Genomic DNA, 57,671 nt, shown 5'->3' on the forward strand with positions numbered 1-57,671 from the left:
GTTTTGATCTTGAAAATCTTTTTTAAGATGTGATTCACATCTTTTATTAGAATTTTCAGGGTTGTTTTACTGTTCAATTATCAAGCTTCTCTCAAGCGTTCCCGCTTGTTTCTGACTGACTCTTTTCTGCGTCAGCGAGATATATATTATCACGCTTTTTCAAAGTTGTCAACACTTTTTTTCAAGTTTTTTTATTTTTCTACAAACTCTCGTCTTCCGACCGTTTTGTAGAAAAGATTCCCAATCTGGAAACCAAAACTCAGTAGTGTTATCAACGACTTTTGAGCGTAAAAAAACACAGTATGATGTAACTCACTGTGTAACGGAGAAGGAGGGATTTGAACCCTCGCGCCGCGCGAACGACCTACACCCTTAGCAGGGGCGCCTCTTCAGCCACTTGAGTACTTCTCCGGACGACAACAAATGTCGAACAAAAATTAGTATACCAAGTTTATAACTACTTGTCAATCTTTTTTTATTATTTATCTGGAATATTTTTGTGTAGCTGTCTCATACAGGTTATTTCCTTTATGATCGATCACAACGATAGCCGGTAAATTTTCCACTTCAAGCTTTCTGATTGCTTCTGTTCCCAGATCCTCATAGGCGATTACTTCCGCCTTCTTGATACATTTTGATAATAATGCACCTGCACCACCGATAGCGGCAAAATAGACCGCGCCGTTTTCTTTCATGGAAGAAATGACCTGCTCAGAACGTTTTCCTTTTCCGATCATTCCTTTTAGACCATGCTGCAACATAAGTGGAGTATATTTATCCATACGACTGCTGGTTGTCGGACCTGCAGAGCCGATCACCTGCCCTTCTCTTGCCGGAGACGGACCAAGGTAATATATGATATTGTTCTCTAATTCCAGAGGAATATCCTTTTCTTCCAGAATTGTTTCATATAATCTTTTGTGTGCAGCATCTCTGGCAGTATAAATCGTGCCTGAAATATAGACCATATCTCCTGCTGCAAGATTATCTATGTCTTTTTTTGTGATTGGTGCATTTATATATTTTTCTGACATAATACTCATGCATTCCTTTCTCAGCCCGTAAATTATTGGTCACAGGTATAATATTATCATGTAAATAACAGGAATAACAAACACTGTATTCCTGTGTCCTCTTTATCTTCTATAATATAATAATTATAGTTTATGTTTTTAAATAATACGGCTTTTGTGTCTGTTAACATGACAGCACATATTTACTGCAACCGGCAGCCCTGCAATATGTGTCGGATACGTTTCAATATTGACTGCCAGTGCGGTAATACGTCCACCAAGCCCAGCCGGACCTATCCCCATATTATTGATTTTTTCAAGAATGTCTTCTTCCATTTCTTTCACATATGGAATAGAGTTATGCACATTTGTATCTCTTGTCAACGCTTTCTTGGCTAAAAGGGCACACTTTTCAAAGGTACCGCCAATACCTACGCCGACTACCAGCGGAGGACAGGCATTGGGACCTGCAAGCTTTACTGCATCTAATACAGCTTCTTTGACTCCATCAATACCGTCTGCCGGCTTTAACATATATACACGGCTCATATTCTCGCTGCCAAAGCCTTTTGGTGCAACGGTAATCTCAATGTTCTCTCCCGGAACGATCTCATAGTGAATAATGCCCGGTGTATTGTCCTCTGTGTTTTTGCGAAGTAAAGGATCACCAACAACAGATTTACGCAGATATCCTTCTACATAGCCCTGACGGATTCCTTCATTAACAGCATCCTCCAGATTCATTCCTTCAATATGGACATCCTGCCCGATCTTCAGAAATACAACTGCCATTCCGGTATCCTGACAGATCGGTATCTGATTATCCTCGGCAATCTGCATATTTTCCTCCAGCTGACTTAAAATCTGTCTGCCAAGGGGAGATTCCTCCATCTGGCAGGCATGATCAATCTTCTGCTTCATATCATCTGAGAGATAATAATTTGCCTCTATACACATTTCCTTGATATTCTTTATTATCTCATCTGTAGAAATGGTTCTCATATTTTCATCCTCTCTGATAACATTATTCCTGTTCGTCGTCTGAATCACCGATGACATCTTCTTCGTCCGCTTCCTCTTCATTCTGTCTCATTTCATTTTCCATTTCTTCGAGAAAGCTGTCTTTTGCGTCAGATGGCTGGGAATCTCTTACCTTTGCCATTGTTGCAACAACAATATCCTGGTTGGGATCCAGATCAATAAGTTTCACACCGGAGGTAATACGACCCAGTACGGAAATCTCATCGACTCTCATCTGGATAATAATTCCCTCTGTTGTAATCAACATAATTTCGTTTTCTTCATTTACAGCTTTGACACTAACAACATTTCCTGTCTTCTCCGTGATCTTATAACACTTAATACCCTTTCCGCCTCTGTGCTGTGGTGCAAACTCTTCGATGCGGGTTCTCTTACCCATACCATACTCAGATACGAGCATAAGATAATCGCCCTGTGTATCAAGCTGCATTCCAACAACCTCATCATCATAGGTCAGATTCATACCAATCACACCCATGGTAGCACGGCCTGTCGGACGCACGTCGCTCTCATGAAAACGAATACATTGTCCATGCTTTGTCACAAGGATAATATCCTTCTTGCGGTTTGTTGATTTTACTTCGATGAGTTCATCATCATCGCGAAGGTTAATTGCCTGAAGTCCTGTTTTACGGATATTTGCAAAATCCTTAATGGATGTTTTCTTAACGATACCCTTCTTGGTTGCCATAAACAAGTACCTATTCTCATCGTAAGTACGAATTGGAATTACAGCGTTGATCTTCTCACCCGGCGTTAACTGCAGCAGGTTAATGATTGCTGTTCCTCTCGCCGTACGGCTGGACTCCGGTATCTCATATGCTTTCAAACGATAAACGCGTCCCTTGTTTGTAAAGAACATCAGATAGTGATGTGTTGTCGTCATAAGCATATCCGCTATATAATCCTCATCAATGGTCTGCATGCCGCGGATTCCCTTACCACCGCGATGCTGACTCTTGAAGTTATCCACACTCATTCTCTTCACATAGCCCAGAGAGGTCATAGTAATGATCGTATTCTCCTGCGGAATGAGATCCTCCATGGAAATATCAAATTCATCATAACCGATAGCGGTTTTTCTTTCATCGCCATACTTGTCACGGATCAATGTGATCTCTGTTTTGATGACGCCAAGAAGTACTTTCTTGTCGGCAAGAATTGCCTTATATTCTGTAATCTTCTTCTGCAGTTCTGCATACTCTGCTTCCAGCTTATCTCTTTCCAAACCTGTCAGAGCACGCAGACGCATATCTACAATTGCCTGTGACTGTGCATCGGAAAGACCAAAACGTGAGCATAAGCGTTCCTTTGCTTCAGTGGTCGTCTTAGAGCTGCGGATAATCTGGATAACTTCGTCAATATTATCCAATGCGATCAGCTGACCTTCTATAATATGAGCTTTTTCCTCAGCCTTGTTCAGATCAAATTGTGTACGTCTTGTTACAACCTCTTCCTGATGCTTGATGTAATATTCCAGCATCTGCTTGAGGTTCATAACCATTGGCTGATTGTTTACAAGTGCAAGCATAATTACACCGAAGGTGTCCTGCATCTGTGTATGTTTATAAAGCTGATTTAATACAACATTCGGATTCACATCTCGTCGAAGTTCGATACAAATACGCATACCCTCACGGTTTGTCTCATCACGAAGATCTGTGATTCCCTCGACTTTCTTTTCTCTATGTAATTCACTGATTTTCTCGATCAGTCGTGCTTTATTCACCATGTACGGAAGCTCAGTCACAACGATACGACTCTTGCCGTTCTCCATTGGCTCGATCGTGCTGACCGCACGCACGCGGATTTTTCCACGACCGGTACGATAGGACTCCTCAATACCTCTGGTACCGAGAATTTCTGCACCTGTAGGAAAATCCGGTCCCTTAATGATCTGCATCAGTTCTTCGATCGTTGTCTCACGATCCTCTTCCACAACGTTGTCGATCATCTTTACGACAGCGTTGATAACCTCGGTAAGATTGTGTGGAGGAATGTTCGTAGCCATACCTACCGCAATACCGGAGGTACCATTTACTAAAAGATTCGGAAATCTTGACGGGAGCACGCGAGGTTCTTTCTCCGTCTCATCGAAGTTCGGGTCAAAATCTACGGTGTCCTTGTTGATATCCGCAAGCATTTCCATGGAAATCTTGCTCAGTCTCGCCTCTGTATATCGCATCGCTGCTGCTCCATCACCATCGACGGAACCAAAATTTCCATGACCATCCACGAGTGGATAATGTGTGGACCATTCCTGTGCAAGATTTACCAATGCACCATAAATAGAGCTGTCACCGTGTGGATGATATTTACCCATGGTATCACCAACGATACGGGCACATTTACGGTGCGGCTTATCCGGTCCGTTATTCAATTCAATCATTGCATACAAAATACGTCTCTGAACCGGCTTCAAACCGTCTCTTACATCAGGGAGTGCTCTGGATGCAATAACTGACATCGCATAATCAATATAAGAGGTCTCCATTTTCTTACGAAGATCAACCTCATGAACTTTATCAAAGATATTCTCGTCCATTTTTTCCTCAACTTTCTGCTGATTCACATTAAAGCGTGAAAATCAGATCCAAATTCACAAATTACCAGGCGTCTGTTTATTAAATATCCAGATTAGTTACATACTGTGCATTTTCCTCAATAAATTCACGGCGTGGCTCTACCTTGTCACCCATGAGTGTGTTAAATACAACATCAATCTCAGATTCCGTTCCCTCTTCAATCGTCACACGCAGCAAAATACGCTTCTCCGGATCCATGGTGGTATCCCAGAGCTGTTCTGCGTCCATCTCGCCCAATCCTTTGTAACGCTGAATCTTGTTATTGCCGTCTCTGCCAATCTCAGTAAGGATCTCATCGAGTTCCTTGTCATCATAGGCATAACGAACCATTTTATTTTTCTCAATCTTGTAAAGTGGTGGCTTTGCAAGATACACATGTCCCTGGCGGATCAGCTCCGGCATGAATCGATACAGGAAGGTCAGCATCAGAGTTGCAATATGCGCACCATCGACATCGGCATCGGTCATGATAACAATCTTGTCATAACGCAGCTTGCTGATATCAAAATCTTCATCGATACCTGTACCAAATGCAGTGATCATCGCTTTAATTTCTGCGTTGCCGAGAATACGATCCAGACGTGCTTTTTCTACATTCAGAATCTTTCCACGAAGAGGAAGTATTGCCTGCGTTGCACGGTTTCTGGCAGTCTTGGCACTTCCACCGGCGGAATCACCCTCTACGATGTAGATCTCGCAGTTCTTCGGATCCTTGTCACTGCAGTCGGCAAGTTTACCGGGAAGTGTTGTGCTGTCTAACGCTGTTTTTCTTCTGGTCAGATCTCTTGCCTTTCTTGCAGCATCTCTTGCTCTCTGTGCAAGCACTGCCTTATCGCAGATAATTTTTGCGATGGAAGGATTCTGCTCCAGAAAATATGTAAGCTGCTCCGATACAACGGATTCAACTGCACCTCTCGCCTCACTGTTTCCAAGCTTTTGTTTTGTCTGTCCCTCAAACTGAGGCTCTGATATTTTGATACTGATGATTGCTGTCAGGCCTTCACGAAGATCCTCACCGCTGAGGTTTGGATCACTGTCTTTCAACAATTTCATACTACGTGCGTAGTCATTAAATGTCTTTGTGATTGCATTGCGGAAACCGGTAAGATGAGTACCACCCTCCGGTGTCGTAATGTTATTAACAAAGCTGTAAGTAGATTCCTGATAAGAATCGTTATGCTGCAGAGCAACCTCCACATAAACATCCCCGCGCTGTCCCTCACAATAAATGATATCATTATAAAGATTTTCTTTGCTTTTATTCAGATATTCCACATACTCCTTGATACCACCCTCATAGTGGAAGGTACGGATCTTCGGCTCTTCCAGCCGGTTATCACGAAGTACTATTTTAATTCCTTTGGTCAGAAATGCCATCTCTCTGAGACGCTGTCTGAGTGTATTGTAATCAAATTCGGTCTCCTCAAAGATTTCCTTATCCGGAAGAAAACGCACCTCCGTACCATTGTGATCTGTAGTACCGATTTCTTTGAGTGGATACATTACCTTACCACGCTCATAACGCTGCTGATAAAGCTTGCCGTCTTTGTGTATCTTTACCTCAAGCCATTCTGACAGCGCATTTACAACAGAAGCACCTACACCATGCAGACCACCGGATACCTTATATCCGCCGCCGCCAAACTTTCCGCCCGCATGAAGAACAGTGAATACAACTTCAACGGCAGGTTTATTGGCTTTATGATTGATACCAACCGGAATGCCACGTCCATTATCAATGACAGTTATAGAATTATCCTTCTCGATCGATACATTGATCTCTGTACAATATCCAGCCAATGCTTCGTCTACGGAATTATCCACAATCTCATATACGAGATGATGAAGACCACGGATAGAGGTGCTGCCTATATACATTCCGGGTCTTTTTCTAACGGCTTCCAATCCCTCCAAAATCTGGATCTGATCTGCTCCATATTCATTGTTCACTTCTGTTCCCATATTTTTCCTCTTTTCTATAAAAACTTCACTATTGACTGCGTTTTCATATAATTTTTACTCTACACTTATAGTACCATCAACAACACGAAAGACCCTGTCCAGCGTCAGCTACCGTCAATAAACTCCTCCAACCCCGTACATGTTATGATCGTCTGTGTGTCCTGGATACTATCCAACAGATAATTCTGCCGGTTGCGGTCAAGCTCCGACAAAACATCGTCCAATAACAGGATTGGCTGATCATGAATCAGCTGTCTTACCAACTCAATCTCCGCCAACTTCAGGGATAAAGCACAAGTTCTTTGCTGTCCCTGGGATCCGTACTTGCGCAGATCCACATCCCCGTTAAAGAAACTCAGATCATCCCTATGTGGTCCCACATTTGTGGTCATAAACCGGAGATCCTTTTCCGTATTGTCTTTTAGTTTTTTTTCAAATTCATTCTCCCCTGCATCCGGCTCATAGCGAACAGACAGCTGTTCTCTTCCGCCGGTCAGCTTCTGGTTAATGTGATAAACAATCTCTTTTAACTGTTCCACAAATTCCCTGCGCCGCCTGATCAGACGACACCCATAGTCCAAAAGCTGTTCATCCCATATCTCCAAAGTATCCTTCAGAGACGGATTATAATAAATCTGCTTGAGCAGTTTATTTCTTTGATTCAAAATCTTGTTATACTCGCCAAGATCATGAAGATACACATGATCCAACTGACTCAACTCCATATTGATGAATCTTCGTCTTTCGGAGGGACCGTTTTTGACGATCTTCAAGTCCTCCGGCGAGAAAAATATAATGTTGATCAGTCCCATCAATTCACTGGAACGGCGTATTGGTATGCCGTCAATTGCAATTCCCTTCGGTTTGTTCTTCCGTAAATGCATATCAATCCTGTGAGATATGTCATTTTTCGTCAAAAGTACGCGGATATGTGCCTCTTCCTGTCCGATTCGGATCAACTCCCGGTCCTTACTTCCTTTGTGGGACTTGGTAGTACCACTTACAAATATAGATTCCAAAATATTTGTTTTGCCCTGGGCATTGTCACCATACAAAACGTTGATATGCTCATGAAAGTCCAGCTTTGCCTTCTCATAATTTCGAAAATTACAAATCTCAACATGATCAATCCGCATTCATCTGAAATCCTTTCTAAAATTAAATAATTATAACTTTATATGTCTAAATCATTTTATCCATTATTATAAATTTAATATATCATTAAATTATTCTGCCAATACCGTAACCTGCTGTCCTTCAAATTCAAAGACATCCTGTGGGTAAAGCTTTCTTCCTCTACGGGTGTCTACTTCACCATTTACTTTAACAAGACCATCCTGAATCACAATTTTGGCTTCTACACCGGAACTTACCAGATTTGCCAGTTTCAATGCCTGACCAAGTTTGATATAATCATCCGATATCTGAATTGCTTCCATTTCACATTCCTCCAAAACTAATTAAAGTTGACAGGCAGTATCAGATAAACATAGGTTTCATCCATGTTTCTGATAAAACAAGGTGCCTTTGGGTTAATCATATACATTGTAATCTCTTCTTCATCAATCACCTTTAAAGCATCCATCAGAAATTTAGGATTGAATCCGATGAGAATATCCTTACCCTCTTTTGAAATATCAATGTCCTCAGACATGGAACCAATACCGGAATTGATAGCAAGACTCATACTGGTATCCTTGATATCAATGATAACCGGTTTCTTCTCTGACTCACGGATCATCAGAGTCGTACGGTCAATACAGTCGAACAGGTCTTTTTTATTAACTGTTATTTTAGTTTCATAATCACTGGATAACATTTTATCAATTTTGTAGTATTCTCCTTCAATAAGACGGGAGAGTACGATTGTATTGTCAAATTCAAATAAAACATGTTTGTCCGTAAAGTACATACAAATTTCATCATCAAGACCACCATTTAAGATCTTACTAATCTCGATCAGTGTTTTACCCGGAATAATAACGCTGACATCGTCATACTGTTCCTTAAGGTCTACTTTACGGATAGAAATTCTGTGACCGTCAAGAGACACTACCTTCAACTGAGAACCTTTAATCTCGAAAAGTTCACCGGTCATGACCTTTGTATTCTCGTTGTCTGAAATGGAAAATACGGTCTGATGTATAACTTCCTTTAAGGTAAACTGGGAGATAAGGACACTTTTATCTTTTACAATCTTTGGTAAATATGGGAACTCCTCGGTATCCTTTACCGGAATGTTGAACTTTGCCTTACCGCAGGTAATGTTCATTGTAAGATTTTCATTTACGGAGATTGTAACTTCATTATATGGTAACTTACGAATAATTTCGAAAAAGACCTTTGCATTGACTGCAATAGATCCCGGTTCTTTGATCTCACCTTCGATTATGGTTTCGATACCAATCTCAAGATCATTTGATATTAACTTAATGATACCATCCTTTGCTTCAATGACCATGCATTCCAGAATTGCCATGGTTGATTTACCTGGAATAGCCTTCAAAGATATATTGATGCCTTCCAACAGTTTAGACTTGTCGCAAATAATGTTCATGTTGATAACTCCTTTCAAAGCAAAGCCAAGAAAATTCTGCATAAATAAATAATATTTTGTAGTCGTAGTAGTATTAGGGGGCGTTGATAAGTGCATAACCGCGTTCAGCCTTAAAAATAAATGGACGAGCTACGGGGATAACCTCAGGAATAAGCTAAGATTAGCTGTGAAATTATCTCGACTTATCAACATGCTCTATTTTGATGCCGGAATCCTCAAAAAATCTTTTCACAAAAATTGTTGATATGTGGAATTCTTATTGTGGATTAATCTTTTTAATGAGGATGTCAATATCCTTGACAACCTTCTGATTGGCATCCGGATCTTCTAAAAGCTTCTTAATATTGTCCCTGCCATGGATAATGGTAGAATGATCCTTTCTATTAAGATGCTTCTTGATAACATCTAAGGTGTTATTGGTCAGCTCACAGCAAAGGTACATGCAGATCTGTCTCGGGTGGGAGATGTTGCTGCTGCGCTTACTGGAAAGCAGGTCATTCGTAGAAATATTAAAATGATCCGCTACTGTCTCAATAATGTAGTCTATCGTGATTTCCTTCTTCTTATCAGGAGCAATCATATCGGATAATGCCTGCTTGGCAAGGTCCATAGTGATGTCATTGTGGCGCAGCTTGGAGAAAGCAATCACCTTTGTGATGGCACCCTGAAGCTCTCTGATATTCGAAGAAACATTTGAGGCGATAAAATCAAGGATGCTGTCATCGATAGACAGATTCTCTTCCTGAACCTTTCGGCGCAGGATCGCCATACGTGTCTCGTATGTCGGTGGTTTGATATCAACAGTAAGACCCATCTCGAAACGGGAACGAAGACGCTCCTCGAGAGTCTTCATCGTAGCAGGGTGCTTATCGGAAGATATCACGATCTGCTTCTGTGACTCGTAGAGATGGTTAAATGTATGAAAGAATTCCTGCTGCATGGTTTCCTTACCAATGATAAACTGGATATCATCGATCAGCAGGACATCTACATTGCGGTATTTATTACGGAATTCCTGCATGGAATTGGAACCGTCGCCCTTTTTGTCACGGATCGCTTCGACAATCTCATTGACGAAGGACTCACTGGTAACATATACGACACGCTGTGTATTGTCGCGGTCAATAATGTAGTTACCGATCGCATGCATGAGGTGAGTCTTTCCGAGACCGGCGCCTCCATAAATAAACAGAGGATTGTAAATATCTCCGGGCTCTTCTGCGACCTTTAAGGATGCAGCGTGTGCATAATCATTATTATCACCCACGACAAAGTTATCGAAGGTGTATTTGGAACTGATAAATGGATGATCCTTATTCGGTAGAGAATTGTTCGTATAGGTCTCTACAGGAGTAGTATTAATTTCGTTTTTAGAAATATAAGTAATATCATACTTGATATTCGTCATTTCTTCAATCGTAACCTGAAGGAAGGTGCTGTAGCGCTTCTCAATGAAACTCTTGTTACTTCCGACCTTGGCATCGTCAATAAGGATCGTAAGATTCTTACCGGAAATGGAGTGCACTTTCAAAATCTTAATAAAAGTATTGAAGGCGGGATCTGATATATCAAAATTGACCCTCATATTCTCAAGAATCTCGTCCCATTTTTCATAAAGTTCGTTTTCCACTTCAAAGTACCCCATTTCTAAAAGTTATAATGCTTTTGTTTCTTGCATATAGAAACAAATGGACAAGCAGCCAGTTATGAGAAAATCCATTGAATTTGCTTGTCTATTCTTATCTATTTTATATCATATGAGGATAAAATACAAGGATAAAGTAATAAACATCAGTGAATAGCAGGTCGAGGAGTAATAATCATTCGTGAATATAATAATAAACATCAATCCACATAGAATGGCATAATTGTGGAAAACTTTGTGAATATTGTGGATAACTCTGAAAGTAGGCATTATTGTGGAGTTTTTAACAATTGTGGATAACTTTGTGGATAAGTCTGTGGGTATATTGTGATTTATCCACAATTTGTGCATAAAATGTTTATAACTGTAGAATGAATATATGTTCTATCCACAGTCGTAGAATAGCATAAACAGGGAGTTGAGAATGTGTTTTTTCTATCTCTGTCTCTTGTGAAAATTGTTAGTAACATTTGTGAGACTAAAATAGAATGAATGGTGTTTCTTCCTATATAAATACATCAATGTTGATAAATCGAAAAAACAATGCACATGTGGACAAGTGAAAAAATTGCTATCCACATTATCCCCAGAGAGAATATGATATGAAAATATGCGTAAAATATGAAAATTAGGGCTTGACTATTCAAATACTTCATAATATAATATGAGATACATGTGATTTTATGTAATATGAATCAAGGAGGTGTATTGTAATGAAGATGACATTCCAGCCTAAGAAGAAGTCAAGAGCCAGAGTTCATGGTTTCAGAAAGAGAATGCGGACTGCAAATGGCAGAAAAGTTATTTTAAGCAGAAGAGCAAAGGGAAGACATAAATTATCCGCATAGGTCGCAGTTCTGTGACCTTTTCTTCTATTTATAAAGTGCTACTTTATAAGAGGGACGTATCGTGTTTAGAAGAATTAGAAAAAATATCGAATTTTTGAATGTGTATCGCCATGGAAAATCCTATGCCAATAAATACCTGGTAATGTATGTTCTCGATAATCATTTGGGCGAGAACAGATTTGGAATCACAGTAAGTAAAAAAGTAGGAAATAGTGTGGTAAGGCATAGGACAACCAGGCTGATCAGAGAAAGTATCAGATTACAGGAAAGTAATATTTTGACAGAATATGATATCGTTGTTGTAGCTAGAAAGGCTACGAAGGATAAGAAGTATCAGGATATAGAGAGCGCTTTTTTAAATTTGTGTAAAAGGCATAATATTTTAAAGAGATAACAAGAATGAAACGTAGTTTGATTTTTATTATACATTTATATCAGAAATTTATCTCTCCTCTGAAGGGAAGACCGACTTGTATTTATACGCCGACCTGTTCACAGTATGCGATCGAGGCTTTGGAAAAGTATGGTTTTTTCAAGGGGAGTTTTTTAGCTGTAAGACGAATTTTACGATGCCATCCCTTTGCAAAAGGTGGTTATGATCCTGTACCATAGCTGATCATATTAGTATGCAGTATATGAGACATTGAGCAACTTGCCCGGGAGGACTTAGAATGATGAGTGTTTTTTTGACAACATATCAGGGTGCAATTTTAGGACCAATTGCACGTTTACTTGGTTATATATTACAGGGAATATATTCTGTATTATCTACGGTAGGTATTGAAAATACCGGTATCTGCATGATATTGTTTACGTTTATCGTGAATGCGTTGATGATACCGATGCAGATCAAGCAGCAGAAATTCGCAAAGATGTCTTCGGTTATGAATCCGGAGTTGATGGCAATTCAGGCAAAGTACAAGAATAAAAAGGATCAGGAGTCACAGCAGAAGATGTCTCTTGAGACACAGGCGGTTTATCAGAAGTATGGAGTAAGTCCGGTAAGCGGATGTCTTCCGATGCTGATCACGCTTCCTATTTTGTTTGCATTGTATCGTGTTATTTACAATATTCCGGCATATGTACCTCAGGTATATGCGATTTATGATAATCTGGCAAAGGTACTGCAGGACGCGGGCGTTACGGTAAGTCAGCTTGCGGATAAGAGCTATATTTCCAATCCAACCTATGTTGTGACACAGGCGGTAAAGGCTGCAAAGTCAGATGCCGGTAATATTAATTATTACATTGATGTATTATCTCAGTTTAACTCCGCTGGATGGGATGTGCTTATTAAGAATCATCCGGATCTTACGAGTGTGATCACAAAGACTGCAGATCAGGCGAGAAATATCAATTATTTCCTGGGACTGAATATTGCAGATACGCCTAAGATCAAGTCGATTAGTGTGATCATCCCGGTTTTATCGATCATTACACAGTATATCAGTACAAAGCTGAGTATGGCCGGAACACAGCAGCAGACAGCAAATACGGATAATCCGATGGGACAGTCTATGCAGACAATGAATACGATAATGCCGTTTATGACTGGTTTTATGTGTTTGATGTTTCCTATTGGTGTGGGTATTTACTGGATTGCCGGTAATGTATTCCGTATTTTCCAGCAGTTATGTATCAACCTGTACTTCAGTAAGATCAATATGGATGATATGATCAAAGAAAATGTTGAAAAGGCGAAGAAGAAGTACGAGAAGATGGGTATGGATTCTTCGGTTTTGGAGAAAGCGGCAAAGACAAGAACAAGTAATATCAATACTGCAGCAAAGAATAATGCGGCTTCGCAGAAAAGTGCGGCTTCTTCTGATAACAAACGAAAGAGCAGCATCAGTGATAAGGCGAAGAAGAGCAGTACAAAGGATATTAAGAAATCAGCAAACACCAATTACAAAGAGGGAAGTATTGCAGCATATGCAAATATGTTGAATCGTGAGGATAAATAGTATAAGGAGGAATAATCATGTCTGAGTGGAAAGAGTTTTCAGCAAAAACAGTTGATGAAGCAATTAACAATGCTTTGGTAGAGTTAGAAACAACCAGAGAAAACTTGGAATATGAAGTAATTGAGAAGGAAAGTTCAGGAATCCTTGGTCTGTTCAGTAAGCCGGCAGTCATTCGCGCCAGTAAGAAGCTTACACTTGAGGATATTGCTATCGGTTTCTTAAGTAAAGTTTTCAAGGCAATGAACATTGAGGCTTCTATTGAAGTGGCAATCAACGAAGAAGAAAACGTTATGAATATCGAATTTAGTGGCGAGGACATGGGTCCGTTGATCGGTAAGAGAGGAGCAACTCTCGATTCTCTGCAGTATCTGACAAGCCTTGTTGTGAATAAAGAGACAGATGGTTATATGAAGGTCAAGCTCGATACAGAAAATTATCGTGCGCGTCGTAAGGAGACATTGGAAAATCTGGCGAAAAATATTGCGCATAAGGTAAAGAGAATTCATCGTCCGGTATTTTTAGAGCCTATGAATCCATATGAGAGAAGAATTATTCATTCCGCATTACAGAATGATAAATATGTAGAGACTCACAGTGAAGGCGAGGAGCCATATCGTAAGGTAGTGATCACCTTGAAGCCGGGTGTTGATACAGGATATGAGAGACGAGGAAAGTATTCTTATGGCGGTGGCCGTTCATACAATAGAAATGGTGGCGGATACCGCAAGAAGAGATATGGAGATTCTTCTTATAAGAAAAGAGAATACAATGCAGATCGCAACGTAAATGAGTCAGGCACAGGCGTTGAAGATAGTACAACAGAAGAATAGTAACAAAATGAATCTGTCCATGAAAACGGACATGTCCACAAATTTGGACAGTAACGATTGAATAAAATGTTGTTGCGTTTTGAAATATAGTTGTAAAATGTATTTTGGAAAGGGGCTGGATATCAGTCCCTTTTTGTATATTTGAAATAATTTGCATCGTTTAAAGAAATTAATAAGTTGACTGTATTGGAATGAATTTTACTTGGAAAAATTGGTTTGATCAGAAAATGGAAAGAAAAGGAGATAGAAAATGCAGGAAGATACGATTGCCGGAATTGCCAGTGGAATGGGAGGCGGTATCAGTATTATCAGAGTGAGTGGAGAAAATGCTCTTACCGCAGTTGGGGATATTTTTCGAACCCCAAAATATCTTTCTGATGAGAAAAAGGATTCGGACTGGAAAAGTGATTATTTTATAAAGAAGGATACACATACCGTTCACTATGGTCTTATTGTGGATGATGAGGAAAATATTCTGGATGAGGTTATCGTTATCCTGATGAAAGGACCGAATAGTTATACCAGGGAAGATGTTGTGGAAATTGATACACATGGTGGAAACTATGTAGTGAAGAAAATATTGAATCAGCTGCTCCATCATGGAGTAAGATTGGCGGAGCCGGGTGAGTTTACGAAAAGGGCATTTCTAAATGGAAGAATTGATCTGTCTCAGGCGGAGGCAGTTATGAAATTGATATCTTCGCAAAATGATTTTTCTTATCAGAGTGCGTTAAATCAGTTAGAGGGAAGCGTGTCAAAATATATCGAAGTGATCCGGCAGGATATTTTGCATAATCTGGGATATATTGAGGCAGCATTGGATGATCCGGAACATATTTCGTTGGAAGGATTTGGAGAAAAACTGCGAACGATTATAAATGGGCATATTGATCAGTTGAATAAATTACTTCTAAATTTTGAAGATGGACGAATGAAGTCAGAAGGAATCAATACAGTGATTGTCGGCAGACCGAATGCGGGAAAATCGTCATTGATGAATCTGATGCTGGAGCAGGAGAGGGCAATCGTGACGAATATTGCAGGAACAACAAGAGATGTTCTGGAAGAGAAGGTTGTTTTAGGGAATATTATCCTGAACTTGATCGATACGGCGGGAATCCATGAAACAAAAGATGTTGTGGAAAATATGGGTGTGGATAAAGCGGTTGATTATCTGTCGAAAGCGGATTTTGTGATTTACGTGGTTGATGCCAGTGAATCGTTAGACAAGTCGGACGAACAGATCATTCATTTGTTGCAGGATAAAAAGGGAGTTGTCTTATTTAATAAATCTGATCTAAATATAGTTTTGAAGGAAGAACAGTTGCAGCAGAAGTTGAACTGGTCAGTGATTCCATTTTCCAATGAAACAAAGCAGGGATTGGAGCAGTTGAAGGAGTATATCACCAATTCATTTTTGAAGGGAAACATATCCTATAATGATCAGATCTATCTTACAAGTATCCGCCATCGAAATGCAGTTGAGGCTGCAGTGAATAGTTTAAAACAGGTGGTGCAGACGGTCGATGATGGAATGCCGGAAGATTTTTATACAATTGATATGATGGAGGCATACAGGAGTCTGGGATTGATCAATGGTGAAACGGCATCGGAAGATTTAGTAAATAAAATATTCTCGGATTTTTGTATGGGTAAATAAGAAATGGAGAAAAACAATGAACTATATATATAATAAATATGATGTTGTTGTGATCGGAGCAGGGCATGCAGGCTGTGAGGCGGCTTTGGCGGCAGCGAGACTTGGAATGCATACACTTGTATTTACAGTGAGTGTAGATAGTATTGCTATGATGCCATGTAATCCAAATGTTGGAGGAAGTTCAAAGGGACATCTGGTAAAGGAGATTGACGCACTTGGTGGTGAGATGGGAAAAAATATTGACCGTACATTTATACAGTCAAAGATGCTGAATACATCAAAGGGACCGGCGGTTCACTCCCTGCGTGCACAGGCAGATAAAAAGGAATACAGTAATTCCATGCGTCACGTTTTGGAAAATACAGAAAATCTGGTGATCAAACAGGGAGAAGTGGCAGAGGTACTGGTTGAGAATGACAAAGTGACAGGAGTTCGCACAACCTCAAATGCAGTGTATCCCTGCGATGCAGTTGTGATGGCTACCGGAACATATCTGCAGGCAAGATGTATTTATGGAGATGTCAGTCAATATACAGGACCGAACGGGTTGGCTGCAGCCAATGAGCTGACAGGTAATCTGATGAAATTAGGCATTGAGATGAGACGGTTTAAGACCGGTACCCCGGCTCGTGTTGATAAGCGTACGGTAGATTTTAGCAAGATGGCAGAGCAGACAGGCGATGAAAATATTGTACCATTTTCATTTACGAATACACCGGAAGATCTGGAGAGAGAACAGGTTTCATGCTGGTTAACTTATACAAATCAAGAAACACATAAAATCATTATGGATAATATTGACAGGTCACCTTTGTATTCCGGTAATATTAAGGGAACCGGACCGAGATATTGTCCGTCCATTGAGGATAAGGTAGTGCGGTTTGCCGATAAGGAAAGACATCAGGTATTTCTGGAACCGGAAGGAAATTATACAAATGAAATGTATATTGGTGGTATGTCCAGTTCTCTGCCGGAGGATGTACAGATTAAAATGTATCATACGGTACCGGGCCTGGAGCATGCGGAAATTGTTCGCAATGCATATGCAATTGAGTATGATTGTATTAATCCTCTGCAGTTGAAGGCTTCTCTGGAATTTAAAAATATCTCCGGATTTTTCAGTGCAGGTCAGGCAAATGGAAGCTCCGGATATGAGGAAGCTGCAGCACAGGGAATTATTGCAGGAATCAACGCAGCAAGAAAGGTTAAAGGGTTAGAGCCGCTTGTGTTAGATCGTTCGCAGGCATATATCGGTGTGTTGATCGATGATTTGATCACGAAGGGAACGAATGAACCATATCGTATGATGACTTCCCGTGCAGAATATAGACTTCTTCTCAGACAGGATAATGCGGATCTTCGGTTGACGGAGATTGGTCATGAGATTGGTTTGATATCTGAAGAGAGATATCAGCAGCTGCTTTATAAAAAATTTCAGATCAAAGAGGAAATTAATCGCCTAATAGATACAACAGTTGGCGCATCGGAAAAGGTACAGACATTTTTGAAAAGTCATAAAAGTACTCCACTGCAGTCCGGATCAACATTGGCGGAGCTTTTGAAACGTCCGGAGTTATCTTATGATCTGTTAAATGAGATTGATGACAATCGACCGGAACTTCCGCGGGATGTTGCAGAGCAGGTGAATATTGAATTGAAATATGATGGATACATTAATAGACAGATGCGGCAGGTAGATCAGTTTATCAAATTGGAAACAAAGAAAATACCGGACAATATTGATTATCATGATGTATACAGCCTGCGTAAAGAAGCAGAACAGAAGTTGAGCGAAATTCGTCCGGCATCTGTTGGACAGGCATCCAGAATATCAGGCGTTTCACCGGCAGATATCTCTGTACTTCTGGTTTATCTGGAAAAAGGAGCACATAGATAATAAATTAGAAAGGATTCGATATTTTATATGAAAAATAAATTGTTTGATATATGTCAGAAAAATGATATATCTTTATCGAGTGAACAGTTAGAACAATTTGAAACGTTTTACGATTATATGTTAGAAATGAATCAGGTAATGAATCTGACATCGATAACAGATGAGGATGAGGTTGTTTAAACATTTTTTGATAGTATGTCATTGATAAATTATTATGAAGTGAAAAATGGTAGTCGAGTAATTGATGTTGGAACGGGAGCAGGATTTCCGGGAATTCCGTTAGCAATATTACTTCCGAATGTTCATTTTACATTGATGGATTCATTAAATAAGCGTATCCTTTTTTTGAAAGATGTAGTGAAAAAGTCTGGATTAAATAATGTAGAATGTATTCACAGTAGAGCAGAAGAACTTGCTAAAGATATGAATTATAGGGAACAATTTGATCTATGTGTATCAAGAGCAGTTGCTAATTTGTCGGTTCTTTTGGAATATTGTATCCCATTTATAAAAAAGGGTGGAAGTTTTATTTCTTATAAGTCGGTAGCTTCTGATGATGAATTAGCAGAATCAAAGAATGCTCAGAATAAATTGTGTTGTAAATTGAAACAAAACATTGCTTTTGAATTGCCGGATACGGATATTCATCGTAACTTCTTGATTTTTGAAAAGTTTGATAAAACAGCAGATAAATATCCGAGAAATAACGGAATACCAAGAAAAAAACCTCTGTAAATAATTGCTTTTCTCTTAAAAATCTGTTTCCAGTATGGAATGAATTATAAATCCGTGGTATAATAAATATTGTGGTTAAAACAGAAATGTTTCACGTGAAACATTTCTGTTTGTATCTAAGGATAGTTATATTTATGTTCACGTGAAACATAAAACGTGCAGAAAGGATAAGGATGAGAATTAATGGGTAGAGTAATTGCAATATCAAATCAAAAGGGTGGTGTTGGTAAAACAACCACTTCGATCAATTTATCAGCCTGTCTTGCGGAAAAAGGAAAGAAAGTTCTGGTAATCGATATTGATCCACAGGGAAATACAACAAGTGGATTGGGTCTTGATAAGGATTCTTTAAAGGCAACAGTGTATGATCTTATGATTAATTATGCACCAATATGGGATTGTATTAGTCCATCAGTAGTGGATAATGTGTCTGTAATTCCATCAGATCGCGATCTTGCCGGAGCGGAGATTGAACTAGTTGGAATCAAGGAACGAGAGTATATTTTGAAAAAAGAAGTAGACAAAGTAAAGGATGATTACGATTTTGTGATTATTGATTGCCCACCTTCTCTTAGTATGTTGACTATCAATGCAATGACCACAGCAGATACTGTTCTTGTTCCGATTCAGTGTGAGTATTATGCACTGGAAGGACTGAGTGAGTTGATACATACAATTAATCTGGTAAAGAATCGTTTGAATGAAAACCTCGAGATTGAGGGTGTAGTTTTCACAATGTATGATGGAAGAACATGTCTTTCCATGGAGGTTGTTGAAAATGTAAAAGAAAATCTCAAGCAAAATGTTTATAAGACGATTATTCCAAGAAATGTCAGACTTGCGGAAGCACCAAGTCATGGCTTGCCAATTAATATGTATGAACCAAAATCAGCAGGTGCGGTAAGTTATCGAAACCTGGCAAAGGAAGTAATTGATCGTTATAAATAAGGAACGAAGATAAATAATATTTTATTAAGTCAGAAAAGGGGATAAAAATGGCAGCAAGAAAGGGATTAGGAAAGGGTATCGATGCAATGATATCCGGAGATAATACGAAAACGAAACAGGTTGTAAAGGAAGTTGTCAAAGAGGTTGATACGATTGATATCAATAAGATTGAACCGAATAATAATCAGCCTCGAAAGAATTTTAATGAGGACAAGATTCATGAACTTGCAGAATCTATTAAACAGCATGGATTGATTGAACCATTGATCGTACAAAAAGGAAAGAAGGGGTTTTATACGATCATTGCCGGTGAAAGAAGATGGCGAGCTGCAAGAGAAGCAGGAGTAAAAGAAATTCCTGTTGTTGTAAAAGATTATTCGGATCAGCAGGTGATGGAAATTGCATTGATCGAAAATATACAGAGAGAAGATCTGAATGCCATTGAAGAAGCAGAAGCTTATGATCGTCTGATCAGGGATTTTAATTTGAAACAGGATGAGGTGGCGGAGCGAGTATCAAAGAGTCGTGTTGCAATTACTAATTCGCTTCGTCTTCTGAAACTGGATGAGAGAGTACGTGAGATGATCATCGAAGATAAAATCAAGAGTGGACATGCCAGAGCACTTCTTGGTGTATCCGATGGAGATGAGCAGTACAAGCTGGCAGTCATGATCTTCGACAATTCTATGAGTGTACGTGAAACAGAGAAGATGGTGAAAAAGTATCTTGCAGATAAGAAGAAGCCGGTCAAGGAAGTGAGAGAAAAGGACACACAGACTGAACTGATCTATAAAGATTATGAGGAAAAGTTAAAGTCTGTGATTGGTACAAAGGTTAACATCAATAATAAGGGAAAAGGCAAAGGAAAGATAGAAATTGAATATTTCTCTGCTGACGAATTTGACCGCATCATGACAATGATGATGGCAATGAAACAGTAAAATTTACTTTTGACACTAACGTCATTATATGCTACAAAATGAAATAATTATATAGCAAATATACAGAAAAGAGGATGAATCATGAAACTGTTTGAACAATTTGGAATTGATTTGGGCTATGTGGTGATCGGCATGGCTGCAGTTATTATCATTTTATTTATTCTGCTTCTGGTTACAATGATCAAGGATGCAAATACCAGAAAAAAATATAAGATTTTTATGGATGGAGAGAATGGAAAAAATCTGGAAAAGGCGATATTAGATAAGTTCGCTGCTATTGATGAACTTTCCGAGGATACAAAGAATATTCATGAGCAGCTGGAGAATATTGATTCACGTCTGATAAAAGCATACCAAAAGGTTGGACTGGTGAAGTATGATGCATTTAAGGAGATAGGTGGAAAGCTCAGTTTTGTACTCGTACTGCTGACAGCAGATAACGATGGTTTCCTGATCAATTCCATGCATAGTACAAATGAGGGATGCTACACATATACGAAAGAAATAGTAAATGGAGAGGCATTTGTAATTTTGTCTGAGGAGGAACAACAGGCGCTGGAAGAGGCAAAGACAAACAGCAGTCCTTTGTTTAAAAAGAAAATATGATGTATGTATTTTTAATCATAGCAGGAATTATATTACAGATAGTTGGAGCAGATATTCTGGTAAAACAGGGTATCTGCTTTGCTAAAACAACGAAAAATTCGATGTTCAATACTGCAATACTGCTTGGAATCTCAGGAGCTGCAGGCTGGAATATTGTAAATGCAATTCTGTGCGGAGAGCAGCATCAGACACAGAATGTCATGACAACTTCTGTTATGGGAAGTCTGTTTATGATTCTTTTGATCTTGGGAGTTTGCGCAATGACGGGGAAGATGAAAATTCCGCGTGGAACGATGGAGAGAGAATTTTCTTATTTGATCATTGTTGCAATTGTTGTCTTATATTTGAGTGCAGATTATTTGTTTCATGGAAAACGTGCTGTACGGGTGGTAAGCAGGGTTGACGGAATTATACTAATTATATTTTTCATTTATTATATTTATATGACTGGTAAAATCACAAGGAAGATGGTCAAAGACAATGAAAATGTGAAAATAGAGTCTGCTTTGTTACTAAAATGTGGATGCAGTATCGTTGTGATCATATGTGGTTCCTTGTTATTATCTTGTGGATGGAATGGCATGAAAAATGCGATTTCTCTGCCGGTAAGTGAAGGTGTTGTGGATTATTCGGCTGCTATTATGATGGGTGTTTTGCCGGCATTGTGGATCAGTGTTTTTGCGTGGAAACAGGGAAAACAGGACTATGTCATTGGAAATGTGATTGGCTGCAGCATCGTTAATCTGACAATTGTGGTCGGTGCAGCGGCAGTGATCAGTCCGATCATGGTATCGGTTTCTGAAATTTATGATATGATCGCATTGTGCTGCAGCGCAGTTTGTGTGTGGATATTTGCTTATAAGAATAATGAGCTGCAGCGCATACATGGGTGTGTGATGGCTACGATGTTTGTGGCGTATGTGGTGTATCGTATTCTATAAGAGAGAAGTATACGAATTTTAAATGTATTGCTTCATTATAAAATAATTCCCACAATCCTACAAACACTTTCAATCCTGCATATTTGCAGGATTGAAAGTGTTTCTTGTTATTAATCCTCAGCGATAGAACCATAATAAGACTTTAGGGCGTCCAGGCTGTTGGCAGAGGATCCCGTGTTATCAGCAGAAACAACGGGGAGAGGGGTGTCGCTGCTCATGGCAACGCCGCCGTTGAAATCCTCGTGGTAGTGCTTGACACTTTCGTTGATCGAAAGCATTTTCTCATCCAAAAAGGAGATGATATTGGCACATTCTTTTAATTCATCCTTAATACCGGCAGGAGCTTTTCCTTCAAATTTATAATAAATCTTATGCTCCAGGCTTGCCCAGAAATCCATTGCGATCGTACGAATCTGAATCTCAACCTTTGTGTCGATAACATCATTTGTCAGGAAAATCGGGATGGATACGATCATATGATAACTCATGTATCCGTTTGGCTTTGGATTTGCGATATAATCCTTTACACGGAGAACCGTAACGTCATCCTGATTGGAAATCGAAGAAGCAATCCGGTAAATATCAGACGTAAAAGAACAGATAATGCGGACACCGGCTACGTCATTCACATATTTGACGATGTTCTCCACAGTCAGTTCAAGACCTTTCTTGCGGATTTTGCGGGCAATGCTCTCCGGCGATTTGATGCGGGAGGTAATATGCTCAATCGGGTTATATTGGTGTGCCTGTTTGAACTCGTTGTTTAATATCTCAAGCTTTGTGTTGATCTCTCGAAGAACAGAGTCGTACAGGAGCAGTGCACGATTCCATTCGTCTTCTTCGTTATAATATAATGGTAATTGCATAAAATCACTCCAATTGTGAATTTACACGAATTTTCCTGTGTAAATTGTGAATTAATATCTTTTGAAACAACATACGACGTACAAATAATCTGGTATGCTGTTTCTAGTTAAATCCGTAGATCCGGTTGAAAATATGGTATCCGTGGATGATAATCTTCTGACCGGACTTGTGTTTCATCTGCATGACTTTGCCGAGACGTCTGCGATTGATAATATTATAAAGAATAATATTTTTATTATGCAGATAATTCCAGAGATCGTCACGCTTCTGGAGACTTTCCGGTGATCCCTCATTGACCAGAAGTGCAGAGCTGACAATCAGCATCATCGCAAGATATTTGATCATATATTTGCGTAGTTTAAAATCCTTAATGTTCATCAGATCATAGGCGTCGATCATAAGCTTGTTGACCTTAATCTGCTGGTCGATACGCTTTGTCATAATGGCTTCATTGACAGACTGATCATCACGACCGATATAGTAACGGTACAGATCCACGTCCAGATAGTACATTTTCTTAACATATGGAAGCGGATTGTATGCATAAAGGTTATCCACATAAAATGTGTGTTCCGGCAGTCTTAAACCACAATCTCTGAGCAGCTTTGTGCGGTAAATGATCGAATGCATTAAAAGGTTCTGGCTGACTCTGAAATGTCTGAAATCCTTCCAGCTGATCACCTTATCCTTAGGAATAGCAATGTTGTAGGACATTACCTTATGCTTGTGAACACTTGGCTTCTCATAAACGTAATTGGAAATGACCATGTCAAGTCCGATGCCGTCTGTGATCATCTCGCGGAGAAGCTGTAAAACGCGCTGCAGACTATAGGCGTCAAGCCAGTCGTCACTGTCAAGCACCTTAAAGTAAACACCCTCGGCATTATCAATGCCGGTATTAACTGCAGAGCCGTGTCCTCCGTTTTCTTTGTGAATCGCGCGGACAATAGAGGGATATTTTTCCTCATATTGCTTGGCAATCTGTAATGTATTATCGGATGAACCATCATCGACAATAATAATCTCAATATCATCTCCGCCAATCAGAGCGGAGTTGATCGCATGTTCCATATATTCCTGTGAATTGTAGCAGGGAATTGTAATTGTTAATAATTTCATAAAAATCCTTTCGTGGTTACATGACAATAAGTCATCTGCCCGGTCTTATCGCGTGGATATGTTACCTGTCATGCTTCCTTTACCTTGCATTATTATATACCGATTATTATAGTATAACCGATTCTCATTCTATTATAATATGAAAATGTGACAGTGAAAAGTGTTAAATCTTAAGATTTTATAATTATTATGGAAAGATTAAATTATTTTTCTTGCAACACATATGCACATTGTATAAACTGGAAATAGAGGAAAATGTGAATTTGAAATTTGTTTAAAAAGATATTTGTGAATAAAAGAAATGGGGGTTGATTATGGACAGAAATCAAATTATGGAGAAGGTAGATCATACACTTCTGGCGCAGACAGCAACATGGGAGGAGATTGAGCGAATCTGCAGTCAGGCAATCAAATACAATACGGCTTCCGTATGCATTCCACCGTCTTATGTGAAAAGAGCTGCCGACTATCTGAACGGGAAAATAAAAGTGTGCACGGTGATTGGATTTCCAAATGGTTATAATACGACAAAGGTGAAAATTGCTGAAACAGAGGATGCTCTTCAGAACGGTGCGGACGAGATTGATATGGTGATCAATCTCGGTGATGTGAAAAATAGTCAATTTCATAAGGTGAAGGATGAGATTAAAGCCTTGAACAAATTTGCGGGGATCATGTATTAAAGGTCATTATCGAAACCTGTCTGCTGACGCGGGAAGAAAAAATTAAAATGTGTCAGGTTGTATCAGAAAGTGGTGCTGATTTTATTAAAACATCTACCGGATTTTCTACAGCGGGAGCAACCTTTGAGGATATCAGGCTTTTCAAGGAGAATGTGGCACCTCATGTGAAGATTAAAGCAGCGGGAGGAATCAGTTCCTTTGACGATGCTGAAAAGTTTGTCGAATTGGGAGCGGACCGGCTCGGAACAAGCCGTCTGGTCAAAATACTGGAGCAGGGATAAGAATATGAAAGGCATGGTGATTGATTATGGAAGAATTGATCGCAAAAGCAATTGATGCGAGAGAAAAGGCATATACACCATATTCGCATTTTAAAGTGGGGGTCTGTCTGAAAGCGAAAAACGGTGAAACATTTCAGGGGTGTAATATTGAAAATTCCAGTTATCCGGCGACAAATTGTGCGGAAAGAACGGCAATTTTTAAAGCAGTCTCGGAAGGGATAACAGATTTTTCATGCATTGTGATCGTTGGAGGACGGGAGAATGAAAAACCGGATTTCTGCCCGCCCTGCGGTATCTGCCGGCAGGTAATGGCTGAGTTTTGTGATCCGGAGACATTTCAGATCATACTGGCAAAATCAGAGAAGGAATACAAAATGTATCTGTTGAAGGAATTGCTGCCACTGAGCTTTGTCGGAGATTTGTTGTAAAATGTTGTTATCAGGAAGGATAGAAATGGGGAATGGCAATGAGAATGTATGATATTATTGACAAAAAGAAAAAAGGATCTGAACTTACTCCGAAAGAGATCACATATATGGTAGAAGGCTATGTGGCAGGAGAAATACCGGATTATCAGGTGTCTGCGTTTTTGATGGCAGTGTATTATGAAGGTATGTCGGAAAAGGAACTGTCCGTTTTTACGGACAGTATGGCAAAGTCCGGTGATATGGTTGATCTGTCCCAAATTAAGGACATTAAGGTAGACAAACACAGTACCGGCGGCGTCGGTGATAAGACAACGCTGGCAGTCGCACCGTTAGTTGCAGCATGTGGAGGAAGAGTTGCCAAAATGAGCGGACGCGGTCTTGGCTTCACCGGGGGAACGATTGATAAACTGGAATCTATCCCTGGTATGCAGACAGCAATTTCAGAGGAACGTTTCTTTGAAATTGTCAATGATATCGGGCTGAGCGTGATCGGTCAGTCTGCAGAAATTGCGCCGGCGGATAAAAAGCTTTATGCACTTCGTGATGTTACAGCGACTGTTGACAGTATTCCGCTGATTGCTGCTTCGATCATGAGTAAGAAGCTTGCCTCCGGCAGCGACAAGATTGTGCTGGATGTCACAGTCGGAAGCGGTGCTTTTATGAAAAATATTGACGATGCAATCTGTCTTGCACAGCGAATGGTGGAAATCGGCGAGAATGCAGGAAGGCAGACCGTTGCTATTCTTACTAATATGGATGTGCCTTTGGGCGAAGCTGTTGGAAATGACATCGAGGTGGTCGAGGCAATTGAAACCCTGCAGGGAAAAGGTCCGGAGGATTTTCGGCAAATCTGCGTGGAGTTTGCCGCATATATGCTGTATCTGGGTGAGATTGCCGATCTGGAGACGAGCCGTAAAATGGTTGAGGATGCCATTGATTACGGCAAGGGAATTGATAAGCTTGCCGCAATGGTAAAGGAACAGGGGGGCGATGAAAGTTATATTTATCATCCGGAGAAGTTTGAGAAAGCACCTTATCAGAAAGATTTCGTGATGAAAAAGTCCGCCTATATTAAGTCCATGGACACTGAAAAGTGCGGAAAAACATCAGTAGTTCTGGGTGCCGGACGTGAGACAAAGGAGAGCCGGATCGATTCGAAAGCCGGACTTCGTTTTTATCACAAGACCGGAGAATATGTAAAGCAGGGAGAGGTGCTTGCCCGCCTTTATGCTTCAGATGAAGAAAAGCTGAAGCAGGCTGTGCAGTATCTAAAACAGCGTATGAATACAGTGATACACCGGTAGAGCCAATGAAAGAGATTATTGCTTATGTCACAAAGGATGGTGTTTATAAGCAATAATGTGTGCAAAGGAAAAAGCGGAACTTTTTCGACTCTTTTGCCGAAATGTTGCAAATTTGTGATAATATTTCAATTTAAGATATTAGAGAATTTAATAAATAATGTTACAGGCAGGCAGCTTTTTACAAAGCTGTCTGTACTGTTTTTTGGACACACTTGTATTGGATATATTTAAAATCTGGAGATGATCCAGATCATATAAAGGTTCTGTCTGCGACAAATGGCGGTTGCCGGAAAGGTCCAGATAATCCAAGCTTGTCAGATTTGACAAGGCGGAAATATCACGGATATCATTGCAGGAAAGAACTGCTGTTGTGAGGGATGTACATGCGTTGATTCCGTTGATATCGGTAATTCGGTTTTCGTTGACATAGAGTTCCTGAAGATGGGGAAGCTCTGTGATATTATCGAGGGTGGAAAAGTGATTATTCCCGGCATACAGGCAGATGACATCGGCGGCATTGTCAATATTCTTCACAGCAGTTGAGAAGGAGTATAAATTATGATTCTGAATGTCAACTTCAACAGCTGCCGGAGACGAAGGCACGCTGGTAAAACGCTGTGCGGCGGAGATATGGTTTGTTGGTGCGGATGCGGAATACATATGATTATAGCGATGGATAACAACAATGAAGCATATGATGGACACCATCAGAAGAATACCAACTGCATAGTTTGCAATGTTGTGTCCGTTTTTTGGGATAGGTAATGTTTTGGTGTGAAAGAGTGGATGATTCTTGCGATGTAGAAGAAGAGATTCGTTTGATGGAATCTCATGTGAAGACAGCGTTGCAAAAACGTGCTTTAATTCATCCAGAGATGTGTAACGGTCTGACGGAGAGTCGCTTGTGCCCTTGGTGAGTATATTCTGTATTTCTTCGAAACAGAAATATTTTTGAAGTTTACAGAGTGCGAGGAGCAAGCTGCAGATCGAATACTGCATAGAGGTTTCAAACTGCTCTTGTCTGGTATCCTGTTTCCGGGAACGGATGGAAAAGGAACCGGGGGTGAATGTATCAGTAGACGAAGCAGCGGTTGACGATGAACGGGAGAATTTAATATCTATATACTCAGGGGCAATAAAAGGAGGTGTACCAAAAATTGGACTCTTCTCAAGCGGAAGATCTCCAAGACAGAAGCTTCCTTTGGCATTACGGTAAATGTTATTAGGGCTGATATCAGCTTCATAAATCCCATTGCGGGAGAGAATCTGAACGGCTTCGATCAGATTGATCCCAAGACAGAGGATGTCGTGAAAGGACATGCCGGAATGATAAAGGACATCCTTTAATGTCTCAACTGCCGGAAAGAAGATGTATTCTGTGTGCCGGATAGAAAGACGTGTTTTGGGCGTGATAAAGTATCTGTCCGTTAAATTGGACACTGCTTCAAACTTTCTTTTTGAAAAACATCTGGAGGAATAGACCTTCATAATGTAGTCGAGACGTGAGTTTATATTCTGGACACGGCAGACCGTGTAATCCTTGCTGAAATAAATAATGTCGGTAACATGCCATGTGTTTGACAATTCTTTTGGAAATAGAAAAGTTTCGTTTTTATTCATAAGAATTTACTCCTTTTATTCAGTTATTTTGATCGTACAGGAACAGGAAATTGTCCGGTTTTCTTTTGTACGGCAAGTGACGATTACCATGCCGGTACGGTTTGCTGTCAGTGTGATGTCAGAGCTGTTTTTCCGGCTTTTGACAGAGCTTTTTTTCAGAAAACCACTGGATGAGAATTCCCAGTTTAGGTGATAATTCTGTGATGTCACTGCGGTGGCGTGAAGAGAAAAAGCTTCGCCTTTTCTGACGTGCAAAAATGTGCTTGAAAGAGTTATTTTTGAAGTATTATCGGCAAAAGCGTTCGTGTTTTTTCTGCCGGCTTGAACCGAATTATTTGGGTTTCTGCCAGAAGAAGCCGTTTTCCTGCCGGGAGTGGCTGTTCTTCTGCCGGAAGACGGTGCATTTTTACGTTGTGTCTGTGGCTTTGCAATACCGGATGGCTTTGCAGTGCCAAGTGGTTTTGGTTTTTGAGGTGATCGTTTGTGCTTGATAATGGGTGACGGGGACGGCGCAGTCTTTGTATAAGAGTATGTGATTGTGTAACGCAGGGAATGCTTCTGATCGTTAAAAAGCCCCAGCAGATAGCGCCGGTATGCAGTGGTATCGTAGTGGATGGTTAGAAGATGTTCCTCAGGATCATAGGTATAATCGGAGGGAGGATACAAAAGTCCTTTTTGGTCGTATAGCTGAAATGAGAGGGAGATCCTCTGTGAAGAGCGGATCTTTATCGTCATTTCTCCCCTTGATGCAGGCGCAAAAAGGCAATAGTAATGAAAACCTTCCGGAGCAGCCTTTGTTTGAAAAGATGTACCGCTTCGAAGGGTTTTGGCATGTTTAATGTCGGTATGTCCGGCAGATGCTGCCATGACCTGAATGGGTTCATTCTCAGAATAAGAATGCGTAAGATCAAACGGTATGTTATATGGAAACAGACCGCATATCATAATGATGCAAATAGAATACAGGAAGAAAAGATGTTTTTTCATAAAAATTCCTTTCTTCACCTCAAAACCAAATTCATTGTAGCGAATTTTTTTGGAAAATGCTAGAGGTAATAGGTCACAAAAATTGCAGTAAAAAAGAGACAGATTTTACGAGAATCTGTCTCTCTGAAAAAAATATTTTTGGTAATATTGACGTTATTTGATGATATTTTTTAGGAAAGATGTCCCGTCTAACTGCTGTGGAACACCAAGATAATCACAGATGGTTGTGCCGATATCTGCAAAGGTCGGTCTTGTACCGAGGTTGGTACCTGCAAGGATCGGATCGCCTGCGATCACAAGAGGAGTGTACTCTCTGGAGTGATCAGTGGATGGAGTGCTTGGGTCGCATCCGTGGTCTGCTGTGATCATCAGGACATCCTGAGGTCTGAGCTTTGCCATGATTTCCGGAAGACGCTTGTCAAAGTAGGAGAGAGCAGCGGCGTATCCCGGAACATCGTTGCGGTGTCCGTACTTCATATCAAAATCGACCAGATTGACAAAACAGAGTCCGTGGAAATCCTGATCCATGTAAGTCAAAGTTTTGTTAATACCGTCCTCGTTGTCCTCGGTACGTGTCATCTGTGTGACTCCTTTTCCTGCGAAAATATCGTTGATCTTGCCGACGGCGAGAACGTCCTGACCGGCGTTTTTGATATCATCGAGCATCGTGTCTCTCGGTGGAGTAAGGGAGAAATCATGACGGCGGCTGGTGCGGGTGAAATGACCCGGTGTCCCAATAAACGGACGGGCGATCACACGCCCGACTGCGCATGAACCCTGACAGAGACGGCGCGCAATTTCACAGATGTGATACAGCTCTTTAATAGGAATTACATCCTCATGTGCTGCAATCTGCAATACACTGTCTGCGGAGGTATACACGATAAGACTGCCGGTCTCCATATGTTCTTTACCGTATTCTTCGATCACGACCGTACCGGAATAAGGCTTGTTGCAGATGACCTTTCTGCCGGTTTCTTTCTCGAGGGCATCGATCAGCTCCTGCGGAAATCCGTCAGGGAAAGTAGGCATTGCTTTTGGCGAAATAATGCCGGCAATCTCCCAGTGACCGATGGTTGTATCCTTGCCGCGGGATGCTTCCTGCATACGCATGACAGCACCGGCAGGCGTAATCTTTTTCTGCGCCCAGGCATGTCGTTTGTCGACACGGTTTCCCTCAATCTCAAAGAAACCAAGCTTCTGCATATGAGGCATATAGAAATGCTCATCGGTTGATGCTGCATAAACGGTGTGGCTGCCAACATCGCCGAAGTCGGCGGCATCGGGTGCTTCGCCAACGCCAACGCTGTCCAGTACGATCAGAAATACACGTTTTTCATTTTTCATATTGATCACCATACCTTTCTAAAAGACTGAAAAAATCACATAATTAAACAGTCGTTAAATATAACTGATAAATACATATCCTGCATTCTCAAAGAAACGTTCTGCTCCATTTGGTGACATTTTCGTGGTGGCTCCGGTGGACGGATCAAACCAGCTCACAGAGCTTGAGGTGTAAGCGTTGATCAGCACTGCCTGTGAAGAATTCTTCATGGCGATCACCGGTTTACCGCTGCTTACAAAATATAAAATCTCATCGACAGTACAGCCGGTCAGATTTACCGGGGTACTGATATATTTCTTAAGAATATCCATGGTGGATGCACCCTTGAGTGCGGAGGCATCTTCCGTGACCTGCGCAGACTGCAGGAGCATATGCATGCACGCCTTCATGCTGGAAACATTGCCGGATACCGTTGTCTTATCCATGAGAGAAACGGTGTTACTTAGGAACTTGCCGCCGCGCTCCCAGACAATGTGATTGTGGTTATCCATAACAACACCCATCTGTTCATCCGCCTGACGGATCGCATTGCCCGCATCGGAAGAGGAGCCGGTGATCCCGCCATAAGCATAAATATAATACTTATCGGAAGCGTTTTTGCTTGGGTTGTTGATATAAAATGTTGTATTCTCCGTAACCATCACATACTTGGTGTAGGTAATCTTTGGCTTGCCCTTCATCAGGAAGCCTGCCGGCAGAGTAATATATTTCTCGGTCAGCATTTTGTCTGTCACACGCGAGGTGAGATCAAAGGATTTCGCTGTGTTATCCTGCTGATGCTGTATACTGTCGTCAGCAATCTTTTTAAACTTCTGTCCGATTTTACGGACACGCTTTAACTGAATAATATCTTTATCAACATTTGTTTTAATGATATAGACGTTTTTTTGTCTGATATTCTTTTAAAATTTCACCTTGCTGTCGGCGATCACAAGCTTATAAACCGGAGAAATGCGTTCGCCGTCCTCGGAATTATACATATCTGAATTGCGTACATAGCCGTAAACAACACTGGAATCAATCGCACCGAGAACACGAATGCTTTCGCTTTTGCGGGCGGTAACAGTCCGGCGCTGCTCTGTTTCCAGATCAAGGATCGTGATGCGCGTTGCCGGCTTCTGTGAGGTTGCATTGGACCAGACGAAGCATTTTGCCTTTTCCAGCATAGCGAAATTCCCGCTGGATGCGTTTTTTGTCAGAACCGTATACTGTCTGGAAGTGATATTATAAGCGTATACTCTGTCATATAAAGAGAAGTAAAATACATTCTTGCGGTTTACATAACAGAAATCGCCAAAGTCTTCCTTGAGCTGCTGATAGCTTGTTTCAAGAGGAAGATAAATACGCTCGTTGATCTGATTCTTCTTTACATCATAGCTGTAAAGAATGATGCCGACACGTCCCTCATAATCACCACAGTTCATATAGCCGTAAACGACAAAGTCAATATTGCCGTCATTGTCGATGTTGATAATGCGGATGTTGTGCTGATCGTAATAGTCTCTGATATAATCAGTCGAATCCTGCACAAAGGAGAAAACCTGATTCAGCTTCTCGGAATGAAGATCATAGTACCAGAGATTGCCGTTGCGGACAAATGCCATTTTGCTGTTATCCTCGCTGGAGGAAATACCGAGATCCTCCTCGTTGGAAATACCGATCTTAAACTCACTCTGTGAGGTTGAGGTCAGCTCCGGATCAAAGACAGCTTCCATCGTGCGCTGGAAATACAGCAGATAAATGCGGCCGGTTGTGTAGCGGACTCGGTAAAACTCCTTCACCTGATACGTTTCTGTTCCGGTGTCTGTCTTTGCTTTTACATAATAAACCTGTTCCACAGCAGCTGTCTCAATGTTTAACTCCTTGATCGTCGGTGTGCAGGCAGAAACAACCTTCGGCTTGAGATTATTCCAGGTGATCATTTTCTTGCTGGAATAAATATTTACATTTGCCAGAGTGGAATCGTTGCTTCCGTTGGTTTCGAGATAATTTTTGATCTCGAAGTTCTTTTCCATGTTAAAGGTTGCGTTATGAAACCGGCTGACAAAATCAAGCTTCTGCTTGAGGAAACAGTCAGCCTCGTAATATTTGACGCGGGTATAAAAATGGATCTGTTTGCTGTAATTGGTTGTCAGCGTGATCTCCAGTCCGTATTCGGTGCTGGCGTTCATCGCAGCATCCAGTTTTAAACGGGCGGTTTTCTGATCCTTACTCTCATCAAATGCCGATAATGTACCGCTTCCGATGCTTTTGTCATTGGCGATATCCCTCAGATCATAATCCAGCCGCTTGATCTTCAATGTGCTTTCGGAAATGATCACATCGAAGGTCTTGTCAGCACCGATCGGTGTGACAGACTCTCGGATATTGCCGCTGTCGAGCTCACTGCTGTAGCCGTGAAGCGTATTGATCGTGTAACCGCTTACGGAAAGGTTGACAAGCGGAAACGCAGAGTCCTGCAGACTGGTTGCCGTCGCTGTACCCACATTTATGCTGGGTATATGTTGTCCAAATATAAAAATGGACACGCAAAATAAAATAAAAAGTCCGAATCCTTTATAAAAATATTTCAAAATTAGCCTCCTGATATACAAAAACATTCCTGTCATTAGTATAGATTGTTCCTGAAAAAAAGGCAAGGACAGTCACTAAAATTTAAGAAATGTCATAGTATGATAAAGAGGTTTCTTATGCGGAGCAGCAAGCAGTCTGTGTCTGCAGAAAGGTTTGGTGAATATGGAGAAAAAGGGAGCAGTTTATCCGAAGGGAAATGCGATGGTATTTCCGTTAGAGCTGGCACAGGTGCCGGAGGAAGAGAAGATGAAGGATTTAAAATATCTGTATCCGTTAGAGGTGTCTGAATTAAGTGAAATGGTGATGAATGTCTGTGATCAGATGGAATATGAGGGAAGTCCGATGTACGACCGGTATCCGGATAAAGTTACGATGGGGCGCATGGCGGCAGGAATCTGCGGTCATTACTGCTGTCAGAAGGATCGTGTTGACCGGAAATGGCTGCGGCCGATGGTAGAGATCATGCTCTGTAATGAAATGAACTGCCGCAGGGAAAAACGTTGTCGTCATTATCGGTCTAAAAGCTGTTGATAAATATCACGTTTGGAAACACCGCGGTCGGCTGCGACCTTTTTCATGGCTTCCTTTTTGGAAAGATTCTGGTCTAAATAAAGCTGCATATGATCTTCCAGATCCATTTCCTTCCAGCTGTCCTGCTTCTGTTGATCCAGTGTCTGCCGGGAGATTCCCTCGAGAACAAGAACATATTCTCCTTTTGGAGATGTGTCCGAATAATAGGACAGTGCTTCGGAGAGGGTCATAAGCCGGACGGTTTCATGCAGCTTGGTCAGCTCACGGCAGAGTGTAATGCGTCTGTCGCCGAGTGTCCGGTAAAGCTGCTCTAAGGTTGCAAGAAGGTGGTGCGGTGCTTCATAAAGGATCACGGTTCTTGTCTCTGTTTTGAGAGATTCCAGGATCGCTGCCCGCTCCTTTTTGTCCGGGGGAAGAAATGCTTCAAAGGCAAAACGACGGGTGGAAAGACCGGACAGGGTAAGTGCCGTAACGCAGGCGCAGGCACCCGGAAGAGAGGTCACAGGAATGCCGGCGGCATATGCCTGACGAACGATCTCCTCTCCGGGATCAGAGATTCCGGGAGTTCCTGCATCTGTGACGAGGGCAATATTCGTCCCCTCAGATAGCTTTGAGACAAGATAGGCAGCCTTGTCCACTTTATTGTACTCATGATAGCTTGTCATAGGAGTTTTGATCTCAAAATGATTGAGAAGCTTGATCGTATTGCGGGTGTCCTCTGCGGCGATCAGATCGACCTCCTTTAAGGTTCTGAGAACACGGAAGGTGATGTCTTCCAGATTGCCGATGGGAGTGGCACATAAATATAAAGTTCCTGTCATGGTTTTCTCCGTTTCCTGTATCGGAAATAGGAGAGCAGAAATGTCTCATAGAGAGGCTTTCTGTTCCTATCCGGTTTAAGTATTATAGATATCGAGAATTTCCTGCGTGTATACGCCGGGTGTATCATATATTACAAGCGGGGCTTCGATCCTGACCATGGAATTACCGCCGCGGACGGCATCGATCAGAATCATATTGGGTTCCTTGTCTGCAAATGGATGAACGAACCGTATCCGCTTTGGTTCCAGCCTATATTTCGTCAGACAGCTGATGATCTCGATCAGCCGGAATGGCCGGTGTACCATCAGAAAATGTCCGCCGGGCTTTAATACCCGGGAGGCTTCCCGGATCACATCGTCAAGGGTACAGAGTATCTCATGGCGGGCAATCGCTTTGGGTAATTCGGGATTCTTCAATCCATGGTTGTTATTCATATAAGGGGGATTTGTAATGACATAATCACAGGAAGCCTTTCCGAGAAGGGAAGAGGCTTCCTTAATATCCCCGTTAATAATATTGATCTTGTCGGTTAGTCCGTTATATTGGACACTGCGTCGCGCCATGTCTGCACTTTCGGCTTGGATTTCGAGTGCATCAATATGCGCGGCTTCTGTTTTGGCGGTCAGCAGGATTGGGATGATCCCGGTACCTGTACCAAAGTCAGCAACTTTGCTGCCCGGTGCACAGTGTGCAAAGGAAGACAGCAAAACAGCATCCATACCGAAACAGAATTTATCGGGATTCTGAATAATATAATAATCATTGATCTGAAGATCGTCCAGGCGTTCTCCCGGTCTTAATTCTGCTTTCATGGTGTGCTTTGTCCTTTATTGTTGTTCTGACGGCGATGGTTGTTACGTCTGTTATCGTGGTCGCCTCTCTTACTGCGCTCCTCACGGAAACGCTCAGGGCGTCCCTTGTCACGGCGTCCGTCGGTCTGACGCTCATAGCCGCCGCGGAAGCTCTGATCCTGCTTCTCGGTATCGGTCAGATGGATTGCCTGATTCTCATAACCGCCGCGTCCTCTTGCAGGGCGTTTGTCACGGTTATTACTCCGAGGTTCACGGTCTCTGCGGTTATTGTCACGTCGCTGCTCGCGATCCTGTCCGCCACGATTATTGTCGCGTCTCTGGTCACGGTCCTGTCCGCCACTGTTATTGTTACGTCCCTGATCACGATTCTGTCCGTCGCGATCATTGTCGCGCCGCTGGTCACGATCCTGTCTGCCACGATTATTGTCGCGTCTCTGGTCACGGTCCTGTCCGCTACGATTATTATCGCGTTTTGGTCCGCGTCCACGACGGTTGTTGTCGCGTCTGTTGCCACGCTTCTCGTTTTCTTCCTCCTGACGATCCTCGATGTCCTGCTTCTCCATGATCTCAAGCTGCTCCAGTCCCTGCTCATCAACCATTTCGTTTAAGGATGCCTCCAGTTCAGAACCTTCGCTGCTGATCTGGTGATCCTTAAAGCTAAGATCGGTAACCGGGTATTCGCGGATCTCACGTTCGCCGTTCTTCTTGGTGATCACCACCTTGACAAGCTGCTTTAATACGCTTGTGCTCTGCACCTCGCCAACGTAACCGTCAATCGTCTTAACCTGCGATTTGACGGCAGGTAAGTTGCTGTTTAATTCCTCATAGGCTTCCTGCTCATTTTTGAGACAGCACATCAGACGTCCGCAGACGCCGGAAATCTGTGTCGGGTTCAGGGAAAGTCCCTGCTCCTTTGCCATCTTAATAGATACCGGGGCGAACTCGGAGAGGAAGGTGTGGCAGCAGAGCGGTCTTCCGCAGATAGCCATACCACCTAAAAGTTTCGTTTCGTCACGGACACCGATCTGACGCAGTTCAATACGTGTTCGGAAAACAGAAGCGAGATCCTTTACAAGCTCACGGAAATCGATTCGTCCGTCTGCGGTAAAATAAAACAGAAGCTTGTTTCGGTCAAAGGTATATTCAGAATCGATCAATTTCATTTTCAGATCATGCTTTTTGATCTTTTCGAGACAGATCCGGTAAGCCTCTTTTTCTTTTTGCTCGTTTTCGATATTGGTTTTTTCGTCCTCCGGCGTTGCGGTACGTGTCAGCGGCTTTAACGGGGAAACAACTCTGTCATCGGTTACTTCCTTCGGTCCGAGTACAACCGTGCCGTATTCGATGCCGCGCGCAGTCTCAACGATAACATGGTCGCCCTTTTTTATTTCGTAGCCGGTGGGATCAAAATAATATACCTTACTTGATTTACGGAATCTGACTCCGATAATTAATATCATAATATTTGTTGTCCTTTCTATTGGCGGATTATGCCTATTCTTTCATGGTAAGTGCCATCAGTTCCATGGTGACGTCAAAGTTGACGTTGGCACCAAGACGGACCTTTGCCTTGTCGATTGCCTGAAGGATATTTTCAATGCTTTCATAGGTGCGCATGCTTGCCTGGTGGGAGATGTTGTGGAACTGGTCGCGGTAGAGCAGGAGATTTGCATCCTTTGTAACCTTGAACATCAGTACATCGCGGTACCACAACAGCATCAGGTCGAGATAATCATCGATCATGCCCTTTTTCTGGGAGAATATACGGATCGAATCAACAATCTCAGAAACATCCATGTGCTCGACATTTTTTAATAAATGAAGGGTATCCTCCTTCATTTCCTGAAAATCAGTGGAGTTTGCAAAGCGGATCGCCTTGCCCATATTGCCCTGACAGAAGCCTGCGGCAATATCAGCCTGTTCCTGCTCCATGGAGAGGTGGCTGACAAGATAACCGGCAATTTCCTCTTTGGAGATCGGTTTTGTATTGATCGTCACACATCTGGACTGGATCGTCGGCAGAAGTGCGTTGAGATTATCTGTGAGAAGGAGAATGACAGCGTATGACGGTGGCTCCTCAATGGTCTTTAAGAGCGCATTCTGCGCCTGCTCAGTCATTTTATTGGCATCCGGTATGATATAGATCTTATGCTCACTGCTGTATGGCTTGATCTGGATATCGTTGTTGAGCTGCTCACGGATGTCATCAACGCTGATGCTCGCTTTCTCATGGGTGATATAGCGGATGTCAGGATGATTGCCGGACTCTGCCTGGTGACAGGACTTGCAGCTGTCGCAGGAGTCTGCATTGGGATGCTTCTCACACTGCAGTGCTTGCAAAGGCGTCAGCGAGCATGCGTCTGCCGGAGCCGGTCTCGCCATTGATGATATATGCATGGGAAATGTTCCCTGTCTCAATGGCTGTCTGGAAGTGTTCCTTTGCCTGCTTCTGTCCAATGATATCTTTAAAATTTGCCATAAATGCCTCCTATGATAGATCAGGTAAACAGATCGAGGATCATTCCCTGAATTTCACCGATTTTATTGAGTATTGCCAGATGGTCCTTCTCCTCGCGCATGAGCTCCTCGGCGAGATCGTCCAGTGCGGCATCGATCAGCTTTACCATGCCGTACACTCTGTGCCGTCCTTTCTTATCGAGAAAGTTCTCGCGGCTGAAGGAATGGGAGTGTGTAACGATCTCATTCATAAATTCTTTGATCATTTTGCGGTACAGCTTCATGTCGCGGATGTCCATCTTGCGGCTGAGCTTGTTGCCCTGCTGGGTGATATCCTCCATCATCACAGCCAGACTGGCGCGCAGCTCCTGTTCTTCAATGCTGCTGAGCAGGGTAAAACGAAAGGAACCATCAGACTCAGTGACAGGTGCTTTTGGTTCAAGCTGTGTCGGCTGCTGCAGCTGGTTTACACGCAGATTCATGATTCCTCCTCCTTTTTCTTTGCTCAGATAATGCGGTCTGATTTATACAAAATAGTGACAGACCTTTGCCCAGATGTCATCGGCAATCTCTTTCTCAGGACGATTGCCGTCTATGATAATGATATTTTCTACATCCTCCATGCGGTGGATGAGGTCAAGATAACGTTCCCGGACATCTGTGAGACGATCCAGTGTCTCGTAGATGTCTGTCTGGTGACGTCCCTTTGAAACACGATCCATGGCTGTTTCCGGGGCAACATCAATGAAGATGTGGCAATCCGGACGAACAATCTCATTTGCCATTTCGTTGCATTTCATGATCCATTCGAGAGGAACGGATACGCTCTGGTATGCATAATTGGAAAATACATAACGGTCAGAAATAACGGCGATGCCGTCCTCCAGCAGTTTGCGGATACCGTTGACCGGATTGTTCAGATGATCCAGACGGTCTGCCGCAAAAAGAGCTGTTAATGTTGTCTCTTCTCCCTTGATACGACCGGAGAGAAACTGGCGCAGCAGTGTGCCGATCGGACCATTGCTTGGCTCCATCGTGGTCATGCAGTTGATGGAATGTTCCTCAATGTGATCCTTCAGAAGGGAGATCTGTGTGGATTTCCCACTGCCGTCAATGCCTTCAAATACAATAAAACAGCCATTTTTAGAAACCATAATGTACCTATCCTTTCTAAACTCCAATGTCAATACATCAAAACGGTTTATTGATGTCACGGGGCATCACAGTGCCGACTGTTCTGCCTGTTACATCATAAATTATCTCACACTATATAATACGCTTTTTTCGGAACTTTTGCAACAAAGACCATGACTTGATATTTTGGTGCAATCATAATAGAATAATATAGGGAATAAAAGGTATTTTATTTCATATTGAGGGAATGAAATGACACAGATACGAAGGAGACGGGAAGATGGAATGGAAATTTTTGGCAGAGAACAAGGCGGGACCTGCGAGAAAGTCAAAGGACTACCGTCTGTTCAGTGAACGGGTGATCCAATCCGCACAGCTATTGGAGAAATCACTGTCCGAATATATCGTCAGGGAGGACGAGGATCTGAACACCAATAAGCTTTTGAAGGAGACAAGGGAGATCATTGCGCTCAGTGATGATCCGACGCATACGTTCCGGATTCTTCGGAGAGTGCGCCGGTATGATGATCTCACATACATACACAGCCTGAATGTGGCGATATTGTGCCATGAGTTTGCCAAGTGGATGCACATGACGGAGGAGGAACAGGATATTCTGACGCTGGCGGGGCTTCTGCATGATGTCGGGAAGATGGGGGTGCCGGGCAAGATCATTAAGAAGGCAGGCTCACTCACGGAGGAGGAATACTCCGTGATCCGGCAGCATCCGCAGAAGGGATATGATTTCTTAAAGAAGCATCCGTTGGATGAGCGGATCATGAATGCGGCGCTGATGCATCATGAGAGATGTGACGGCTCTGGTTATCCGAATGGCTTGAAGGCAGATGAGATCGATGATTTTGCAAAGATTGTCGGGATCGCTGATTGTTATGATGCGCTGACCTCTGCGAGAGTGTACAGAGAGCCTCATTGTCCGTTTGAGGTGTTCCGTATGCTGCAGGAGGAGCATGAGAAGTTTGATCCGAATTATATGGCAATATTCATGGAGGGTGTTGCAACGTTTTATATTGGCTGCGAGGTGGTTCTCTCGGATAATAAGCGCGCCCTGATCGTTGATACGAACCCGATGGATCAGAGTAATCCGATCGTGAAGATCAATGGTCTGATCGTGAATCTGGCGATGGTACAGGAGCTGGATGTGAAAGAAATCTGTTAAAGGCAAAATGTTGTTTTTTCCTTTTTACGAAATATAAATTTTATGCAAAAAAAAACGCTGAGGTTTTGTCTGCCTCAGCGTTTTAAGTTTCTGTGTTTCATCCGACCTTCATCTTAAACTTGAGCATCTCTCTCTCGTCATCAACAGGAATCTTTTCCATACAGGCACCGAGAGCTGTCATTTTCTTATCGAAATCCTCGTAACCGCGCTCGATAAAGTGAATGGAATCTACGGTTGTAAATCCATCGGCAACAAGACCTGCAACAACAAGAGCAGCGCCGGCGCGAAGATCAGGCGCGGTGATGGAAGCACCGGTCAGTCCGGTAACACCTTCAATGATCGCGACATTTCCTTCGACCTTGATGTTGGCGCCCATGCGGGCAAGCTCATCGACATATTTGAAACGATTCTCGAAAATACTCTCAGTAACGGTACTGGTACCATTGGAAAGAGCCAGCAACGTTGCAATCTGTGGCTGCATATCGGTTGGAAAGCCGGGATATGGCAGTGTCTTTACCTGTGTGTGACCCAGGCGGTCAGAAGCGGATACACGCACGGCATCATCGAATTCCTCAACCTTGGCACCGATCTCGATCAGCTTGACAGAGATCGCTTCCAGATGCTTTGGGATGACGTTGCGGATCAGGACATCGCCCTTGGTGGCAGCAGCGGCTACCATGAAAGTACCTGCCTCGATCTGATCAGGAATGATCGAATACTCACTGGCGTGAAGACGCTCAACGCCGTCAATACGGATCTTGTCAGTACCGGCACCCTTGATGTTGGCACCCATGCTGTTTAAGAAGTTGGCAACATCTACGATATGCGGTTCCTTGGCAGCATTCTCAATAACGGTACGACCCTGTGCCATGCAGGATGCAAGCATAATATTGATCGTCGCACCGACAGAAACAACATCCAGATAAATATGGTTACCGATCAGCGCATCGGAAAAGGTATTGATCATACCATACTCGATGTTGACCGTGGCCCCCAGTGCACGGAATCCCTTCAGATGCTGGTCGATCGGACGGCTTCCGATATCGCATCCGCCCGGAAGGGCTACCTGTGCCTTTTTATATTTGCCAAGAAGAGCTCCCAATAAATAATAAGAAGCCCGGATCTTACGGATGGAATCATAATCTATTGTAACATCGGAAATAGTGCTTCCGTTGATCTGAACCTCATGCGGTCCGATCCGGTTTACAGTAGCACCAATACTCTCTATCGCTGTAAGAAGGACGTTGATATCTCTTACGTTCGGCAGATTGTCGATCGTCACTGTCTCATCTGTCATGATGGCAGCAGCAAGAATTCCAAGAGCAGCGTTTTTGGCGCCGCCGATGACAACCTCGCCGTGAAGAGGATTTCCTCCCTTAATAATATACTGATTTTCCATTTTGCACCTCATCAAACACTTATTTTGCAAAACACATTTCACCACTCCTGTAGAATAGTGAAGACATACATACCATACATTATAACGAAATCGTTTATAATGTCAACCTATTTTCTTCTGTTTTCAAAATAAACAAAAGAGTCGATCGCGTCGAAAATATCCTGGAAGGTTTCACGCGGAGCAACGTCAATATATCTCTGCAAAATCTCCTGTTCTGCCTGCCCGTGATAACGTCCGTAAAAGATATCAAAAAGATTATGCCCGCGGACGTAAATTTTAATCAGCTCTATGTTGTCTTTGAGATCCTGTTTGCTTTTGATGCGGATGTTGTTGATGCGCTGCATCCGTTTCATGCTGTTTAATTTGAAAAGGTAATCCTTATATTTCTTATAAAGAATATTGTAAAAATCTTCCTCATTTTTAATGACACCGATCTTTGCCATGACGGAAGGCTCCAGGAAGTAATTTTCAAAGGAGTAATACTTTAAGATCAGGACATTTTTCGGTTCAACCTTCGGCAGGTTACCGGCGTCCTCCTTCGCCCTCTGACCATAGTAGCTGCAGAGCTGCTTCTTAAGGTATTTCGGATTCTTGCCGTCACTGTCGCGGATCATCAGAAACTGGTCCTTGAGGTACAGCTTATTGATGTACTTTAAGTTGGCATACGTCTTGATGTTCGTACAGCTGTTGACCGGAATGATCGTGATGCGCTTGAGCTTGCCGTCTTCGTCGTAGATCTCGGAGTAGTATTTCTGGAGGAGAAGCGGAAGCCGGTTGCTGTCCTGCTTGCCCTCGACGATGAAAACAAAGCTGACGTTCATCAGATCGTTGGCAGTGTAGCCGAGGTCATCGAGAATTTGATCGATGTCGGTCTCCGGGCGCACGGTTGTGTAATATTCTTCATCCAGAAGGACCTCCTTGATCTGTTTGGACGAGAAATTAAAGATCAAATTCGGCGAGTGCGTGGAGAAGACCACCTGATTCTTCTTGGACAGGCGGTACAAAATCTCGCTGGCAACCTTTTGAAGCTGCGGATGCAGATAAATCTCCGGATCCTCCATCAGGATGATGCAGGGCAGGGTCTGCGCCTCGTCAATATACGCTTCCAGAAGAGAAAGTACATAAATACTGCGGATACCTTCACTCATTGAACTCAGGGAGGAAACGTAATCGTTGCGCTCGCGATTGATCAGCTGTGTGTCGATATGCAGCAGATCATCCAGGTCGAAATTCAAGACGTAGCGGATCTGTTGGGAAGGATTACCGTTGCGGTGAAAATAGTAATTCACTTTGTCGGCAAATTCGTTCAGATTGGTACGGAAAAGCTTATACTGGAGCAGTCGTGTCGTCTCAAATAATGTCAGCTCCTCCGGCGTTTTCTTGTTGATGACACCGATACACTGGAAACAACGGTTACATTTCCGGGCGGGGTCAAAGGTACAGGTGTTATCCTTGAGCATCTCGAAGGATTTTTTGTCATAAAAACTAAAAACATCATTCTGTAACGTGTCCAGATTTCTGGTCTGGTCGATGTGATAGATCTTCGGAAAAATCTCCCGGATGTATGGGTTATTCTTCTGGAAGCCATCGTTGTAGCGAACCTTGTGTTCCGGATTGATATGAAACGTAAAGGTCACGGTGTTGTCCTGAAAGGAAGGAATCAGCGAGCGAAACTCCTCCAGCCACTTTTCGTAGTCGCGGTGCCTGCTGACCATACCACGGGTCTGATAGGATTGAAGATCCTCCTCGGTAAACTCGATCGACAGGGTAATGTCGATGCTCTTCTGCGGATCCAGAAATTCTTCGGTGCATACCGTGTGGTATCCGGTGGCGGCAAGAATGGCATCGATGACGTTTGTTTTACCGGTGTTGTTTTTGCCGACAAGAATCAGTGCGTTTTCCAGTTCGGTGATCTCCAGATCGCGAATGGACTTAAAATTCTGTATTCTGATATAGCTTATCTTCATACGTTACCCCTCATTTCCGCACGCCTTAGCTCCTTTTTTATTGTATGTTCCGGTGGGACGTTTGGTGCTTTTCCGTCCGTTACCTTTTCGGCGGCGGATGGAATATCCAAAATGACCGAGGGACTTGCCGAGACTGTAGTAGGTTCCGTGAGAATATGCCAGCAGACCGGCATCCTCCAGATGGAAGGTTCCTTTCTCATCCATATACTTCTCGGCAACGTGAACGGCAGTCACGTCAGCCACAAAAACATGATGGGAGCCAAGTTCAAGAACCTGGCGTACTTTGCATTCGATGTTGACAGGTGCTTCCGCAATCAGCGGACATTTCACGGTGTCAGCAGGAACCGGCGTCAGACGGCAGTCCGTCCATTTGTTGTGATCCCGTCCGGAACGAACGCCGCAGTAATCCGTCGCGTGAGCAAGCTCCTTCGTCGTCAGATTGATGACAAACTCGCCGGACTCGCGGATCAGCGGGTAAGAATGACGCTCCGGGCGAACAGCAATGTATGCCATCGGCGGATTGGTACAGAGTGTACCGGTCCATGCAACCGTTAATATATTTGATACGTGATCCATATCTCCGCAGCTTACCATGACGGCAGGAAGCGGATAGATCATATTTCCCGGTTTGAAATTTACTTTTTTCATGATAACAGGTCCTCATTCGCCGCCACTTGCGGCAGCTTCGATCATATTATTTTGCAATTGAATATCACTTTTAAGTATATCACACACCAAATATGACTTCAAAGAAAAACTGTGTTTTGCCGCAGGAAAATTTGCGAATGAGTCTATCCAAAAAAAAGAGAATGTGTTAAGATGATAAAAGAGATCAGAATACCTTATTATAAGGAAAGAAAGGCAGGAGAGTGTCATGGCTAAATATCTGGAATTTGAATCTATGACAGAGGGACTTGAGAGTAAAGTGCGTCAGGATCTGAAGTTTAAGACGGGCAATTTCGTCTGGAAGATCAAGTTCAATATTCCGTTAGATCCCAAGACCGTGAATAATGTCAATCTGTATGTGACCTCCATGAATCTCTCACCGCTGCGTACAGCGATCCGTTATAATTCCCTGGAAAATGAGATCGAGATCGAGCCGTTAGAACCGTACGCCCAGAATGAATCCTATATTCTTAACATCACAACGAAGGTGACATCACTGGGAGGGCAGCCGCTCAAGAAACCACTTCAGGTACAGTTCAAAATAGACGGATGACAGACAGCTTATGAATGAATTAAACTACAAGAAAAGATTTCACTTATTTAAAGATATGAAATTTCTCCACCGGATGATCTTAATCTATCTGATCGGTGGAATTATTCCGCTTCTCGTAATGAGTATCTATACCAATATGCAGACGCGCAAGATGATGATCAAGCTGACGGAGGAGACACAGGCAGAGGAGTTGTCCGTGCTCAGTTCCTCGATCCGTGAGTCTATGACCGTTTTAGATAATGTGGCACGTCTTCTGTGCAGTAATGATGAGATTTTAAAGCTTACCACCCGCAAATACAAAAATAAAACACAGTTTTACAGCGATTACCGCAAAGCCAATATGGTAATGGAGGATTATATCAATTTCTATGAACAGGATATTTCTTCGATCAATCTGTTTCTGGACAACCCGACCGTTGACACCTACGATCTGAACCGGATCAATAACCTTTCCTATTTTAAGCAATCTGTCCGGACGCAGACCTGGTACAAGGAGACGGTGGACTGTGTTGATGAAGGGTACTGGTATTTTGGTGAAACGTCCGGAGACAATGAAAAGGATCAGACGATGCAGATCAGCCGTGCGGTGCGGGATGACGATGACGATGTGGTTGGCATTGTTGTGATACAGATCCAGTACGATAAGGTTACACTGAATGAACAGAGGCAGGATACGGCGATTCTATACGATGATTATTACTGGATATCCGGCAACTGCAGTTCTCTGGACTATCCGTTTCTCAAGGAGGAAATTCAGAAGATCAATAAGAGCAGAGTGACAAAACAGATTTCCTATGGGGTTGAGGAATATCTGATCTCATACGAGCGTCTGCAGATGGATGGCTCGGATGATTATTATTCGGTGGTCAGTGTTCAGAATTATCAGGATATCATGGCGGAGGTCAACCAGATCAGTATGCAGGCATTTATTCCGGAGATTATCGGAATGATCGTCTCTGCGCTGTTGATCTTTGCATTTGCGGCTTCCTACAGTAATCGTATGTTCCAGCTCAGGGTTCAGATGCATCATGTAGCGCAGGGAGAATATGATGAGGTGGAGCGGATCGAGGGTAACGATGAGATTGGTGAGCTTTACACAGAGCTGGAGCAGATGATTCAGGATATCCGTCTGCTGATGAGTAATGTGGTGGACGAGCAGGTCCAGAAGGAGAAGCTTCACACAAAGCAGAAGGAAGTGGAGTTTAAGATGCTTGCCAGTCAGATCAATCCACATTTCTTATATAATACGCTGGAAACGATCCGTATGAAGGCAGTGGTGAATCATCAGCCGGAGATCGTTGAACTGGTCAAGATGCTGGCAAAGACCATGCGGTACAATATTCAGGTGACAGACCGTCTTGTGACATTAAAGGAGGAGCTTCAGATGGTGGAATATTATCTGAAGATACAGGAGTACCGGTTTGGAGACAGAATTACGTCTGAATTGACGATCGACTCTGATGTGGACATGAAGGCGAGGATCCTTCCGCTGACACTGCAGCCGTTTGTGGAGAATGCATTTGTGCATGGTCTGGAGGAAAAGGCATGTGATGCAAGACTGGTGATCCATGTATATAAGAAGAAAGACGATATTTTCATCGAGATCCGGGACAACGGAAAGGGAATGGACTACTATGAGCTTGGTCATCTGCGAAAGATCATGAAGGATGAGCAGGGAGATGACAATCACATCGGCGTGCGTAATGTAAATCAGCGTATCCGCCTGCTTTTTGGCGGTGAATACGGCGTTGAGGTCGACAGCGAGAAGAATGTAGGGACAAAAGTGGTCATTCATATTCCTTATCAGACCGAAATTGACCAAAATGTATAATTTATCGTGTAAAAATGTCGAATTATTATGGTTTTATTTCCGTATGTATTTGGTAAAATAGACAAGAACAATTAAATTGTACACCTATGCTATGGCAATGATGTACAAAAATGAGAATATGGGCAGCAGGATGAGTCTTCCGGCGGGAAGCACTGATTTATGACTGCACCGTTTATTTTGAGGAGGACGATACAATGAGAAAGTCATTAAGAAAGGTAGCAGCTACTCTCAGCGCTTTGACACTGGCTCTGGCTGTTACAGCAACAGCAGTACCTACTGATGTATCTGCAGCAACAAGTAAGGCCGGTAAGAAGGCAGCTAAGGCTGCATTTGACGCAGACGGCACTTATCATGCATACTTCGGAATACAGGAGACCGGTACATGGATCTTCCGTGATGAGTGGTATTCCGATACACTTGGTATCGATGGTAAGGACATGAAGAAAGCAAACCTGACATTCGATAACGGTACACTGTTCCAGTCTGGTACAGACGGTGTTACGGCAATCGAGGGTACACAGGTACAGGATGTTGAGATCAAGGGTAACGGTACATATACTGTTGGTGTTTCTAACCTGAACAACGCTCTTGATACAAAGGGTGATGCAGAGACTAAGATTTCTATGATCTATGTTGATACAGATATTCCTATGACTGCAAAGGATAACCCTGTAACAATCTCTGATGTGAAGCTGACATGCGATGGAAAGGAAATCTCTCTTCCATCTGAGCCATTCTTCCCATCTGAGTACACAGATGAGTCCGGACTTCTTCGTTTCGATGCTATGAACTCTTATCAGAAGGATAAGGGTGAGTACGCAGACAGCCCTGACATCACTGTAGTTCCTACAGATTCTATCCAGATCACATTTACCGTATCCGGCTTCAACTCAGACAATCCGGATGCAGTTGCACCTGCTGATGATGCTTCAAGTGCATCAAGTGATGCCAACACAACAAGCGATGCTTCTACAACATCTTCTAAGAAGTCTTCACCGGTTGTTCCGATCGTGATCGTAGTTGTAGTAGTAGCAGTTGTAGCAGTAGTCGTTGTTAAGAAGAAGAAATAATTCCTGCAACGGACATCTGCTGAATAAGTAGATATCATTGAAAGGAGATAGGCGACAACCTGTCTCCTTTTTTAAGGGCATAGGAAAATACTCGTAGCGTGTCGAATGAAAAGTCGTGTATTTTTTCTCTATTATTTATGGTATTCGATAGAGGAAAATGCATGTATAATAAAAATAGCGTAAACTCTATTTATCATCTTGAATGTCTGCTCTGGTCTGTTTACAGGGCTTTTGACGGTGGGATGAAATAAGTAATACAGGAGGTTATTATGAAAGAATCACAAACAGAGAAAAGGGGAACGGTAGATTATATCTATATGTTACAGAGAGTGATTGCTATCTTCTCTGCAATTTCCGTTTTCTTCCCTTTTATGAATCCGACAAGGATTTGTAGTTTGGTGAATGAGAATACTTCGCTTTTTACAGCGGCTGTATCTTATTCAACCCTGACCAGCGAGGCCGGTCGTGCTCTTCGTATGAACTGGCTGAGTCCAAGCGCTTTCTATGTATTATATGCAGGCGCAGTAGTCGCACTGATCGGTGTGGCATTCGTTGTAGTAGGCGGATGCATGTCTCTTGGTAATACTAAGATGAAGAGAGCAGGTATTCTCTGGTCTATCCTTGGTAGTATCGTAGAGATCGTAGGATTTGGTGTTACGATCCTGGCATACAACATGGTATGCAGCACAACAATGCAGTCAAAGCTTGACAGAGTCGGACCAACCTTCCCGGTTGCAGCAGTTGTTTATACTGTGATCTCTGTTGCTTTGCTCATTATGTCTATCGCTATCCTGATGATGCTTCCAAAGGCAGCACCGGATGAGGGGATGGAGATGGATCCTAAGTACAAGCTGTTCCTGATGTTTATGCCGTTCCTGGCACTGGCATTCGTATTCTGCTACCTGCCACTTTGGGGATGGAGATATGCATTCTTCGATTATCAGACAGGTGGAACGCTGAGTATGTCAAACTTCGTAGGATTCAAGTGGTTTACATATCTGTTCCAGAACGGTGCAACCCGAAGCGATATCATCCGTGTTATCCGTAACACAATGGCAATGTCCGCTTTAGGTCTGATTACACAGTGGATTCCAATGGCATTCGCTATCTTCCTCTGCGAGATCAAGAACCTCACATTCCGTCGTTTTATTCAGACATTTACAACAGTACCAAACTTCATCAGCTGGGTATTAGTATACGCTTTGGCAATTGCTATTTTCTCAACTGACGGTTTCATTAACACATTTGCAAAGAGTATCGGACTTATTGCTAAGGGCGCTGATGGACATAACTTCCTGATGGGTGACCATTTCACATGGCTTAAGATGTGGGCATGGGGAACATGGAAGGGTGTCGGCTGGAGCGCGATCATCTACATTTCCGGTATCGCAGGTATCGACCAGCAGTTGTACGAGGCTGCTACGGTGGATGGTGCCGGTCGTTTCCAGAAGATGTGGCATATTACAGTGCCTGGTCTTCTGCCTACCTTCTTCGTACTGTTACTGATGGCAGTTGCAGCAGTTCTGAGTAACGGTCTTGATCAGTACCTGGTATTCTGTACACCACAGAATAAGAACCACATTGAGGTTCTTGATCTTTACGTTTACAACCTCGGTCTTGGTAGTGGTGGTAGTATCCCGCTTTCAACCGTGGTCGGTATGTTCAAGTCGGTCATCAGTGTAGTCTTGCTGTTCGGAGCGAACTCCCTTTCTAAGGCACTCCGTGGCGAGAGTATTGTATAAGGAGGTGAACACAAATGGCAATGACAGCACAAGAGAAATTAGATGCTAAAAGAGAGAAAGAGTACAACAAGAAACATAAACGTATGTACAAATTGAAACCAGGTGACATTGTGTTCAATATTTTGAACTATCTGTTCTTCATTTTGTTCACCCTCACCTGTATCTTCCCATTCTATTATCTGTTCATCAACACGATTTCAGATAATGCAATGGTACAGCAGGGATTGATCAACTTCATCCCTCACGGACTTAACATTAACAACTACAAGGCACTTGCCGGTGTAGGTGATCTTGGATATGCGTTCGTCGTATCCATCACAAGAACAATCTTTGGTACTGCTTTGATGGTAGTTGCCTCTGCATTTGTTGGTTATCTCGTAACCAAGCAGGAGATGTGGCACAGAAGTCTGTGGTATCGTGCAATCGTTATTACAATGTATTTTAACGCAGGTTTGATCGCAACATATTTGAACCTGGTTATGCTGGGTCTGACAAACCACTACATGGTATACATCATTCCTGGTATCGTGGCTCCATACAACATCATCCTGGTTAAGACTTATATCGAGTCTATCCCGGCTGAGTTGGAGGAGAGTGCATTTATCGATGGTGCTTCCTACATGCAGGTATTTACAAAGATTGTCTGGCCTTTAAGTAAGCCAATCCTTGCAACAATCGCAATCTTCGGTGCGGTAGGTCATTGGAACTCCTTCCAGGATTCCCTGATTTACATGAGTAACTCACCAAAGCTGTATACACTGCAGCATAGATTGTATATTTACCTGAACCAGTCATCCAACCTGCAGGCTTCCATGAACGCAGGTGGTCAGGCTGCCAAGTCAGCATTTGCTGCTGCACTGAATACAAAGGTTATCAAGTATACAATCTCCATGATTTCCGTTATCCCTATTTTGATTGTGTACCCATTCATGAACAGATACTTCGAGAAAGGTATCATGCTGGGTGCTGTCAAGGGTTAATGCCAAAGTGCAGACTGATATTCTAAGAGATTATGAGATACCGGGGGCATTTTTGGCGCCCCTGGTATTTTTAAGCAGTATGTAAGCGATGTGCATATAAAGGAGAAAGGTCTGATTACACGGAATGGAGAATAAGACAGAATGAAATTTTTTAGTGTAGATAGTCCCTTATACAAATTTATGAACCGTCTGATGGATGTGTTTAAGCTCAACTGTATGTGGCTTTTATGCAGCCTGCCGATTGTAACGATGGGAGCTGCAACGACCGCGGCCTATACGATCACACTCAAGATGGTGAAGGATGAAGAAGGATACATTGCCGGTCCTTTCTGGAAGGAGTTTAAGGCGAACCTGAAAAAGGGAAGTATTCTCGGGGTTATTGGCATGGTTGCAAGCTATGCGGTATATCTGGATTTTCAGCTGTATCATGCGGCGAAGCATCATAACATCATGTTTTTGATCATTGGTGTAGTTGGAGTATATCTGATCTTTATGCATATGGTATATGCGTTTCCGTTAATGGCGCGTTACGAGAACAGCATCATTAATACGATGCGTAATTCTTATTCCATAGCGGCGAAGTTTCTTGGCAGAACAGCATTTCTGGCAGTGCTTCTGGTGATCGAGATGGCGATCATTATGTGGAATCTGACAACTATGTTTGTCGGAGTTTTAATTGGACCGGCATGTATCATTTTCACGATCAGCGGTTTTGCCAATACGTTCTTCGAGGTCATCGAGAGAGAAAATCTCATGGCTGAGGTTGATGAGAAGACTGCTGAAGCTTCCGATGACGAGGAGGATTTTGAGTCTGAGGAGGAAGAAGAGGATACAGACGAAGAATAAACGACCATTATATTTCGATTTGTTTGAATGTATTTCGCACAGGGCTATTGCAGCTGTGCGACTGACATAGTATAATCGGGTAGGTGTTAACAACAATAAGAAAGGATGGATAACATGAAAAAAGGACTGGGAAAGAGAATGCTTTCCATGCTCCTTGCGACTAGCATGGTAGCAGGAACAACAGTTGCAGCCACAGGTTGTAAGTTCGGCAGCAACAGCAACGAGCCAATTACCCTGACTGTATACAGTCAGGTAGCAAACTCATCAGGATTACAGAAAGGATGGGCAGCAGATCTTATCAAGGATAAGTTCAATGTAAAGCTTAACATCGTACCTGACGAGAGTGGTACATTCCAGACAAGAATGTCTGATAAGGATCTTGGAGATATCATTATCTGGGGTCACACAGACGATAACTACGCAGCAGCTCTCAAGGCCGGACTGCTCTATGATCTGGAGGAGGATGATATCCTCAAAGAGAACGCACCATATGTATATGACAATATGCAGGATGCGCTCGCAAAGAACAAGAGACTTTCAGCAACAATCCTTGGTGATGGAAATGACAAGCTTTACGGATGGGGCGGCGAGGTTGCTACATCTAGTAAGGATCATCAGTCATTCTTCTATACATGGGATACTCGTTGGGATCTCTACAAGAAGATGGGATATCCAAAGGTTAAGAACATGAGCGATATGGCTGATCTTCTTAAGAAGATGCAGAAGATGGATCCTAAGGATGATGCAGGCGGAAAGACATACGCTGTTTCTCTGTGGCCGGACTGGGATGATGCAATGGTTATGTACGTTAAGGCAACAGCTACTGCATACTATGGATACGATGAGCTGGGTATTGGTCTCTATGATCCAACCACAGGTAAGTATCATGATGCATTAGAGGAGAACGGACCATATCTTGAGATGCTCAAGTGGTACAATCAGCTGTATCGTAACGGTCTTGTAGATCCTGACTCAATGACACAGACATATGAGCAGATGTCCGAGAAGGTAATCAACGGTGGTGTACTGTTCTCTATCTTCAACTATTCCGGATCTCTCGCATTCAACACAGATAAGCATATGAAGAAGGGTGAGTACATGTACTGTATGAAACCTTCAGAGGCATCTCCTATCGTTTATGGTATGAGCACACTTGGTACAGGTTATGTAACATCTATCGGTGCTAACTGTGAGTATCCAGAGCTTGCTCTTGAGGTACTGAATTACTTCTGTACTCCAACCGGACGTCTTGAGTACGCATATGGTCCTAAGGATGAGTGCTGGTACTATGGCGACGATAAGAAGACACATCTGACAGAGCTTGGTGAGGCTTGTAGAAAAGACCTGAAGACAAAGATGACAGATCATGAGGGTACATTCCAGGATGGTCAGCTTCAGATGGCTGTATCTACATGGAACATTGATGCTGAGAACCCTGAGACAGATGGTGAGACATACAATGCTGATAACTGGGCTTCTACTCAGGAGTCATCTAAGTATGATATCCAGGAAGACTGGAAGAAGAAGACAGGCTGTGAGGGTATCAACGATTACATGGAGAAGGGTAAATATACTGTATCTCCAGGAACCGATTACTCAGCAAGTGCTAAGTCTGACGAGTTAAAGACTGTTTGGAAACAGGTAACAGATACGATCAAGAACGAGTCTTGGAACGCTCTTTATGCTAAGAACGATGCTCAGTTCGATAAGGCTGTTGCAAAGATGAAGAAGGACACTGCAGGATATGGTTATGACAAGTGTCTGAAGTGGTCTCAGAAAGAGGCTGCTACACGTAAGTCTTTGGAGGATCAGCTTAAGAACTAATCAGAACACGATCTTGAACGATTATGTATAGCGGATACAGCTCCGGGAAATTCCCGGGGCTGTATTTTTATGGGAAATACAAATAACGCAGTAGAAAAGACGAAACGTTGAGACTGCCTTTTACAGGAAAATGAAAGAGGACTTGCATTGCACGGACAAACGTGATAGGATAGGGGACAGCGATCGATAGAAAGCCGAGTGTTCGAGACCTTCCACTCGTAAAACAAAACTAAAGGAGATTTAGCAATGAACAGAAAGAAACTCTATTTTATCACGCAGGCAGCAATGATTGCTGCAATCTACGTTGTACTCACCGTATTTATCAACACATTTAATCTTGCATCAGGAACGATCCAGATCCGTATATCTGAGGCGCTTACCGTACTTCCGTTTTTCACACCGGCGGCAGTGCCTGGGCTGTTTATCGGATGTCTGCTCAGTAATCTGATTACAGGAGCGATGCTTCCGGATGTGGTATTCGGCAGCCTGGCTACATTGGTTGGTGCACTGGGAAGTTATGCACTTCGCAAGCATTCCTTCCTTGTAACGTTACCGCCGGTGATTGCAAATATGGCGATCATCCCTTTCGTTCTTCGATATGCGTACGGCATTAAATTTGTTGTGCATGGTCTGGATGTATCCATTCCGTTTCAGGCATTGACCGTAGGTATTGGCGAGGTTGTAACCTGCTGTATCCTCGGAACGATCCTGATCAAGGCACTGACGCCATACCGCTATATACTTTTCCAGAACGGAGAGGAGGATGCCGCGGCATCCGGTGTGCGCAGTAAGCAGTAGGGAATGCAATGCTGTGGAGTTTGACACGGCTTCCGGATTTCATGGATGCTGCAGATTGCTTTGTTACAGAGCAATTTCCGTATCCGGCATTACTTAATCCGATATAACAATTCCAAAATCCAGATGCTACGCATCTGTCGCGCTTTGCGCTTTAAGATTTTGTCGTTCATGAATTCTGCGCAAGTGAACAAGCTCCCTTGCGTTGCGAATTCACGATATAATGAGTCCCAAAGGACTCATATTAGGAGTTTCTTCGAAACTCCGTCATGCGCAGAAAGCGTGCGCAGATATATGATATAATAAAACGACAGCTTATCCCAAAGTGGTATTTCCGATCGTTGACCGGGAACACTTTAACAGGTCTCAGGGATAATCTGTCGTTTTTTATTTGATTTTATTCTGCGGCGGCCTCATTCATTACCTGACATACCGTGTCAAGGATCAGCTGAGAGGTGTATGGCGAATCATCGGACAAAACAACCTGATCCGGTGCAACATTCTGCGCGAGCTGGTCAGAGATTTCCTTGACAGCAGGCTTGATCAGCGGATACATCGTTTCCACGGATTCCTTAAGGTTGACAACTTCGACGGATTTGACGCGGTCCTGATCAAGCGAAACCTTAAGATTGATCTTGGCATCGCCGAGTGTAAGTTTGCTTGTGTAAACACCTGCTATGTATTTGGCAGAGCCGGTATCAGCCGACTGTCCCGATACAGAAGAGGGTGTTGTGGTCGTGCCGGCGGACTCTTTTCCTTTGCCGGGCCAGAACATGAAAAAAAGCAGTATGAGCAGAAGAATGCCCAGACCTACAAAAATAGCAGTGTAAATGATCTCCTTCAACTGAAAAATAACAATTCTGGTACGCGACATAGGAAAACCTCCCAATAGATAAATTTCCGGTTATTACAGTATATTCAATTAGAAAAAAGATAGAACCTCAGTGTGTGATTATGGTAAACTATATGTGAATGAATTATCAGAATTGTAGAAATGATGTGAAAATATTGCATGCAGTTTGGCAAGGCTATCTGTGCCGCAGGTGTCAGCGGTGGGAATGGAGGAAAGAGATGGCAGTTCATTTTATATTAGGGGGTTCCGGGCGAGGGAAATCTTATTATCTGAATCATATTGTGGCGGCGAGGGCGCAGGAGGAGAAGGACAAAACTTTTATTATGCTGGTGCCGGAGCAGGCGACCATGCAGGTGCAGCGCGAGATCGTGCAGATCAGCAGCAACCGCGGGATCATGAATATTGAGGTACAGAGCTTTGTGCGTCTGGCGTACCGTATCTTTGGGGAAACCGGAACGGCAAGTCTGCCGGTGCTCGATGATATGGGAAAGACGATGATCCTTCACAAGGTCCTTCTGGCGAAGGAAAAGGAGTTACCCTACTTTGGGAAGAATGTCCACAAAAAGGGATATGTTGCGCAGATTAAATCCTTTCTATCGGAGATGATGCAGTACGGGATTGAGGAGGAAGGACTTGACGATATGATCCGGGCGGCAGGCTCTAAGGCAGCACTGAAGAAGAAACTGGAGGATATGAAGACGGCGTACCGCGGCTTTCGCGATTATCTGGAGGATCATTATATTACCTCGGAGGAGGTGCTGACAGTACTCAGTGGCGTAGTGCCGCAGTCGAAACTGCTAAAGGACTGCGTAATCTGCTTGATGGATTTACGGGATTTACCCCGGTGCAGTACCGGCTGATCCGGGAGCTGATGAAGGTGTGCAGCGACATGTATCTGACGGTGATCATGGACGAGAAGCAGAGCGTATTCCGCACAGGGGAGAAGCATGAATTATTCTATCTTAGTAGAAAAACGACCGTGCATTTCATGAAAATGATCGAGGAAAACGGGCTTGCGGAGCCGGAGATCATACGGGTCGGGGAAGATACCGGCAAGACGAGATTCCGGAAATCGGCGGAGCTTGACCATCTGGAGAAGCAGCTGTTCCGGTTCCCGGTGAAGCCGTATAAGACAGGTGAACGGAGTGACCGTGCGGGCGGGCAGCCGGAATCCGGTGATATTGCAGCCGGGCATAGCACCGCGGCGGGATCACAGTCACAGGCAGAAACCTGCGATATAGCAGCCGGTGAAAGCACTATAGCGGATCCACAGTCACAGGCAGGAACCCGTGACGTCAGCATCCATGTGCTTGCACAGCCGCAGCAGGAGATCGCCTTTGTCGCAGAATGCGTGAAGAAACTGCGCAGGCAGGGTTACCGATACCGGGATATCGGTGTTGTTGCCGGTGATATGGAGATTTACGGAACGCTCGCAAAGGATGTGTTTGCGCAGGCTGGGATCCCATGCTTTATTGATCAGAAGAAAAGCATTCTGGCGAATCCGTTTGTCAGCATGCTCGATGCGCTGTTTGATATGATGCAGTACGATTTCCGGTACGATACCGTGATGCGCTATCTGCGTGGAAAATATTCGCCGCTTACCAGAGAAGAGACGGATCTGTTAGATAATTATCTGCTGGCATCCGGTATCCGTGGATCGCGCCGATGGTCGCAGGAATGGGAGGCGGCAGGTGTGTTCCGGATTCGCGAAGAGAGTAAGGCGGCAAAGCTCAATGAGTCGATCAACGATATCCGCAGCAGGGTATGGACAGCGTTTGAGGAGATCAATGGAAGCACCCGCACCGGAAAGCACACTGTGGAAGAATATGCGGCGGCACTTGTCCGATTTATGGAACAGGAGGATTTCTATCATAAGCTGGAGGCGGATGTTGAAAAGTTCCGTGCAGAGGGAGACTCCGAATCGGCGAAGGAATATGAGCAGATCTACGGTATTGTATTGGATGTGCTTGATCGACTGGTGGAGTTACTTGGCACAGAGGAGACGGGGCTGAAGGAATTTCGGGAGCTTCTGGATACCGGCTTTAGTGAGGCACGTGTCGGCATGATCCCGCCGGGAGTGGATCAGATCGTTGTGGGTGATCTGACACGAACAAGATTAAATCACATCAAACACCTTTTCTTTCTTGGGGCAACCGATGCCAATATTCCGTCAGCAACCGGGAGCGGCGGAGTGCTTTCTTCTTCTGAGAGAAGCTTTCTTGCACAGGAGGATTTTACGCTGGCACCGACCGACCGGGAGAAAATATATACCGAGCAGTTTTATCTGTACCTGACACTTACCAAGCCGGAGGAGCATCTCTATCTGTGTCTGTGCGAGTCCGGCAACGATGGCAAAGAGCAAAAGCCGGCCTATCTGATCGACCGCATGCAGAAACTGTACCCGGAGCTTACCGTTTGCGTGGAGGAGCGCAGAAAGGATGCTGTCCATATTTTGGGACAGGATACAGGACTTGGCTATCTGATCCGTGGCTTGCGGAACCGGTCCTTTCAGGATAAAAAATGGCAGCAGATATTCAGCTATTATAAAGAAAAGCACGAAGAGGCATTGCAGAAAATATTGGAGGCAGCCTTCTATCAGCCGGCGCAGGCGGCACTTACCAAGGCAGCAGCGGACATGCTGTATCAGGATATGCTCCGGGGGAGTGCATCGCGTTTTGAGTTGTATGCATCGTGCGCATACCGTTATTTTCTGCAATATGGCTTTGCCTGAAGGAGCGTGAGGAACGGGCGGTTGCATTTTATGACATCGGAAATATCATTCATGAATCGCTGGAGCTTTACACAAAGGATATGATCAAAAACCACCG

The 57,671-nt window shown here is 43.1% G+C and carries 47 protein-coding genes, 1 tRNA gene and 5 pseudogenes (1 of these 53 running past the window's edge); 27 read left to right on the forward strand and 26 right to left on the reverse strand.

The window, feature by feature from the left end:
* Positions 1-323: 323 nt before the first annotated feature.
* The 9 genes from DXA20_RS04985 to dnaA all read right to left on the reverse strand — a co-directional run bounded on the left by DXA20_RS04985 (position 324) and on the right by dnaA (position 10,788).
* A tRNA-Ser gene (locus tag DXA20_RS04985) sits at positions 324-411 on the reverse strand.
* 71 nt (positions 412-482) lie between these two features.
* Positions 483-1,034 carry a Fe-S-containing hydro-lyase gene (locus DXA20_RS04990; protein WP_118559606.1) on the reverse strand — a complete coding sequence of 184 codons (552 nt, stop codon included), beginning with the start codon at positions 1,032-1,034 and terminating at the stop codon, positions 483-485.
* Between the two features lie 138 nt (positions 1,035-1,172).
* A complete protein-coding gene (locus DXA20_RS04995) occupies positions 1,173-2,015 on the reverse strand; it encodes a fumarate hydratase (RefSeq protein WP_118559607.1) in 843 nt (280 codons plus the stop codon).
* A gap of 22 nt (positions 2,016-2,037) precedes the next feature.
* Positions 2,038-4,599, reverse strand: coding sequence for a DNA gyrase subunit A (gene gyrA, locus DXA20_RS05000; protein WP_118559528.1), 2,562 nt, complete (start codon positions 4,597-4,599; stop codon positions 2,038-2,040).
* A 79-nt stretch (positions 4,600-4,678) separates the two neighbouring features.
* Positions 4,679-6,601, reverse strand: coding sequence for a DNA topoisomerase (ATP-hydrolyzing) subunit B (gene gyrB, locus DXA20_RS05005; protein ID WP_118559529.1), 1,923 nt, complete (start codon positions 6,599-6,601; stop codon positions 4,679-4,681).
* A 104-nt stretch (positions 6,602-6,705) separates the two neighbouring features.
* Positions 6,706-7,737 (reverse strand): DNA replication/repair protein RecF, encoded by a 1,032-nt coding sequence (gene recF, locus DXA20_RS05010; protein WP_330420647.1) that lies wholly within the window; start codon positions 7,735-7,737, stop codon positions 6,706-6,708.
* A 90-nt stretch (positions 7,738-7,827) separates the two neighbouring features.
* The gene (locus DXA20_RS05015; protein WP_118559530.1) at positions 7,828-8,040 is read right to left on the reverse strand and encodes an RNA-binding S4 domain-containing protein; all 213 of its coding nucleotides are present in this window, start codon (positions 8,038-8,040) and stop codon (positions 7,828-7,830) included.
* A gap of 17 nt (positions 8,041-8,057) precedes the next feature.
* Positions 8,058-9,158: a DNA polymerase III subunit beta gene (gene dnaN / locus DXA20_RS05020; RefSeq protein WP_118559531.1), complete on the reverse strand. Its 1,101-nt coding sequence runs from the start codon at positions 9,156-9,158 to the stop codon at positions 8,058-8,060.
* A gap of 256 nt (positions 9,159-9,414) precedes the next feature.
* The gene (gene dnaA / locus DXA20_RS05025; protein ID WP_243100544.1) at positions 9,415-10,788 is read right to left on the reverse strand and encodes a chromosomal replication initiator protein DnaA; all 1,374 of its coding nucleotides are present in this window, start codon (positions 10,786-10,788) and stop codon (positions 9,415-9,417) included.
* A gap of 728 nt (positions 10,789-11,516) precedes the next feature.
* Between dnaA and rpmH the strand changes: the two genes are divergently transcribed.
* The 12 genes and pseudogenes from rpmH (at position 11,517) to DXA20_RS05085 (ending at position 22,173) form a co-directional block, all read left to right on the forward strand.
* Positions 11,517-11,651: a 50S ribosomal protein L34 gene (rpmH, locus tag DXA20_RS05030; RefSeq protein ID WP_022305642.1), complete on the forward strand. Its 135-nt coding sequence runs from the start codon at positions 11,517-11,519 to the stop codon at positions 11,649-11,651.
* Positions 11,652-11,712: 61 nt separating this feature from the next.
* Entirely contained in the window at positions 11,713-12,045 is a 333-nt protein-coding gene (gene rnpA, locus DXA20_RS05035; protein ID WP_022305641.1) for a ribonuclease P protein component, read from the forward strand.
* A gap of 5 nt (positions 12,046-12,050) precedes the next feature.
* A complete protein-coding gene (gene yidD, locus DXA20_RS05040) occupies positions 12,051-12,263 on the forward strand; it encodes a membrane protein insertion efficiency factor YidD (protein ID WP_022305640.1) in 213 nt (70 codons plus the stop codon).
* Between the two features lie 59 nt (positions 12,264-12,322).
* Positions 12,323-13,615 (forward strand): YidC/Oxa1 family membrane protein insertase, encoded by a 1,293-nt coding sequence (locus tag DXA20_RS05045; RefSeq protein ID WP_118559533.1) that lies wholly within the window; start codon positions 12,323-12,325, stop codon positions 13,613-13,615.
* A gap of 17 nt (positions 13,616-13,632) precedes the next feature.
* Positions 13,633-14,445: an RNA-binding cell elongation regulator Jag/EloR gene (gene jag, locus DXA20_RS05050; protein ID WP_022305638.1), complete on the forward strand. Its 813-nt coding sequence runs from the start codon at positions 13,633-13,635 to the stop codon at positions 14,443-14,445.
* 250 nt (positions 14,446-14,695) lie between these two features.
* Positions 14,696-16,105: a tRNA uridine-5-carboxymethylaminomethyl(34) synthesis GTPase MnmE gene (mnmE, locus tag DXA20_RS05055; RefSeq protein ID WP_022305637.1), complete on the forward strand. Its 1,410-nt coding sequence runs from the start codon at positions 14,696-14,698 to the stop codon at positions 16,103-16,105.
* A 16-nt stretch (positions 16,106-16,121) separates the two neighbouring features.
* Entirely contained in the window at positions 16,122-18,002 is a 1,881-nt protein-coding gene (mnmG, locus tag DXA20_RS05060; protein ID WP_118559534.1) for a tRNA uridine-5-carboxymethylaminomethyl(34) synthesis enzyme MnmG, read from the forward strand.
* 27 nt (positions 18,003-18,029) lie between these two features.
* Positions 18,030-18,737 (forward strand): annotated as a pseudogene (gene rsmG / locus DXA20_RS05065) (16S rRNA (guanine(527)-N(7))-methyltransferase RsmG).
* A gap of 183 nt (positions 18,738-18,920) precedes the next feature.
* Positions 18,921-19,685: a ParA family protein gene (locus DXA20_RS05070; RefSeq protein WP_022305634.1), complete on the forward strand. Its 765-nt coding sequence runs from the start codon at positions 18,921-18,923 to the stop codon at positions 19,683-19,685.
* A 47-nt stretch (positions 19,686-19,732) separates the two neighbouring features.
* Positions 19,733-20,626: a ParB/RepB/Spo0J family partition protein gene (locus DXA20_RS05075; RefSeq protein WP_022305633.1), complete on the forward strand. Its 894-nt coding sequence runs from the start codon at positions 19,733-19,735 to the stop codon at positions 20,624-20,626.
* 81 nt (positions 20,627-20,707) lie between these two features.
* The gene (locus DXA20_RS05080) at positions 20,708-21,232 is read left to right on the forward strand and encodes a DUF4446 family protein (RefSeq protein ID WP_022305632.1); all 525 of its coding nucleotides are present in this window, start codon (positions 20,708-20,710) and stop codon (positions 21,230-21,232) included.
* The gene (locus DXA20_RS05085; RefSeq protein WP_158577145.1) at positions 21,232-22,173 is read left to right on the forward strand and encodes a sodium:calcium antiporter; all 942 of its coding nucleotides are present in this window, start codon (positions 21,232-21,234) and stop codon (positions 22,171-22,173) included. Before DXA20_RS05080 ends, DXA20_RS05085 begins: the two co-directional genes overlap by 1 nt.
* Before the next feature lie 110 nt (positions 22,174-22,283).
* Here DXA20_RS05085 and DXA20_RS05090 read toward each other — a convergent pair whose 3' ends face one another.
* Both DXA20_RS05090 and DXA20_RS05095 read right to left on the reverse strand, forming a co-directional pair.
* Positions 22,284-23,039 (reverse strand): GTP pyrophosphokinase, encoded by a 756-nt coding sequence (locus tag DXA20_RS05090; RefSeq protein ID WP_118559536.1) that lies wholly within the window; start codon positions 23,037-23,039, stop codon positions 22,284-22,286.
* Between the two features lie 103 nt (positions 23,040-23,142).
* On the reverse strand, positions 23,143-24,159 hold the full coding sequence (locus DXA20_RS05095; protein ID WP_118559537.1) for a glycosyltransferase family 2 protein: 1,017 nt from the start codon (positions 24,157-24,159) through the stop codon (positions 23,143-23,145).
* A 314-nt stretch (positions 24,160-24,473) separates the two neighbouring features.
* Here DXA20_RS05095 and deoC point away from each other — a divergent pair.
* The 3 genes and pseudogenes from deoC to DXA20_RS05110 all read left to right on the forward strand — a co-directional run bounded on the left by deoC (position 24,474) and on the right by DXA20_RS05110 (position 26,855).
* A pseudogene (gene deoC, locus DXA20_RS05100) lies at positions 24,474-25,123 on the forward strand (deoxyribose-phosphate aldolase).
* A 26-nt stretch (positions 25,124-25,149) separates the two neighbouring features.
* Positions 25,150-25,551 carry a cytidine deaminase gene (gene cdd, locus DXA20_RS05105; protein WP_330420650.1) on the forward strand — a complete coding sequence of 134 codons (402 nt, stop codon included), beginning with the start codon at positions 25,150-25,152 and terminating at the stop codon, positions 25,549-25,551.
* A 32-nt stretch (positions 25,552-25,583) separates the two neighbouring features.
* The gene (locus DXA20_RS05110) at positions 25,584-26,855 is read left to right on the forward strand and encodes a thymidine phosphorylase (protein ID WP_330420651.1); all 1,272 of its coding nucleotides are present in this window, start codon (positions 25,584-25,586) and stop codon (positions 26,853-26,855) included.
* A 147-nt stretch (positions 26,856-27,002) separates the two neighbouring features.
* Here the strand turns inward: DXA20_RS05110 and DXA20_RS05115 are convergent, their stop codons facing one another.
* The 5 genes from DXA20_RS05115 to DXA20_RS05140 all read right to left on the reverse strand — a co-directional run bounded on the left by DXA20_RS05115 (position 27,003) and on the right by DXA20_RS05140 (position 33,296).
* Positions 27,003-28,475, reverse strand: a complete 1,473-nt coding sequence (locus DXA20_RS05115; protein ID WP_118559539.1) for a leucine-rich repeat domain-containing protein — start codon at positions 28,473-28,475, stop codon at positions 27,003-27,005.
* Between the two features lie 15 nt (positions 28,476-28,490).
* Positions 28,491-29,462 carry a hypothetical protein gene (locus DXA20_RS05120; RefSeq protein ID WP_147403696.1) on the reverse strand — a complete coding sequence of 324 codons (972 nt, stop codon included), beginning with the start codon at positions 29,460-29,462 and terminating at the stop codon, positions 28,491-28,493.
* Between the two features lie 153 nt (positions 29,463-29,615).
* The gene (locus DXA20_RS05130; RefSeq protein ID WP_118559609.1) at positions 29,616-30,809 is read right to left on the reverse strand and encodes a phosphopentomutase; all 1,194 of its coding nucleotides are present in this window, start codon (positions 30,807-30,809) and stop codon (positions 29,616-29,618) included.
* A gap of 54 nt (positions 30,810-30,863) precedes the next feature.
* Positions 30,864-31,544: a hypothetical protein gene (locus tag DXA20_RS05135; RefSeq protein WP_147403697.1), complete on the reverse strand. Its 681-nt coding sequence runs from the start codon at positions 31,542-31,544 to the stop codon at positions 30,864-30,866.
* 168 nt (positions 31,545-31,712) lie between these two features.
* Complete coding sequence (locus DXA20_RS05140; RefSeq protein WP_147403698.1) at positions 31,713-33,296, reverse strand: hypothetical protein; 1,584 nt, start codon at positions 33,294-33,296, stop codon at positions 31,713-31,715.
* Between the two features lie 250 nt (positions 33,297-33,546).
* Between DXA20_RS05140 and DXA20_RS05145 the strand changes: the two genes are divergently transcribed.
* Positions 33,547-33,915, forward strand: coding sequence for a hypothetical protein (locus DXA20_RS05145; protein ID WP_118559544.1), 369 nt, complete (start codon positions 33,547-33,549; stop codon positions 33,913-33,915).
* Here the strand turns inward: DXA20_RS05145 and rsmI are convergent.
* The 6 genes and pseudogenes from rsmI to tmk form a co-directional block, all read right to left on the reverse strand.
* Positions 33,894-34,736 (reverse strand): 16S rRNA (cytidine(1402)-2'-O)-methyltransferase, encoded by an 843-nt coding sequence (rsmI, locus tag DXA20_RS05150; RefSeq protein ID WP_118559545.1) that lies wholly within the window; start codon positions 34,734-34,736, stop codon positions 33,894-33,896. The genes DXA20_RS05145 and rsmI overlap by 22 nt on opposite strands.
* Before the next feature lie 75 nt (positions 34,737-34,811).
* Positions 34,812-35,549 carry a tRNA1(Val) (adenine(37)-N6)-methyltransferase gene (locus DXA20_RS05155; protein WP_118559546.1) on the reverse strand — a complete coding sequence of 246 codons (738 nt, stop codon included), beginning with the start codon at positions 35,547-35,549 and terminating at the stop codon, positions 34,812-34,814.
* 548 nt (positions 35,550-36,097) lie between these two features.
* Positions 36,098-37,009 (reverse strand): annotated as a pseudogene (locus DXA20_RS18595) (PSP1 domain-containing protein); the annotation flags it as partial.
* 34 nt (positions 37,010-37,043) lie between these two features.
* Positions 37,044-38,028: pseudogene (gene holB / locus DXA20_RS05165) on the reverse strand (DNA polymerase III subunit delta').
* A 19-nt stretch (positions 38,029-38,047) separates the two neighbouring features.
* Positions 38,048-38,488 (reverse strand): YaaR family protein, encoded by a 441-nt coding sequence (locus DXA20_RS05170; protein ID WP_022305616.1) that lies wholly within the window; start codon positions 38,486-38,488, stop codon positions 38,048-38,050.
* Positions 38,489-38,530: 42 nt separating this feature from the next.
* The gene (gene tmk / locus DXA20_RS05175) at positions 38,531-39,160 is read right to left on the reverse strand and encodes a dTMP kinase (RefSeq protein ID WP_118559548.1); all 630 of its coding nucleotides are present in this window, start codon (positions 39,158-39,160) and stop codon (positions 38,531-38,533) included.
* Between the two features lie 260 nt (positions 39,161-39,420).
* On the opposite strand from tmk, the gene DXA20_RS05180 reads away from it, so the two are divergent.
* On the forward strand, positions 39,421-40,317 hold the full coding sequence (locus tag DXA20_RS05180; protein WP_118559549.1) for an HD-GYP domain-containing protein: 897 nt from the start codon (positions 39,421-39,423) through the stop codon (positions 40,315-40,317).
* A gap of 97 nt (positions 40,318-40,414) precedes the next feature.
* Here the strand turns inward: DXA20_RS05180 and DXA20_RS05185 are convergent, their stop codons facing one another.
* The 3 genes from DXA20_RS05185 to DXA20_RS05195 all read right to left on the reverse strand — a co-directional run bounded on the left by DXA20_RS05185 (position 40,415) and on the right by DXA20_RS05195 (position 44,331).
* Positions 40,415-41,716 carry a UDP-N-acetylglucosamine 1-carboxyvinyltransferase gene (locus tag DXA20_RS05185; protein WP_022305613.1) on the reverse strand — a complete coding sequence of 434 codons (1,302 nt, stop codon included), beginning with the start codon at positions 41,714-41,716 and terminating at the stop codon, positions 40,415-40,417.
* Positions 41,717-41,823: 107 nt separating this feature from the next.
* Positions 41,824-43,683: an ATP-dependent nuclease gene (locus DXA20_RS05190; RefSeq protein ID WP_118559550.1), complete on the reverse strand. Its 1,860-nt coding sequence runs from the start codon at positions 43,681-43,683 to the stop codon at positions 41,824-41,826.
* A 3-nt stretch (positions 43,684-43,686) separates the two neighbouring features.
* A complete protein-coding gene (locus tag DXA20_RS05195) occupies positions 43,687-44,331 on the reverse strand; it encodes a flavin reductase family protein (protein WP_022305611.1) in 645 nt (214 codons plus the stop codon).
* 226 nt (positions 44,332-44,557) lie between these two features.
* Here DXA20_RS05195 and DXA20_RS05200 point away from each other — a divergent pair, with 226 nt between their 5' ends.
* From DXA20_RS05200 to DXA20_RS05235, 8 genes are all read left to right on the forward strand, one after another.
* Complete coding sequence (locus DXA20_RS05200) at positions 44,558-44,902, forward strand: Ig-like domain-containing protein (RefSeq protein WP_022305610.1); 345 nt, start codon at positions 44,558-44,560, stop codon at positions 44,900-44,902.
* A 10-nt stretch (positions 44,903-44,912) separates the two neighbouring features.
* Positions 44,913-46,733 (forward strand): sensor histidine kinase, encoded by a 1,821-nt coding sequence (locus tag DXA20_RS05205; protein WP_118559551.1) that lies wholly within the window; start codon positions 44,913-44,915, stop codon positions 46,731-46,733.
* 194 nt (positions 46,734-46,927) lie between these two features.
* A complete protein-coding gene (locus DXA20_RS05210; RefSeq protein WP_118559552.1) occupies positions 46,928-47,803 on the forward strand; it encodes a hypothetical protein in 876 nt (291 codons plus the stop codon).
* 269 nt (positions 47,804-48,072) lie between these two features.
* Entirely contained in the window at positions 48,073-49,545 is a 1,473-nt protein-coding gene (locus tag DXA20_RS05215) for an ABC transporter permease subunit (protein ID WP_118559553.1), read from the forward strand.
* A 14-nt stretch (positions 49,546-49,559) separates the two neighbouring features.
* Positions 49,560-50,525 (forward strand): carbohydrate ABC transporter permease, encoded by a 966-nt coding sequence (locus DXA20_RS05220; RefSeq protein ID WP_118559554.1) that lies wholly within the window; start codon positions 49,560-49,562, stop codon positions 50,523-50,525.
* Positions 50,526-50,666: 141 nt separating this feature from the next.
* Positions 50,667-51,371, forward strand: a complete 705-nt coding sequence (locus tag DXA20_RS05225) for a YesL family protein (RefSeq protein ID WP_118559555.1) — start codon at positions 50,667-50,669, stop codon at positions 51,369-51,371.
* Between the two features lie 114 nt (positions 51,372-51,485).
* On the forward strand, positions 51,486-53,195 hold the full coding sequence (locus tag DXA20_RS05230) for a carbohydrate ABC transporter substrate-binding protein (protein ID WP_022305604.1): 1,710 nt from the start codon (positions 51,486-51,488) through the stop codon (positions 53,193-53,195).
* Positions 53,196-53,441: 246 nt separating this feature from the next.
* Positions 53,442-53,993: a QueT transporter family protein gene (locus DXA20_RS05235; RefSeq protein ID WP_118559556.1), complete on the forward strand. Its 552-nt coding sequence runs from the start codon at positions 53,442-53,444 to the stop codon at positions 53,991-53,993.
* A 394-nt stretch (positions 53,994-54,387) separates the two neighbouring features.
* Here the strand turns inward: DXA20_RS05235 and DXA20_RS05240 are convergent, their stop codons facing one another.
* On the reverse strand, positions 54,388-54,864 hold the full coding sequence (locus DXA20_RS05240; RefSeq protein ID WP_022305602.1) for a hypothetical protein: 477 nt from the start codon (positions 54,862-54,864) through the stop codon (positions 54,388-54,390).
* Between the two features lie 197 nt (positions 54,865-55,061).
* Here DXA20_RS05240 and DXA20_RS05250 point away from each other — a divergent pair.
* Both DXA20_RS05250 and DXA20_RS17120 read left to right on the forward strand, forming a co-directional pair.
* Positions 55,062-57,574 (forward strand): annotated as a pseudogene (locus DXA20_RS05250) (PD-(D/E)XK nuclease family protein).
* On the forward strand, positions 57,535-57,671 hold the 5' portion of the coding sequence (locus DXA20_RS17120) for a PD-(D/E)XK nuclease family protein (protein WP_158577146.1). The gene runs 118 nt beyond the window's last position; the window shows 137 of its 255 coding nt (coding positions 1-137); it begins with the start codon at positions 57,535-57,537; its stop codon lies off the right edge, out of view. The pseudogene DXA20_RS05250 and the gene DXA20_RS17120 overlap by 40 nt, the downstream one beginning before the upstream one ends.

Source organism: Roseburia sp. AM59-24XD (assembly GCF_003478445.1).
GTDB lineage: Bacteria > Bacillota > Clostridia > Lachnospirales > Lachnospiraceae > Jutongia.

What these genes read in the sequence shown, in the direction of transcription:
- yidD (WP_022305640.1), top strand. Translation starts at nt 12,051, where the DNA reads ATGAAACGTAGTTTGATTTTTATTATACATTTATATCAGAAATTTATC.
- recF (WP_330420647.1), bottom strand. Translation starts at nt 7,737, where the DNA reads ATGCGGATTGATCATGTTGAGATTTGTAATTTTCGAAATTATGAGAAG.
- DXA20_RS05110 (WP_330420651.1), top strand. Translation starts at nt 25,584, where the DNA reads ATGGCAATGAGAATGTATGATATTATTGACAAAAAGAAAAAAGGATCT.
- DXA20_RS05205 (WP_118559551.1), top strand. Translation starts at nt 44,913, where the DNA reads ATGAATGAATTAAACTACAAGAAAAGATTTCACTTATTTAAAGATATG.
- DXA20_RS05220 (WP_118559554.1), top strand. Translation starts at nt 49,560, where the DNA reads ATGGCAATGACAGCACAAGAGAAATTAGATGCTAAAAGAGAGAAAGAG.
- DXA20_RS05145 (WP_118559544.1), top strand. Translation starts at nt 33,547, where the DNA reads ATGGAGAAAAAGGGAGCAGTTTATCCGAAGGGAAATGCGATGGTATTT.
- tmk (WP_118559548.1), bottom strand. Translation starts at nt 39,160, where the DNA reads ATGGTTTCTAAAAATGGCTGTTTTATTGTATTTGAAGGCATTGACGGC.
- DXA20_RS05045 (WP_118559533.1), top strand. Translation starts at nt 12,323, where the DNA reads ATGATGAGTGTTTTTTTGACAACATATCAGGGTGCAATTTTAGGACCA.
- DXA20_RS05240 (WP_022305602.1), bottom strand. Translation starts at nt 54,864, where the DNA reads ATGTCGCGTACCAGAATTGTTATTTTTCAGTTGAAGGAGATCATTTAC.
- DXA20_RS05090 (WP_118559536.1), bottom strand. Translation starts at nt 23,039, where the DNA reads ATGCAATTACCATTATATTATAACGAAGAAGACGAATGGAATCGTGCA.
- rpmH (WP_022305642.1), top strand. Translation starts at nt 11,517, where the DNA reads ATGAAGATGACATTCCAGCCTAAGAAGAAGTCAAGAGCCAGAGTTCAT.
- jag (WP_022305638.1), top strand. Translation starts at nt 13,633, where the DNA reads ATGTCTGAGTGGAAAGAGTTTTCAGCAAAAACAGTTGATGAAGCAATT.
- gyrB (WP_118559529.1), bottom strand. Translation starts at nt 6,601, where the DNA reads ATGGGAACAGAAGTGAACAATGAATATGGAGCAGATCAGATCCAGATT.
- rsmI (WP_118559545.1), bottom strand. Translation starts at nt 34,736, where the DNA reads ATGACAGGAACTTTATATTTATGTGCCACTCCCATCGGCAATCTGGAA.
- DXA20_RS05225 (WP_118559555.1), top strand. Translation starts at nt 50,667, where the DNA reads ATGAAATTTTTTAGTGTAGATAGTCCCTTATACAAATTTATGAACCGT.
- DXA20_RS05235 (WP_118559556.1), top strand. Translation starts at nt 53,442, where the DNA reads ATGAACAGAAAGAAACTCTATTTTATCACGCAGGCAGCAATGATTGCT.
- DXA20_RS05230 (WP_022305604.1), top strand. Translation starts at nt 51,486, where the DNA reads ATGAAAAAAGGACTGGGAAAGAGAATGCTTTCCATGCTCCTTGCGACT.
- DXA20_RS04995 (WP_118559607.1), bottom strand. Translation starts at nt 2,015, where the DNA reads ATGAGAACCATTTCTACAGATGAGATAATAAAGAATATCAAGGAAATG.
- dnaN (WP_118559531.1), bottom strand. Translation starts at nt 9,158, where the DNA reads ATGAACATTATTTGCGACAAGTCTAAACTGTTGGAAGGCATCAATATA.
- cdd (WP_330420650.1), top strand. Translation starts at nt 25,150, where the DNA reads ATGGAAGAATTGATCGCAAAAGCAATTGATGCGAGAGAAAAGGCATAT.
- DXA20_RS05085 (WP_158577145.1), top strand. Translation starts at nt 21,232, where the DNA reads ATGTATGTATTTTTAATCATAGCAGGAATTATATTACAGATAGTTGGA.
- DXA20_RS05080 (WP_022305632.1), top strand. Translation starts at nt 20,708, where the DNA reads ATGAAACTGTTTGAACAATTTGGAATTGATTTGGGCTATGTGGTGATC.
- DXA20_RS05070 (WP_022305634.1), top strand. Translation starts at nt 18,921, where the DNA reads ATGGGTAGAGTAATTGCAATATCAAATCAAAAGGGTGGTGTTGGTAAA.
- DXA20_RS05210 (WP_118559552.1), top strand. Translation starts at nt 46,928, where the DNA reads ATGAGAAAGTCATTAAGAAAGGTAGCAGCTACTCTCAGCGCTTTGACA.
- DXA20_RS05130 (WP_118559609.1), bottom strand. Translation starts at nt 30,809, where the DNA reads ATGAAAAATGAAAAACGTGTATTTCTGATCGTACTGGACAGCGTTGGC.
- DXA20_RS05195 (WP_022305611.1), bottom strand. Translation starts at nt 44,331, where the DNA reads ATGAAAAAAGTAAATTTCAAACCGGGAAATATGATCTATCCGCTTCCT.
- gyrA (WP_118559528.1), bottom strand. Translation starts at nt 4,599, where the DNA reads ATGGACGAGAATATCTTTGATAAAGTTCATGAGGTTGATCTTCGTAAG.
- DXA20_RS05190 (WP_118559550.1), bottom strand. Translation starts at nt 43,683, where the DNA reads ATGAAGATAAGCTATATCAGAATACAGAATTTTAAGTCCATTCGCGAT.
- DXA20_RS05200 (WP_022305610.1), top strand. Translation starts at nt 44,558, where the DNA reads ATGGCTAAATATCTGGAATTTGAATCTATGACAGAGGGACTTGAGAGT.
- DXA20_RS05120 (WP_147403696.1), bottom strand. Translation starts at nt 29,462, where the DNA reads ATGAAAAAACATCTTTTCTTCCTGTATTCTATTTGCATCATTATGATA.
- DXA20_RS05075 (WP_022305633.1), top strand. Translation starts at nt 19,733, where the DNA reads ATGGCAGCAAGAAAGGGATTAGGAAAGGGTATCGATGCAATGATATCC.
- mnmG (WP_118559534.1), top strand. Translation starts at nt 16,122, where the DNA reads ATGAACTATATATATAATAAATATGATGTTGTTGTGATCGGAGCAGGG.
- DXA20_RS05170 (WP_022305616.1), bottom strand. Translation starts at nt 38,488, where the DNA reads ATGAATCTGCGTGTAAACCAGCTGCAGCAGCCGACACAGCTTGAACCA.
- DXA20_RS04990 (WP_118559606.1), bottom strand. Translation starts at nt 1,034, where the DNA reads ATGTCAGAAAAATATATAAATGCACCAATCACAAAAAAAGACATAGAT.
- DXA20_RS05155 (WP_118559546.1), bottom strand. Translation starts at nt 35,549, where the DNA reads ATGAAAGCAGAATTAAGACCGGGAGAACGCCTGGACGATCTTCAGATC.
- DXA20_RS05185 (WP_022305613.1), bottom strand. Translation starts at nt 41,716, where the DNA reads ATGGAAAATCAGTATATTATTAAGGGAGGAAATCCTCTTCACGGCGAG.
- DXA20_RS05095 (WP_118559537.1), bottom strand. Translation starts at nt 24,159, where the DNA reads ATGAAATTATTAACAATTACAATTCCCTGCTACAATTCACAGGAATAT.
- DXA20_RS05180 (WP_118559549.1), top strand. Translation starts at nt 39,421, where the DNA reads ATGGAATGGAAATTTTTGGCAGAGAACAAGGCGGGACCTGCGAGAAAG.
- DXA20_RS05115 (WP_118559539.1), bottom strand. Translation starts at nt 28,475, where the DNA reads ATGAATAAAAACGAAACTTTTCTATTTCCAAAAGAATTGTCAAACACA.
- DXA20_RS05015 (WP_118559530.1), bottom strand. Translation starts at nt 8,040, where the DNA reads ATGGAAGCAATTCAGATATCGGATGATTATATCAAACTTGGTCAGGCA.
- DXA20_RS05215 (WP_118559553.1), top strand. Translation starts at nt 48,073, where the DNA reads ATGAAAGAATCACAAACAGAGAAAAGGGGAACGGTAGATTATATCTAT.
- mnmE (WP_022305637.1), top strand. Translation starts at nt 14,696, where the DNA reads ATGCAGGAAGATACGATTGCCGGAATTGCCAGTGGAATGGGAGGCGGT.